This window comes from Klebsiella sp. CN_Kp091 (assembly GCF_040065095.1).
Classification (GTDB): domain Bacteria; phylum Pseudomonadota; class Gammaproteobacteria; order Enterobacterales; family Enterobacteriaceae; genus Klebsiella; species Klebsiella aerogenes.
This window is the reverse complement of sequence record NZ_JBEAIO010000011.1, coordinates 112256-159748: the sequence shown is the minus strand read 5'-3', so window position 1 is coordinate 159748 and position 47493 is coordinate 112256. Positions and strand designations below refer to the sequence as shown.

General features: G+C 52.9%; 42 protein-coding genes (1 of these 42 running past the window's edge). 10 read left to right on the top strand and 32 right to left on the bottom strand.

Going from position 1 to position 47493, the window contains the following annotated elements:
- The 3 genes from ABLV17_RS11475 to ABLV17_RS11465 all read left to right on the top strand — a co-directional run.
- On the top strand, nt 1–204 hold a 204-nt coding region (locus ABLV17_RS11475), incomplete at its 5' end, for a hypothetical protein (protein WP_348854271.1).
- 79 nt (nt 205–283) lie between these two features.
- Entirely contained in the window at nt 284–1912 is a 1629-nt protein-coding gene (locus ABLV17_RS11470; protein WP_087858279.1) for a sensor histidine kinase, read from the top strand.
- A complete protein-coding gene (locus ABLV17_RS11465; RefSeq protein WP_045395773.1) occupies nt 1905–2609 on the top strand; it encodes a response regulator in 705 nt (234 codons plus the stop codon). Before ABLV17_RS11470 ends, ABLV17_RS11465 begins: the two co-directional genes overlap by 8 nt.
- A gap of 5 nt (nt 2610–2614) precedes the next feature.
- On the opposite strand, the gene ABLV17_RS11460 is transcribed toward ABLV17_RS11465, so the two are convergent.
- Nucleotides 2615–3244 (bottom strand): alanyl-tRNA editing protein, encoded by a 630-nt coding sequence (locus ABLV17_RS11460; RefSeq protein WP_308958644.1) that lies wholly within the window; start codon nt 3242–3244, stop codon nt 2615–2617.
- Nucleotides 3245–3336: 92 nt separating this feature from the next.
- On the opposite strand from ABLV17_RS11460, the gene ABLV17_RS11455 reads away from it, so the two are divergent.
- Nucleotides 3337–4269 carry a LysR family transcriptional regulator gene (locus ABLV17_RS11455; RefSeq protein ID WP_308958643.1) on the top strand — a complete coding sequence of 311 codons (933 nt, stop codon included), beginning with the start codon at nt 3337–3339 and terminating at the stop codon, nt 4267–4269.
- A 47-nt stretch (nt 4270–4316) separates the two neighbouring features.
- Here ABLV17_RS11455 and ABLV17_RS11450 read toward each other — a convergent pair whose 3' ends face one another.
- From ABLV17_RS11450 to ABLV17_RS11435, 4 genes are all read right to left on the bottom strand, one after another.
- Nucleotides 4317–6602, bottom strand: coding sequence for a hydratase (locus ABLV17_RS11450; protein ID WP_308958642.1), 2286 nt, complete (start codon nt 6600–6602; stop codon nt 4317–4319).
- 57 nt (nt 6603–6659) lie between these two features.
- Nucleotides 6660–7919 carry an SLC13 family permease gene (locus tag ABLV17_RS11445; protein ID WP_348854270.1) on the bottom strand — a complete coding sequence of 420 codons (1260 nt, stop codon included), beginning with the start codon at nt 7917–7919 and terminating at the stop codon, nt 6660–6662.
- 83 nt (nt 7920–8002) lie between these two features.
- A complete protein-coding gene (locus tag ABLV17_RS11440) occupies nt 8003–9436 on the bottom strand; it encodes an anion permease (protein ID WP_348854269.1) in 1434 nt (477 codons plus the stop codon).
- Nucleotides 9437–9480: 44 nt separating this feature from the next.
- Entirely contained in the window at nt 9481–10536 is a 1056-nt protein-coding gene (locus ABLV17_RS11435; protein WP_348854268.1) for a 4-oxalomesaconate tautomerase, read from the bottom strand.
- 272 nt (nt 10537–10808) lie between these two features.
- Here ABLV17_RS11435 and ABLV17_RS11430 point away from each other — a divergent pair, with 272 nt between their 5' ends.
- Nucleotides 10809–11747, top strand: coding sequence for a LysR family transcriptional regulator (locus ABLV17_RS11430; RefSeq protein ID WP_213317891.1), 939 nt, complete (start codon nt 10809–10811; stop codon nt 11745–11747).
- Between the two features lie 3 nt (nt 11748–11750).
- Here the strand turns inward: ABLV17_RS11430 and rihC are convergent, their stop codons facing one another.
- From rihC to ribF, 6 genes are all read right to left on the bottom strand, one after another.
- Nucleotides 11751–12665, bottom strand: a complete 915-nt coding sequence (gene rihC / locus ABLV17_RS11425; protein WP_348854267.1) for a ribonucleoside hydrolase RihC — start codon at nt 12663–12665, stop codon at nt 11751–11753.
- Nucleotides 12666–12732: 67 nt separating this feature from the next.
- Nucleotides 12733–13683: a 4-hydroxy-3-methylbut-2-enyl diphosphate reductase gene (ispH, locus tag ABLV17_RS11420; RefSeq protein ID WP_015368325.1), complete on the bottom strand. Its 951-nt coding sequence runs from the start codon at nt 13681–13683 to the stop codon at nt 12733–12735.
- Between the two features lies 1 nt (nt 13684).
- Nucleotides 13685–14134, bottom strand: a complete 450-nt coding sequence (gene fkpB / locus ABLV17_RS11415) for an FKBP-type peptidyl-prolyl cis-trans isomerase (protein WP_047043962.1) — start codon at nt 14132–14134, stop codon at nt 13685–13687.
- A 124-nt stretch (nt 14135–14258) separates the two neighbouring features.
- Nucleotides 14259–14756, bottom strand: a complete 498-nt coding sequence (lspA, locus tag ABLV17_RS11410) for a signal peptidase II (RefSeq protein ID WP_087858178.1) — start codon at nt 14754–14756, stop codon at nt 14259–14261.
- Nucleotides 14756–17572 carry an isoleucine--tRNA ligase gene (gene ileS / locus ABLV17_RS11405; RefSeq protein WP_047043960.1) on the bottom strand — a complete coding sequence of 939 codons (2817 nt, stop codon included), beginning with the start codon at nt 17570–17572 and terminating at the stop codon, nt 14756–14758. Before ileS ends, lspA begins: the two co-directional genes overlap by 1 nt.
- 45 nt (nt 17573–17617) lie before the next feature.
- Nucleotides 17618–18556 carry a bifunctional riboflavin kinase/FAD synthetase gene (ribF, locus tag ABLV17_RS11400; protein WP_087858180.1) on the bottom strand — a complete coding sequence of 313 codons (939 nt, stop codon included), beginning with the start codon at nt 18554–18556 and terminating at the stop codon, nt 17618–17620.
- Nucleotides 18557–18886: 330 nt separating this feature from the next.
- Between ribF and rpsT the strand changes: the two genes are divergently transcribed.
- Nucleotides 18887–19150: a 30S ribosomal protein S20 gene (rpsT, locus tag ABLV17_RS11395; RefSeq protein WP_001518655.1), complete on the top strand. Its 264-nt coding sequence runs from the start codon at nt 18887–18889 to the stop codon at nt 19148–19150.
- A 72-nt stretch (nt 19151–19222) separates the two neighbouring features.
- On the opposite strand, the gene nhaR is transcribed toward rpsT, so the two are convergent.
- The 14 genes from nhaR to ABLV17_RS11325 form a co-directional block, all read right to left on the bottom strand.
- Complete coding sequence (gene nhaR, locus ABLV17_RS11390; RefSeq protein ID WP_045395806.1) at nt 19223–20122, bottom strand: transcriptional activator NhaR; 900 nt, start codon at nt 20120–20122, stop codon at nt 19223–19225.
- Between the two features lie 50 nt (nt 20123–20172).
- Nucleotides 20173–21348 carry a Na+/H+ antiporter NhaA gene (gene nhaA / locus ABLV17_RS11385; protein WP_087858182.1) on the bottom strand — a complete coding sequence of 392 codons (1176 nt, stop codon included), beginning with the start codon at nt 21346–21348 and terminating at the stop codon, nt 20173–20175.
- 121 nt (nt 21349–21469) lie between these two features.
- On the bottom strand, nt 21470–21760 hold the full coding sequence (locus tag ABLV17_RS11380; protein WP_087858183.1) for a hypothetical protein: 291 nt from the start codon (nt 21758–21760) through the stop codon (nt 21470–21472).
- A 60-nt stretch (nt 21761–21820) separates the two neighbouring features.
- The gene (locus ABLV17_RS11375) at nt 21821–22660 is read right to left on the bottom strand and encodes a DsbA family protein (protein WP_271031578.1); all 840 of its coding nucleotides are present in this window, start codon (nt 22658–22660) and stop codon (nt 21821–21823) included.
- Between the two features lie 55 nt (nt 22661–22715).
- Nucleotides 22716–23417: a pili/flagellar-assembly chaperone gene (locus ABLV17_RS11370; protein WP_087858185.1), complete on the bottom strand. Its 702-nt coding sequence runs from the start codon at nt 23415–23417 to the stop codon at nt 22716–22718.
- Nucleotides 23410–23928, bottom strand: a complete 519-nt coding sequence (locus ABLV17_RS11365) for a fimbrial protein BcfF (protein WP_087858280.1) — start codon at nt 23926–23928, stop codon at nt 23410–23412. Before ABLV17_RS11365 ends, ABLV17_RS11370 begins: the two co-directional genes overlap by 8 nt.
- A 10-nt stretch (nt 23929–23938) precedes the next feature.
- Nucleotides 23939–24475 (bottom strand): fimbrial protein BcfE, encoded by a 537-nt coding sequence (locus ABLV17_RS11360; RefSeq protein WP_113374567.1) that lies wholly within the window; start codon nt 24473–24475, stop codon nt 23939–23941.
- Nucleotides 24475–25482 (bottom strand): fimbrial protein BcfD, encoded by a 1008-nt coding sequence (locus tag ABLV17_RS11355; RefSeq protein ID WP_348854266.1) that lies wholly within the window; start codon nt 25480–25482, stop codon nt 24475–24477. The genes ABLV17_RS11360 and ABLV17_RS11355 overlap by 1 nt, the downstream gene beginning before the upstream one ends.
- A complete protein-coding gene (locus ABLV17_RS11350) occupies nt 25483–28044 on the bottom strand; it encodes a fimbrial biogenesis usher protein (protein WP_113374578.1) in 2562 nt (853 codons plus the stop codon).
- A gap of 49 nt (nt 28045–28093) precedes the next feature.
- Nucleotides 28094–28780 carry a fimbria/pilus periplasmic chaperone gene (locus tag ABLV17_RS11345; RefSeq protein WP_183269095.1) on the bottom strand — a complete coding sequence of 229 codons (687 nt, stop codon included), beginning with the start codon at nt 28778–28780 and terminating at the stop codon, nt 28094–28096.
- Nucleotides 28781–28851: 71 nt separating this feature from the next.
- The gene (locus ABLV17_RS11340; RefSeq protein WP_087858189.1) at nt 28852–29394 is read right to left on the bottom strand and encodes a fimbrial protein BcfA; all 543 of its coding nucleotides are present in this window, start codon (nt 29392–29394) and stop codon (nt 28852–28854) included.
- Nucleotides 29395–29710: 316 nt separating this feature from the next.
- Nucleotides 29711–30403, bottom strand: coding sequence for a winged helix-turn-helix transcriptional regulator (locus ABLV17_RS11335; RefSeq protein ID WP_087858190.1), 693 nt, complete (start codon nt 30401–30403; stop codon nt 29711–29713).
- Nucleotides 30404–30722: 319 nt separating this feature from the next.
- Nucleotides 30723–33806, bottom strand: coding sequence for a chitinase (locus ABLV17_RS11330; protein WP_308958257.1), 3084 nt, complete (start codon nt 33804–33806; stop codon nt 30723–30725).
- 90 nt (nt 33807–33896) lie between these two features.
- Complete coding sequence (locus tag ABLV17_RS11325) at nt 33897–36008, bottom strand: glycosyl hydrolase family 18 protein (protein WP_308958256.1); 2112 nt, start codon at nt 36006–36008, stop codon at nt 33897–33899.
- A gap of 390 nt (nt 36009–36398) precedes the next feature.
- On the opposite strand from ABLV17_RS11325, the gene ABLV17_RS11320 reads away from it, so the two are divergent.
- Complete coding sequence (locus tag ABLV17_RS11320; protein WP_087858193.1) at nt 36399–36842, top strand: transcriptional regulator; 444 nt, start codon at nt 36399–36401, stop codon at nt 36840–36842.
- A gap of 15 nt (nt 36843–36857) precedes the next feature.
- Nucleotides 36858–37391 (top strand): glycoside hydrolase family 108 protein, encoded by a 534-nt coding sequence (locus ABLV17_RS11315; RefSeq protein ID WP_087858194.1) that lies wholly within the window; start codon nt 36858–36860, stop codon nt 37389–37391.
- A 60-nt stretch (nt 37392–37451) separates the two neighbouring features.
- Here the strand turns inward: ABLV17_RS11315 and ABLV17_RS11310 are convergent, their stop codons facing one another.
- The 4 genes from ABLV17_RS11310 to dnaK all read right to left on the bottom strand — a co-directional run bounded on the left by ABLV17_RS11310 (nt 37452) and on the right by dnaK (nt 42181).
- Entirely contained in the window at nt 37452–37796 is a 345-nt protein-coding gene (locus tag ABLV17_RS11310) for a phage holin family protein (RefSeq protein ID WP_087858195.1), read from the bottom strand.
- A 125-nt stretch (nt 37797–37921) separates the two neighbouring features.
- On the bottom strand, nt 37922–38866 hold the full coding sequence (locus ABLV17_RS11305; RefSeq protein WP_087858196.1) for a LysR family transcriptional regulator: 945 nt from the start codon (nt 38864–38866) through the stop codon (nt 37922–37924).
- Nucleotides 38867–39034: 168 nt separating this feature from the next.
- Entirely contained in the window at nt 39035–40177 is a 1143-nt protein-coding gene (gene dnaJ / locus ABLV17_RS11300; protein WP_020079653.1) for a molecular chaperone DnaJ, read from the bottom strand.
- A gap of 87 nt (nt 40178–40264) precedes the next feature.
- The gene (gene dnaK / locus ABLV17_RS11295; protein ID WP_045395850.1) at nt 40265–42181 is read right to left on the bottom strand and encodes a molecular chaperone DnaK; all 1917 of its coding nucleotides are present in this window, start codon (nt 42179–42181) and stop codon (nt 40265–40267) included.
- Between the two features lie 442 nt (nt 42182–42623).
- Here dnaK and satP point away from each other — a divergent pair, with 442 nt between their 5' ends.
- Complete coding sequence (gene satP / locus ABLV17_RS11290; RefSeq protein ID WP_308958255.1) at nt 42624–43190, top strand: acetate uptake transporter; 567 nt, start codon at nt 42624–42626, stop codon at nt 43188–43190.
- A 40-nt stretch (nt 43191–43230) separates the two neighbouring features.
- Here the strand turns inward: satP and ABLV17_RS11285 are convergent, their stop codons facing one another.
- The 3 genes from ABLV17_RS11285 to tal form a co-directional block, all read right to left on the bottom strand.
- Nucleotides 43231–44535, bottom strand: a complete 1305-nt coding sequence (locus tag ABLV17_RS11285) for an MFS transporter (RefSeq protein ID WP_308958254.1) — start codon at nt 44533–44535, stop codon at nt 43231–43233.
- Between the two features lie 113 nt (nt 44536–44648).
- Entirely contained in the window at nt 44649–45236 is a 588-nt protein-coding gene (gene mog, locus ABLV17_RS11280; RefSeq protein WP_047078005.1) for a molybdopterin adenylyltransferase, read from the bottom strand.
- A 110-nt stretch (nt 45237–45346) separates the two neighbouring features.
- Nucleotides 45347–46300: a transaldolase gene (gene tal, locus ABLV17_RS11275; RefSeq protein ID WP_015368356.1), complete on the bottom strand. Its 954-nt coding sequence runs from the start codon at nt 46298–46300 to the stop codon at nt 45347–45349.
- 202 nt (nt 46301–46502) lie between these two features.
- Here tal and ABLV17_RS11270 point away from each other — a divergent pair, with 202 nt between their 5' ends.
- Nucleotides 46503–47493 carry the 5' portion of a sodium:alanine symporter family protein gene (locus tag ABLV17_RS11270; protein ID WP_308958253.1) on the top strand. 440 nt of this gene lie beyond the right edge of the window, so only the first 991 of its 1431 coding nucleotides appear in the window; it begins with the start codon at nt 46503–46505; the stop codon falls past the right edge of the window.

Sequence of the window (47493 nt, the reverse complement as noted above, 5' to 3'; positions counted from 1 at the left end):
GTTTGTAGCCCCGGTAAGCGCAGCGCCACCGGGGAGAGGTTCCCGGATAGCGGCTGGCGCCTTATCCGGGCTGCCGGTCCGCTCCGGTTTGTAGCCCCGGTAAGCCAGCGCCACCGGGGAGAGGTTCCCGGATGGCGGCTGGCGCCTTATCCGGGCTACCAAACCAACGCCCGACTCAATGTTTTTGATCGGGCGTTTTTCTGAAATTTTTGGTTCTGTGCGCCAACTGCAGGTACACCGACCGCCAAACGAGGAAACTAGCCATTTAATGTCTATCGGCCCTATGTACACCCGAAAAATAACCCACTGGTTTGCAAGGCGATCCTTTCAGAATCGTATCTTCCTGCTGATCTTATTTACCTCTACTGTCGTCATGCTGGGTATGTCCTGGTATCTGACAGACATAACCGAGGAACGTCTTCATTACCAGGTCGGGCAGCGGGCATTAATTCAGGCGATGCAGATTTCGGCGATGCCGGAGCTGGTGGAAGCGGTACAGAAACGCGATCTCGCCAGAATTAAAGAGCTTATCGACCCCATGCGTTCCTTCTCTGACGCTACCTATATCACCGTCGGCGACGCCAACGGGCAGCGCCTCTATCATGTGAATCCTGACGAAATCGGTAAATCGATGGAAGGCGGCGATAGCGATGAGGCGTTGTATAACGCCAAAAGCTATGTCTCGGTACGCAAAGGTTCGCTAGGTTCATCATTACGGGGTAAATCGCCGGTGCAGGACGCCACCGGCAAAGTCATCGGCATAGTGTCGGTCGGTTATACCATTGAACAGTTAGAAAACTGGCTCAGCCTGCAGATAAGCTCGCTACTGATCCCGATGGCGATTATCCTGCTATTGCTGCTGTACTGCGCTCGGCGCTTCTCGCTGCATATCAAAAAGCAGATGCTCAATATGGAGCCCCAGCAGCTATCGCAGTTGCTCATCCAGCAAAGCGTGCTATTTGAATCGGTGTTTGAAGGGCTCATCGCCATCGACTCAAATTATAAGATAACCGCTATTAATCAGACCGCCCGTCGTCTGCTTAATCTGAGCCAGCCGGAGCCCGTACTGATCGGTAAAAAAATCAGTAGCGTCATTGCGCAAGAGACCTTCTTCTACGATGCCCCGCATGAAAACAAAAAAGACGCCATCGTCACCTTTAATCAGATCAAAGTGATCGCCAGCCGAATGGCGGTGATCTTAAATAATGCGCCTCAGGGGTGGGTGATTAGTTTTCGCAGCAAAGATGACATCAACACCCTCAGTCTGCAGCTGAGCCAGGTACAGCAGTACGCCGATAACCTGCGCGCCGTGCAGCATGAACATCGTAATCTGATCTCAACCATCGCCGGGCTGCTGTTTCTCAAACGCTACGATCACGCGCTGGATCTGATTCAGCAACAGTCCGAAAGCCACCAGAAGGTGCTCGATTTTATTGCGCGTAATTTCCAGGATAACCACCTTGCCGGGCTACTGATCGGTAAATATTATCGGGCCAAGGAGCTCGGTCTTGAACTGGTATTCGATCCCGCCTGTTTCGTCGATATCCTTCCCACCGCGCTTTCTCCCAGCGAATGGATCTCGATCGTGGGGAATCTTCTCGACAACGCCTACAATGCCTCGTTACGCCAGCCGTTGGGATCGAAGCAGATCGAGTGTTTAATAAATAGCGACGGCCATGAACTGATCGTCGAGATCGCCGATCAGGGATGCGGCATTGACGAGACGCTACGCGACCGCATCTTCGAGCGCGGCGTCACCAGTAGCGCCAGCGCCGAGCACGGTATTGGGCTCTGGCTGGTGCGCAGTTACGTAGAACAAGCAGGCGGCACTATCGTCGTCGAAAATAACATTCCCTTTGGCACCATCTTTACCCTTTATATCCCCCTGACCCGAGATGAACATCATGGATAGCATTACTACTCTAATCGTTGAAGACGAACCTATGCTGGCGGAAATCCTGGTCGATACCATCAAACAGTTCCCCCAGTTCAACGTTATCGGCATCGCGGATAAACTGGAAAGCGCGAAAAAACTGATGCGTCTCTACCAGCCGCAGCTGATCCTGCTGGATAACTTTCTCCCTGACGGCAAGGGGTTGGATCTGATTCGCCACGCTGTCAGCACGAACTACAAAGGACGAATCATTTTTATTACCGCCGATAATCATATGGAGACCATCAGCGAGGCCCTACGTCTGGGGGTATTCGATTACCTGATTAAGCCCGTGCACTATCAACGTTTACAGCATACGCTCGAGCGTTTCGCCCGCTACCGCAGTTCATTACGTTCGAGTGAACAGGCCAGCCAGACCCACGTCGACGCCCTGTTTAATATCCAGGCTCGCGAGCACACTGAGCCTGCTGACGCGCCGCTGCGCGGGATCGATGAAAGCACCTTTCACCGCGTGCTTCAGCTATTCTCAGACCCGGAAGTGGTGCATACCGCCGACTCTCTGGCCCGCATCCTCGGCAGCAGTAAAACCACCGCTCGCCGCTATCTGGAACAAGGCGTTAAAAACGATTTTCTGGAAGCAGAGATCAGTTATGGCAAAGTCGGTAGGCCGGAGCGCATTTATCGCGGCAAACATCCCTACCCTGAGCACGTCTGAAATGCTTATTCGAGGGTATAGCTGACGATCATCTGCCCTTTTTTCATTTTCAACTGGCTGATGACAATATTCCCCAGCATCGCCAGACTGGCAACATGGGTACCGCCGCAGGGATAAGCCGGCAAATCGCCAAATCCCACGGCGCGCAAGCCATTAGCGAAGGTGATGCGGCGCGGTAAATCCTGCATCTGCCACGCTTTCACCTGCGCCAGCAGGGCGCTGGCTTCCGGTAACGCGGCGCCGGCGTCGGCAGCAAACGTAATCCTCCCCTCTCCCGGCCAGTGATGCGCCTTCACCGGCCGCCAGCCGAACTGCTCGCCGGCCAACCCCAGCAAATGACCGGCGGAGTGCAGACGGGCATGTAACTGTCGCACAGGCGCATCAATGCTCATCCCCACCTCGCCAAGCGGCAGCGGCTGGGCAACGATATGCAACACACTATCGCCGCGCGTCGTGACCGCCATTACGGGCTGCTCATCGATCCAGCCGCGATCGGAGGGCTGGCCGCCGCCCTGCGGATGGAACAACGTGCGGTCCAGTTCAATCGCATAACGGCCATCGGCTTCAGCGCTGCAGCTGATAATCTGCGCGCGCCCTTCGGTGGCGTCGCTGGCGTAATAAACACGTTCAGTCATGATTGTTCTCCTCTCTGTCAGCACAGTATATTGATAATATTGGCCGCGATAATGGCCTCCACAACCAATGCACTTTTGCCTTGAGGGCACAAATGAATCTAAACCTTCTCCCCGACCTCGCCCTCTTCGTACAGATTGTCGAACAAGGCAGCTTTTCCGCCGTCGCCCGTCAGAGCGGGATTACGCCATCCGCCGTCAGTCGCAGCGTCTCGCGGCTGGAACAGGAGATGCGGTGCAAGCTGTTGCACCGAACCACCCGCAAGCTGCGGCTGAGCGATGCCGGGAAAGCGGTGTATGAACATGCGCTGGAAATGCTGGAAGCGGCGCGCCAGGCTATGGACTGCGCCGGAAGTACCCAGACGGTGGCGCAAGGTAAACTCACGCTGAGCGTACCGAAAGCCGTCGGGCGCTTTGTCATCCATCCGCTAATGATCGATTTTTTCAACCGTTATCCGCAGGTTGACGTCTGTTTACGCTTAGAAGATCGCGACCTCGACTTTATTGATGACGGCATCGATCTCGCGCTGCGTATTACCCATACCCCTTCCCCTGGACTGCATGGCAAACCGCTGATGCCGATCGTTCATGTCATCTGCGCCACTAAAGAGTACTTACAGCGCCACGGAATGCCGCGTACCCCGCAGGATCTGCGCGCTCATAGCTGTATCAGTCTTGGCGAAACGCCCGCCGACGCGCGTTGGAAATTTCGCCGCGAAGGCAAAAACGAAACGGTGCAGACGTACGGACGCTACGCCGCTAACCACACTGCGGTGCGTCTTGATGCGGTTAAACAGCATCTGGGGATTGGCAGTCTGCCACTGTTTACCGCCCGTGAAGCGCTGGCAAAGGGTGAAATCGTGCAGGTGCTGGCGGAGTGGGAGTTTATCAGCAGCTACTCTGGCAATCTGTGGCTGTTATGGGCGGGGCATAAGCATATGCCCGCCAGAATGCGGGCAATGATTGATTTTCTTAGCGAGACGGTTCCGGCGCTGAACGCAGGCAGCACATTGCCAACAACCAGGTAAAATGCTGACAGCATTCAAACTGCCAGCAAGAGATGAGTAAAAATTAATTAAAGGCTACCTGCTGGTTGATCTTTATTATAATTAATAAGACTCCCGGCCTTAATAATATCTTGCTCTGCGCTGGTTAATTTCTCCATATAGAGGCTAATCCGCTGAATAGGTTTTTTAGCGCTAAGGATAAATGCGGCAATATCGCTCAGATCGCCCGCTAACGCAGATTTTATTGCCGGGATATAGATAAAATCACCGACCTCAAAATCAGGCGTCTCTTTCATCTGCAGCGGCAGCATTCCCCAGTTAATTACATTAGAACGATAACGCTTGGTCGCGAACTCCTGGCAAATATTTGCCAGCCCGCCAAGCACGCGCTGGCAGCTGGCGGCCTGCTCTCGCGCCGAACCATCACCGGGTTTAACCGCATAGATCATGCTACCTATCTCAGTCTGTGCCGCGGTAATATTTTCCTGACCCGGCAGCAGCCGTATCTGGGAAAATATATTTTCCAGCTGTGGATTTAAACGGCAAAGATCTTCACCCTTAACGCGTTGTTGCTCCATAGCGGCAATTTTTTTAGCCCGCTCCACATACTGCGGATCGCGGCGGGAGAGCGTAAATTCGGCCAGGCCTAATGGGTTTGAACGAAACGATGATGTTTCACCTGATGGTATCAGTTCGTCGGTAGTGGTCACCGGATCCATTATTTTTGAAGTAACGGCTAACAGAATGTTATCCGTTAAAGCATTCATTTCCGGCCAGTCTTTTATATTCGGTCCATAGATTAGCGGCTGCTGGGTAGCGCCTTTAACGAACCCCTGGTATACCCGGTTTTTATAGGGGGAAACATCAAATTCATATTCCGGCGCTTCGTGCCAACAATCGAGCTCCGCCGCCGAGGTTAACAATCCCCCATTAGCGGCCGTCGCGGCAATTGAACGCGCATCCATCAATGCCACCGCCGACATTTGCCCATTTCCTGGCTTGGAACCCTCACGGTTAGGAAAGTTACGCGTCGTATGGCGGATGCTCAAGCCGTTATGCATCGGGGTATCGCCGGCGCCAAAGCAAGGGCCGCAGAATGCGGTACGAATAATGGCGCCCGCGCTCATTAAATCATTGATCATTCCCTGTTTCGTTAACGCCATCAGCACCGGTTGCGAGGAAGGGTAAACTGAAAGCGAGAAAATATTGTCGCCACAGGAATGATGCCGCAAGGCATTAGCCGCCTGCGCCACGTTGACATAGTTCCCCCCGGCGCAACCCGCAATGATTCCCTGCTGAACGCGTAATTTGCCATTCTCTATTTTGTCCAACAGAGACAGCTTCGCGCGCCCCAGCGATATTTTCTCAGATTCAATTTCAACTTCACGTAAAATGTCCGGCAAATTCTGATTAAGCGTATCAATTTCATAGACATTGGCTGGGTGAAACGGTAGCGCGATCATCGGCTTGATGGTGCTTAAATCGATCTCGATGCAGCCATCGTAGTAAGCCATCTCTTGTGCTGACAGCGCACGATAGTCTTTCTCTCTACCATGAAGCCGTAAAAAATGCCGCGTCTCTTCATCGGTCTGCCAGATAGAAGTCAGACAGGTGGTCTCAGTAGTCATGACGTCAATACTGTTTCTGTAGTCGGTCGACATACTGGCCACGCCGGGACCAACGAATTCCATCACTTTGTTCTTCACAAAACCGTTTTTGAATACCGCGCCAATTAATGCCAGCGCAATATCCTGAGGGCCAACGCCAGCGGCAGGTTTACCGGTTAGATAAACGGCGACAACTTCGGGGTAATCAATATCCCAGGTGCTTCCCAATAGTTGTTTAACTAGCTCACCGCCCCCTTCACCGACGGCCATCGTCCCCAGCGCGCCATAACGCGTATGGCTATCCGAGCCCAGTATCATTTGGCCGCCGCCGGCCATCATCTCGCGCATGTACTGGTGAATAACCGAAATATGCGGCGGTACATAAATGCCGCCATATTTCTGTGCTGATGTAAGACCAAAAATATGATCGTCGCTGTTAATGGTACCGCCCACTGCACAAAGTGAATTGTGGCAATTGGTTAAAACATACGGCAAGGGAAAGCGCGTCATTCCAGAGGCCTTGGCCGTCTGGATGATGCCCACGAAGGTGATATCATGGGAGGTCATGGAATCATATTTAATTTTTAATTTCCGTTCATCGCCAGAAGTATTATGCGATGACAATATTGACCAGGCGATGGTTCCCTTCCGCGCAATCTCTTTGGCAACAGGAGTGGCGCATTCCTGTTCTGGGATAATCCCATGCTGATGGGATAAATATATCCCACGATCGTGTAATTTAATCATGACGTGTGTCCTTAAGATAGATTAAATAATTAGGCGATGCTTTTATCCGTCTTGTTACTAATAAAAAGGGAAAAATATCGGTAGTAAAATAAAGCTCACCACCACAGATATAATAATCAGCGGTAATCCGACCCTGACATAATCCATAAACCGATATCCCCCGGCGGAAAAAATCATCATATTCGCCGGCGTCCCAACCGGAGTCGCATAAGCACATGAACAGCCAATGACTATAGCCATCAGCACCGCTCGCGGGTCAGCGCCCATTGAATGTGCAATAGACAAGCCAATGGGAATAAGTAAAGCCGCCGTTGCGGTATTCGACATAAAATTGGTTAATATGCAGGAAATTATTAAAACGGCACTTAATAATAAGAACGGTGAAGCCTGCTGACCAAGCAGATCGATAATTGAGCGGGCCATGATTGCACCCGCGCCGGTGGTTTCGAGCGCTTTTGCTAAAGCTAATGTGCCGCCGAAAAGAAAAATCGTCTGGGAGTCAATTGACTGGTAGGCCTGTTTTTCTGTAATCACTCGCGTAATAACCAAAAATAACGCGCCAATTGAACCGATAATCGCAATCGGCAAGCCAATAACATTCTCAAAAATCATCCCCAGTACGGTAAATACCAGCACTAAAACAGCAATCACCTGCTTATATTTTGGACAATCATTTTTGCTACTTTTTTCAGCTTTGTCTTTGAGATTGACAGATTGCGCTGGCAGCAGTTTATAACCGATGGTCAAAAAGTAGATGATCCCGCAAAGCAGCATGGGGATGCCCAGTTTGGCATACTCGAAAAAACCGAAGCGTTGCCCAACTTGTTCCAGCGCCGACTGGGCGATCAGATTACCCGGTGAACCAATAAGCGATAAGTTTCCTCCCAGCGCCGAAGCGAACGCTAATGGCATTAGCAAACGAGATTGCGCATAGCCCGACTTAATAGCGGCGCCGATGACTACAGGAATCAGTACCGCAGCCGTTCCCGTATTCGACAAAAAGCCGGAGAGGGCCCCGCACACCAACATAATAATAACGATAAGTTGCCGCTCCGAGCGGGCGTAGCGGGTCACTATTCCGCCAATTTTGTCCGTGACGCCAGTTTCAAATAAGGCGCCGCCGACCACAAACATGGCGACAAACAAAATGACGTTCTGGTTAATAAACCCCGCGAAAGCCGTTTTTACATCAAAAACGCCTGTTACGACTAAAGTAATACAGACGATCATAGCCGTAGCGGCTAAAGGAATTTTTTCCCAAACAAACATCACAATTGAAAATAACAACAGTGACAATGTAATTGCTACTGGTGACATAAATATATAACACCTCTTCAGTGTGTGGGCTCAATAATTGGTCTAAGCAGGTGATGCAGCGTTTTATAAATTTCAAGTTATAGTTAAATAACTTTCCAGTACATTAATAATTCCCACCACCAGACTCCTACGGTGATATGTAGGATAAAAGTCAACAGTGCTAATATGCCGCCAACAATCCACCAGGATTTAATATCATTATAACCAACCCCAAATATAACCGGGCCAGCCGCGCCACCATAATGGGTGACCATGCCGCCATAGGAATTACTAAACAGAAGAGCTAACGCAGTTAACATAACCGGCGCGCCGGAAACATTCGCCAGCATGGCAAAGACCGGAACCATCGCCACAATATAGGCGCTACCCGAGGCAAAGAAATAACGAACCAGTATACTCAGTGCGACGATGACAACGAAAGCCAGCGTGCTATGACTGCCAAATGAAATGTTATCCTTCAGTAACTCGGCCAACCACAAGAAAAAACCAACTTTAGAAAGCAAAGAACTTAAACCAATGATACCGCCGTACCAAATAAGGGTATTCCAGCCCCCTTTATTTTTTATAACATCATCCCAGCTGACGATTTTTAACACCAGCATCAACGCCATGACGCAAATCGCTACCGTTGATTCGTTGACGCCAAGCGATTGACTAAACACCCAACCTGCCAATGCCATGACAAACAGGCAGGAGAGCATCTTTTCGCGCAAGGTCATCGGTCCTAAAGACTCAAGACCTTCCTTTGCAATGGCTTTATTATCAACTTTTTTTAATTCAGGTGGATATAATTTATAGGTAATGAGCGGTGTCAGTAATAGCATAATAATGCCAGGTAATATTCCGGCTAATGCCCATCCGCCCCAGCTCAGTTTGATGTGACAAATATCTTCAATCATTTTGAGCGCCAGTATGTTCCCAGCCATGGCGGTAAAGAACATATAACTGGTCGTTTTGGTGACCATATAGACGTTAATCATCAAATAATGACCAACGCGTTTTGCCGTATGCTCCGGTTCCGAGCCTAACGCGACGGCCACGCTATTGATGATAGGTAAGACGATACCACCGGCGCGAGCCGTATTCGACGGTGTCGCCGGGGAAAGGATGAGATCAAGAAAGGCGGTAACATAACCTAAGCCGAGCGTGGTACTCCCTATCTTGCCGATAAGAATATAAGCAATTCGTTTACCTAAACCAGTAATAACAAAGGCGGCACTTAAGGTAAACGCTGAGAAAACCAGCCAGGTCGTCCCCGACGCATAGCCACTTAATACGCTCGATGATTTTATTACGCCATCACCTAAATTACCAATAACGACCATTGATGTGGCAACCGCCACTAACAATATTACTGGTTCTGAAAAGGGTTTAATCACCAAACCGACGATTGCCGCCAGATAAATTCCTGATAGCACCCATGCCAGTTTAGTCAGCCCAGCCGGGGCCGGGAATAAACTAATAAGCAATGGGATGGCTACAAGCACTAATAGCTTGCATACTGTTTTTTTATCCATTTTGATCCCTTACCTGAATGAATAATATAAGAGCAGTAATAAAATTATTCAGGGAGATAAACCATGCCAGAAAGAATCTTACGCGCGGTACGAATAACCGATGCGCGAATATTTTCAGGATTTCCGTTAGCGTTACTTAAGTTCACCTCAATGCTGCCGCTTGGGTGTTCAACGTTAATTAACCCTTCACCCGACATTCGCGTAAGCTCGTTAACCACGGTGTCGGCAATAACACACGAACTCGCCAGGCCGATAGCGCCCGTAATCGCTAGCGACTTATGGCAGCTGTGGGGCATGAAATAACGCACGCTCATTGTCCCGCCGTGTTGCGGTGGAGCAACCAGTACTGGTTTAGGGATAACCATGTTGGATACATCGCCAAACCCCATTGCCGCGCCGGCTTGTTGACGTATAGACTCAAGGCGCTGGAAAAATGCGCTGTCCTTATCTAATTCAGCGGCCGATTCATATCCGGTTTTACCCAAGCTATGCGCTGGAATAATGACCATTGGCATCGCCATATCGATACACGTGACGCGAATATCATCAAAAAAATCAACTCGGTTGCCGGTTGGAAAAAGCTGGCCAGATTTCGCCCCAGCGGCGTTTAAAAACGTCAGCGCAACAGGGGCTGCATGCCCGGGAACGCCGTCAATATGGGTATCCCCGTCATAAACGACCAGGCCGTCCGGCGTTTGAATGTCAGCATCGACAAAGGTGTTGGTATTGACGTTTCGGATACGCACCCGTGTTACCGGGGAATTCGCCGCGATAAGCCCTTTTTCGATAGCAAATCCACCTACCGCGCACAGCATATTGCCGCAATTCGGCGTGGTATCAACCCGTCGTTCATTGACAATGACCTGCACAAATAAATAGTCAATGTCAGCTTGTGGGCTGGCCGAGCGACTGACAATCGCCACTTTACTGGTTTGCGGACTACCGCCGCCAATACCATCAATTTCCAGTTCATGACCAGAACCCATGATGGTTAATAACGCTTCATCGCGTTTTTGAATATCTTCAGGTAGATCATCCGCTAAAAGGAAAGCCCCTTTTGATGTTCCTCCCCGCATGAGAACACACGGAATTTGTTTCATAACACCCTCCTTACAAATATAGAAGAAAAAGAACAAATAAACGGGGCGTGAATTTAATGCACTTAATGCATTTAAAGTTTTTTATTTACTTTATTATTCATTTGCTCGCACAGCCGTTTATCATCTGATTCTACTTGCAAGGCGGATAGTGATTGATAAAATATAAAAATAAGACTTATACCTACAAAGCATTAATAATAACTATCGGCACAATAATAATTAACAAGGTCATTCTGCATATTAATATATTTATTTCAGATTACGGAGCAGCAATGAACAATGAACTATCCGGAATGAAAGCCTTCGTCACTGTTGCCGAACTGGGGTCGTTTAGCAAAGCCGCTGAAGTGCTTAACCTGACGCAACCCGCACTAACTCGAAAAATACAGAAAATAGAAAGTAACCTTAATACCCCCCTGTTCGAGCGAACCACCCGAAAAATCATGCTCACCCAGGCAGGACAAATACTCCTTCCCAAGGCAAAGTCACTGATTGCCAGCCTCGATGCCGCCATTTTTAATCTCAGCAACCTGACTTCTAATGTGCATGATACGGTAACGCTTTCTTGTATCCCGACGGCGGTATTTTATTTTTTACCTCGCGCCATCGTTCAATTTAATCAGCGCTACCCGCACATCAAAGTTCGAATTTATGAACAAGGTATAGAAAATTGCATGGCTTCGGTGAGAAAAGGCGAAGTCGATTTTGGAATAAATATGAACTTCATCACACATCCCGATATCGAATTTAGCCCGCTGGTCAACGAACCCTTCGTCCTGGCTTGCCGACAGGATCATCCGCTGGCCGGTAAAAAATTAGTGGAATGGCGCGAGCTCGTCTCGCAGAGATTAATTGGCGTCAGACGCTCAAGCGGTAATCGGCAACTTATTGAAAGTTGCCTGCAGGATAAACCATGGAAATTGGATTGGTTTTACGAAGTCAGACATTTATCCACCTCTCTGGGGCTGGTCGAGGCGGGGCTTGGCATATCGGCTCTGCCCTGCCTGGCCATGCCGCATCACGCCAACAGCGCAGTCGTCAGCGTGCCGCTGGTTGAACCGGTCATCAGACGCACGCTTGGCATGATTCGCGTTAAAAACCGCCCGCTTTCCGCTGCGGCTGAACGCTTCGCTTCATTATTGCTACTCATGTGGACGGATGAAGCGAACGAGTTATGGTGCAATGTGGTCGATTCACACCAGCAGCTATAACGGTCACGGCGCGAGAGCGAAAACTTCCGCCGCCCAACGTTGAAAACCCGCGACATCTAAATCCAGCGCTACCTGCGCGTTGGCCGACTGTCCCAGACGTCCTTCAATATCCACCACGGTGGTGCCAGCCGTCCAGCTCCCCTGCGTCTCCACCGCCACAAAGCAGGGTTTGAGCGTAAATAGATCCGGGCGAACCAACCACGCGATAGCGCAGAGATCGTGCATTCTCAGGCCGCTACTCATGCTGCCGCTGCGATAGTGGCTAAATAGCGCATGAAGCATTTTACCGGTTTGATTGAGCGTCGGTAGGGTTGCCAGATAGTCCGCGCTCAGCATCGCCTTATTGGTGACATCCAGCCCGCACATCACAATGTCCAACCCACTCTGGAAGACTTTCGCGGCAGCTTCCGGATCGATGGCGATATTGAACTCGGCGTTGGGGGTGAAGTTACCGCGCCCGGCCGAGCCGCCCATCAGCACCAGTCGACGAATATTAAACAGGCACTCAGGATACTGCGTAATCAGTAGGGCAATATTGGTTAGCGGGCCAATGGCCACCAGGGTCACGGGTTCCGCTGCGTGCATCAGCGCATCGCGAATCGCCTGAAAAGCCGGTTTAGCCAGCGGCTGGCGGTTATGTTCGACGAAATCATAGCCCTCCATGCCGGATTCGCCATGCACCGAGGCGGCATCGCGCAGCGGACGCACCAGCGGCATCGATGCCCCTTGCGCCAGCGGGACATCTGCATTCCAGAAATGCAGTAACTGCAGCGCGTTGCGGGTCGTCTTCTCTACCGAGACATTGCCCGCGACCGTCGTCATTAGTTGCAGATCCAGCTGCGGCGAGAAGAGCGCGGCAGCAATCGCCGCCGCGTCGTCAATACCCGGATCGGTGTCGAGAATAATCGGTAAGCGCATGGTTTTCTCCCAAAAAAAATGCCAGACGTTAAGTCTGGCATCTTCTCATACTGCTGGGGGAAAGAACTTACTCTACTTCACGGACATCCACACGCAGCTCTTTCGGCACTTCGAAAACGATATTCTCTTCACGGCCTTCCAACGGCACCGCTTCGCCGCCGCCCAGCTCCTGCAGGCGGGCAATCACGTTCTGCACCAGGATATCCGGGGCCGACGCGCCCGCCGTTACGCCAACGCAGGCCGCAGACTTAACCCATTGTTCCTGGATATCGGTGGCATCGTCGATGAGATAGGCCGCTTTCCCCATCCGCTGCGCCAGTTCAGCCAGGCGATTGGAGTTAGAGGAGTTTTTCGAACCGACCACCAGCACCACGTCAGCCTGCTCCGCCAGCGCGCGTACGGCTTCCTGACGGTTGGTGGTGGCGTAGCAGATATCGTCTTTACGCGGGCCGACGATTTTCGGGAAGCGCTCGCGCAGCGCGTCGATAACGTCAGACGTATCATCGACCGAGAGCGTGGTCTGGGTCATGAACGACAATCGGGCATCGTTTTTCACTTCCAGCGTCAGCACGTCTTCCGGCGACTCCACCAGGTACATACCCCCTTCCGGGTTATTGTACTGGCCCATGGTGCCTTCAACTTCCGGGTGCCCGGCGTGGCCGATCAGAATCGACTCTTCGCCGCGGCGGCTGGCGCGGGCGACTTCCATATGGACTTTGGTCACCAGCGGACAGGTGGCGTCGAAAACCGTCAGGTCACGACTCTTCGCTTCGTTGCGTACCGCCTGCGAAACGCCGTGGGCGGAGAAAATCAGGATCGCGCCGTCCGGCACTTCGCTAATCTGTTCGATAAAAATCGCCCCACGCTGGCGCAGGCTATCGACGACGTAGCGGTTATGGACGACTTCGTGACGAACGTAGATTGGCGCGCCGTACAACGTCAGCGCGTTTTCTACAATGCTGATAGCGCGGTCAACGCCGGCGCAAAAACCGCGCGGGTTAGCCAACAGGATCTGCATCTTACCCCTCCAGCGCCGGATCGACTTCCAGCACTTCAATATCAAAATGAACGGTGCGCCCGGCCAGCGGATGGTTGAAGTCTACGGTGATGGAATCGCCGTTCACTTCGCGGATCACGCCGGGCATTTCGCTGCCATCCATTGCGGTAAAGAGCATAATTGCGCCAATTTCCGGCTCGCCGGCGTCAATAAACTCGCGGCGAGAGAAATACTGGATCAGGTCCGGCGTCGGTACCCCGAACGCGGCATCAGGTTCCAGCGAGAACGTGGTTTTATCGCCGGCTTTCAGTCCCAGCAGATGCTGCTCCAGCCCTTCGGAAAGCGAGGCATCGCCAAGACGAAACAGCGCCGGTTTACCGTTACCGCGCGTGGATTCGGCGGTGGAGCCGTCATCCAGTTTCAGCGTGAAGTGCACCAGCACCGCGCTGTTGCTCTGTACAGAGTTAGACATGCAGGTTTGCTCTTTTACATTACCGCCGCTTGTTTGCCCGGTGGCGCTGCGCTTACCGGGCCTACAAAGGCCGATGTATACTGTAGGCCGGATAAGACGCTTTAGCGTCTTATCCGGCAATTTTTTATGATGCTTTTTTATCGCTGGATGGCAAGAAGCCTTCCAGCACGATCAGCGCCGCGCCGATGCAGATAGCGCTATCGGCAAGGTTGAAGGTGGCGAAATGCCAGTCGCCGACGTAGAAGTCGATCATATCGACGACAAAGCCGTGCCACAGACGATCGAACAGGTTACCCAGCGCGCCGCCAATAATCAGCGCGTAGGCAATATTGTTCAGCTTTTGCGTCGCCTTCGAACGGTACATCAGCACCGCCAGCACCACGCAGATGCCGACGGCAATCCCGGCGAAGAACCAGCGCTGCCAGCCGCCGCTGTCGGCGAGGAAGCTAAAGGCCGCGCCGTAGTTGCGCGCATAATGCAGATTAAGCGACGGGAACAGCGAAACCGTCTCCCCCAGAGCGAAGTTCTGGAGGATCAGGAATTTGCTGCCCAGATCGATAATCAGCACGGCTACGACGACCCACAGCCAGCGTAGCCCCGTTGAACAGATCGATTTACTCATCAGGCGAATTTACGTTGCTCGCCGTCACCGGCGACGTTACTGACACAGCGACCGCAGATTTCCGCGTGTTCCGCTACCTTGCCGACATCGCTGGTGTAATGCCAGCAGCGTGGGCACTTCTCGCCCTCGGCTTTGCTCAGGACTACTTTCAGCCCTTTCAGCAGATCGCTCTGCCAGGCATCAGCCGGCGCCTGTGCATAATCGGCAACGTTAGCGCCGGAGGTCAACAGGACAAATCGTAATTCTTCGCCCAGCGCGTTGAGCTTGGCCGCCAGTTCGGCATCGGCATACAGCGTAACCGCCGCTTCCAGAGAACCGCCGACTTTCTTATCCGCACGCGCCTGTTCGATCACCTTGTTGACTTCGCCGCGCACTTTCAGCAGTTCATCCCAGAAACCGTCGTTCATCGCTTCGTCGTCGGCCAGGCCGAACAGGCCTTCATACCACTCGCCGGTGAAGACGTATTTTTCACGCTCACCCGGCAGATAGCCCCAGATTTCGTCCGCGGTGAAGGACATGATCGGCGCCATCCAGCGCACCAGCGCTTCCACGATGTGGAACAACGCGGTCTGGCAGCTGCGACGCGCCACGCTGTCCGCTTTCGCGGTGTACTGGCGGTCTTTGATGATGTCGAGATAGAACGAGCCCATTTCGATGGAGCAGAAGCGCATCAGGCGCTGCACCACTTCGTGGAAGTCGTAGGATTCGTAGGCTTTGAGAATATCTTCCTGAGCCGCCTGCGCGCAGCCGACCGCCCAGCGGTCCAGAACGACCATCTCTTCCGGTTTAACCATATCTTTTGCCGGATCGAAACCGTTAAGGTTCGCCAGCAGGAAGCGGGCGGTATTACGGATACGACGATAGCTGTCCGCGGCGCGTTTGAGGATCTCATCGGAGACCGCCATTTCGCCGGTATAGTCGGTGGAAGCCACCCACAGGCGCAGAATATCGGCGCCCAGTTTGTTCATCACGTCCTGCGGGCTAACGGTGTTACCGATAGACTTGGACATTTTGCGGCCCTGGCCGTCGACGGTGAAGCCGTGGGTCAGTACCTGACGATATGGCGCTTTGCCTTTCATCGCCGTGGAAATCATCAGCGAGGACATAAACCAGCCGCGATGCTGGTCGGAGCCTTCCAGATACATGTCCGCGGCGTGACCGGCGAATTCCGGACGCACATCAACCACAGAAGAGTGGGTAGACCCGGAGTCAAACCACACGTCGAGGGTATCCGGCACTTTTTCGTAGCTGTCAGCGTCATCGCCAAGGATGTCGCGGGAATCGAGATCCCACCACGCCTGGATGCCGTCAACTTCAACGCGTTTCGCCACTTCTTCCATCAGTTCGAGGGTACGCGGGTGCAGCTCGTGGGTTTCTTTATGCACGAACAGCGACATCGGCACGCCCCAGGTACGCTGACGGGAGATACACCAGTCAGGACGGTTGGCCACCATCGATTCGATACGCGCCTGGCCCCAGTCCGGGATCCACTGCACGCCTTTGATCTCTTTCAGAGACTGGGCACGCAGGCCTTTCTGATCCATGCTGACGAACCACTGCGGGGTAGCGCGGAAGATGATCGGCGATTTGTGGCGCCAGCAGCACGGATAGCTGTGCTGCATTTTTTCCACGTGCAGCAGCGCGCCGCTATCGCGCAGCATCTCAACGATGATGTCGTTGGCTTTGAAGACGTTAATACCGTCCAGAGACGGATAAGTACCTGGCAGGTAAGAGCCGTCCGGGCCAACCGGGTTGGCGATTTCCAGACCGTATTTCTGGCTGATCGTGTAGTCGTCCGGACCGTGGCCGCCGGCGGTATGCACCGCACCGGTACCCGCGTCCAGCGTCACGTGGTCGCCAAGGATAGCCGGCACGTCAAAATCGAGGAACGGATGCTTAAAGCGCATCAGTTCAAGCTCGGAACCCTGCACCGCCGCCAGGATGGTGTAATCCGCCACGCCAATGCGCTGCATCACGCTTTCCACCAGGTCTTTCGCCAGGATCAGCGCCTGGCCGTCAACCTGCACCAGCGCATAGTCGAACTCAGGCGACAGAGAGATGGCGCGGTTAGCCGGCAGGGTCCACGGCGTCGTGGTCCAGATAACCAGCGAAACCGGGCCAGTGACGTCGGCTACGCCGAATTTGGCCAGTACCGCGGCTTTATCTACCGCGTGGAACGCCACATCGATAGACGGAGACGTTTTGTCATAATACTCAACTTCCGCTTCCGCCAGCGCGGAACGGCAGTCCACGCACCAGTGCACCGGCTTAGCGCCTTTATGCAGGTGACCGTTGCCGATGATTTTACCCAGCGCGCGGATGATATTGGCTTCAGTTTTGAAGTCCATGGTCAGGTACGGACGTGACCAGTCGCCCAGTACGCCCAGGCGGATAAAGTCTTTACGCTGGCCGTCGATCTGCTCGGCGGCATATTCACGGCACTTGGCGCGGAATTCTGCAGCGGTGAATTTCTCACCCGGCTTACCGTATTGTTGCTCGACTTTCAGTTCGATCGGCAAACCGTGGCAGTCCCAACCCGGAACGTACGGCGAGTCAAAGCCCGTCAGTCCTTTGGACTTAACGATAATGTCTTTCAGAATCTTGTTAACCGAGTGACCAATATGAATGCTGCCATTCGCATAAGGAGGGCCATCATGCAGAATGAAGGTTTTTTTGCCTTTTTTCGCCGCACGGATGATGCCGTACAGGTCATCATCGGTCCAACGCGCCAGCATTCCCGGTTCGCGTTTGGCGAGATCGCCACGCATCGGGAACCCTGTTTCCGGCAAATTCAGGGTGGATTTATAGTCACTCATCAGATTCTCGGTTCCGTTATTTCGGTTTGATAAATACCAGTAGGATTATCCCTGCCTGGTGAGCCCAAAGAACTCGCGGGCCGTTAACTCATCTCGTGCGATTTGCGCTTTTAGCTCATCCAGCGACGCAAAACGCTGCTCGTTACGTATTTTTTTACGCAGTATTACATCTATATGGCGACCGTAGAGGTCCATTACAACGTCCAGGAGGTGAACTTCCAGCTGCTGTCGCACGCCGGAGACCGTTGGACGCGTGCCAATGTTGGCGACGCCGGGTAATGGCTTATCGCCGAGCCCTGCCACTTCTACCGCAAAGACCCCTTTAACCGGGGAAACCTGACGACGCAGCGGTAAGTTCGCCGTCGGGAAACCTATGGTGCGCCCCAGCTCATCGCCGTGCACGACGCGGCCAGAAATGGTAAACGGATGCCCCAGCAGGTTTTCCGCCTGCGCGAGGTCATCATCGGCCAGCGCCTGACGCACCGCGGTGCTGCTGATACGTACGCCGCCTTCGCAGAAGGTTTGGGTGCTGGTGACGTCAAAACCGTACTCCGCCCCGGCCTTCTGTAATAACAAGAAATCCCCCTGACGACCAGCGCCAAAGCGGAAATCATCACCCACGGCAAGGAACTGTACGCCCAGCTGGCGCACCAGCAGCTCGCTAATAAAATCTTGCGCCGTCAGCGCTGCGAAACGCCGGTCAAAACGGACACACAGCACGTAGTCGACGCCGCTTTCCGCCAGATAGCCCAGTTTTTCACGCAGCCGCGTGATCCGCGCCGGCGCTTTATCGGCGGCAAACAGCTCCAGCGGCTGCGGCTCAAAAATCATCACCACAACCGGCAGACCGAGCCGGCGGCCCTCTGCGCGCAGGCGCTGCAGCAGCGCCTGATGCCCGCGATGCACGCCGTCGAAATTTCCAATGGTCAGCACGCACCCGTGCGGGGCCTGACTGAGATTATGTATGCCGCGTATCAGCTTCATGTCTGGCTCAAAACAGTGAAAATCGTCCGAGTATACCTTGTACAACAGGCGACGTTAACCAGCGATTGCACCTCGATTACGAAAGATCCTGCTAATTCATTCACTCAGCGTAAGAATGCAGGAAAAACTATACGCGGCCGTCGATTTTTATGGTGGAAAGACTGTATTCGACTACAACAAGCTGGTAGAATCTTGCGCCATCACTACGTAATGAAGCCTCGTTATCTTAAACGGCGCTTATTTGCACAAATCCATTGACAAAAGAAGGCTAAACGGGCATATTCCTCGGCCTTTGAATTGTCCATATAGAACACATTTGGGAGTTGGACCTTGGCTAATATCAAATCAGCTAAGAAGCGCGCCGTTCAGTCTGAAAAGGCTCGCAAGCACAACGCAAGCCGTCGCTCTATGATGCGTACTTTCATCAAGAAAGTATACGCAGCTATCGAAGCTGGCGACAAAGCTGCTGCACTGAAAGCATTTAACGAAATGCAACCAATCGTGGACCGTCAGGCTGCTAAAGGTCTGATCCACAAAAACAAAGCTGCGCGTCATAAAGCAAACCTGACTGCACAGATCAACAAACTGGCTTAATCGCCCGCTTGCTGAACTTTGTTAAAGAAACCCGCGAAAGCGGGTTTTTTTATGTCTGTTGTTTGCCGATACTTAACTTTGCGGTTGCGCAAACAGCGATGAATAATCGCGATTGCAGATACGCTGTACCGCTGGATGCTGAATCATTCGCTCGGCAAAAATAGCGTGATACTCCTCCATGACGTTCTCCATGCGGCCAATTTCGACAATCGACTCATCGGCATAGAAATCGTGAGCATAGAGGGTTGGCGCCACAAAAATGGCATTATGCGCCGCGCCGAAGGCTTTCATAAGCGCCGCATCGTCGAACTCGCCGAGAATTTCCACCTGCAGCCCCTGCGAATTAAACCAGTTCAGCAGCTTGCGCCCGAGCATTGAACGGCGACCGGGAATGAGCAGGCGACGCTCCTCAAGACAGGCGGGAAACGCTTTTTCCGGCGGCGGATTCATACACCAGAAGCTCACCCCGCACTCGCCGATTTTCACCGAAAACAGCCCCTCTTGCTGGGTCGAGTCAATCGGGCAATCCGAGATAATCATATCCAGCTTATGCTGGCTCAGTTGCTCCAGCAGCATCTCGTGGGTGGATTCAAAGCAGCGCAGGTGAATTTGCTCATCTTCTACTACCGCCGCATCCAGAACGCCGCTCACTAATCGCTTGGAAAGCGCGTCGGCGACGCCGACATCAAATAGCAGGTTCGACTCTTTGCGGTAGTTGACGATATCGAGCATCTCCTGGCTCAGGGTGAACATGCGATCCGCGTAGCGAAACACCAACTCTCCCAGCTCGCTGGGTTCCAGGCCGCGTCCTTTGCGTTTAAAGAGCTTCCCCTGTAAGCGCTCTTCCAGCGCTTTTATCTGCCCGGTGATCGTCTGCGGCGTCAAATAGAGCGCCTCGGCGGCGCCGACGACCGAGCCCTCACGGTAGACGTGCCAGAAATAGTACAGATGGTTGTAATTGATGTGTGACATACATCCCTCCCTGATATGTCCGGAAGGGCCCACAGGCCCTCCCGATGAAGTTACACGCTGTGAGTAAGATCCGTTACGCGCTTACGCAGAATCATGTAGCCGATGACGGCAGACAGGATAGACCCTATCAGAATGCCCAGCTTAGCCCAGTTGATCAATCCGGGATCCACGCTGCTAAAAGCGAGCGTGGCGATGAAAATCGACATGGTGAAGCCGATTCCGCACAGTACGCCGACCGCCATAATCTGCGGGAAGCGGGTTCCAGGCGGCAGCGAGGCCCACTTAAACTTCAGCGCCAGCCAGCAGAACAGGCTAATTCCGAGCGGCTTACCGATAAACAGTCCGGCAATGATCCCAAGCGGCAGCAGCGAGGTCAGCCCCGCGAAGGTAACGCCCTGCAGCGAAACCCCGGCATTGGCAAAAGCAAACAGCGGTAGGATAAGAAACGCGACCCACGGATGCAGCACATGCTCAAGCTGTTTCGCCGGCGATTTGCCATTCTGCTCCTTCAAAGGAATCATAAAACCGACGATAACCCCCGCCAGGGTCGCATGTACGCCGGATTTCAGTACCGCCGTCCATAGCACCGCGCCAACCAGGATATAGATACCGGTGCGCCGTACGCCGCTGAGATTGAGCGCCGCCAGTACCACAATCGCGCCAGCGGCGACCGCCAGCGATAGCACCGACAGATCGTTGGTATAAAAGAGCGCGATAATCACGATCGCCCCGAGGTCATCAATGATAGCCAGCGCCATCAGGAAAATTTTCAGCGCTGTTGGTACACGGTTGCCTAATAGCGCCAAAACGCCAAGCGCAAAGGCGATATCAGTCGCCGCCGGGATCGCCCACCCTTCCCGCGCAACGGGATCCTGGGCATTGAAAGCTAAATAGATAAGCGCCGGCACCACCATGCCACCAATCGCGGCGACCACCGGGAACACCGCCTGACGGCGGCTGGCAAGCGCCCCCTGGATCATCTCACGCTTCACTTCCAGGCCAATTAACAGGAAAAACACCGCCATTAGCGCATCGTTGATCCACAACAGCATGTTTTTGTTAATTTCCAGCGCGCCAACGCGCAGCTGCACCGGCGTCTCCAAAAAGGCATGATACAGACCACTGGTGACGCCGCTATTGGCCATAATCATCGCCAGCGCGGCGGCGCAGATTAAGATAATGCCCCCGGAAGCATCGCTACTGAAAAATCGTTGCAGATGTTTCACTTTTACTCTCACCTTGTTGGTCAATAACTCGATAAAAGTATGATACAGCCGACAACACATCGAAAAAATCAGATTTAAATTGCCATTACACTCATTTTTTCCGAGCTATCTTATCCTCTCATTAATCATAGACCACCCGTAGCAGGGTGAGCTGCTTGTCAGCATCGAGATAGCTTTTCTCTACCGTTGCGTAAGCCGAGGCCAGCGATGTCGTGATATTTTCCACGATCACATGGCGTTCGATACGATCGGCGCGCTGGCACAAAATCTCGCTACTTTCCGTTTCGTTCCAGCAGCTTTCAGTAACAACATTGCCAAAAAATTGGATATTACCGGCAGAGTGCGCCTGAACGCCGCCGATGGCGAACAGTGGAACGGCCGCCAACACTAACCATCTGTGCCTGGACTGCATACGCGAAACCCTCGTTCGGAGGAAGCAGGTAACCGGGGTCCGCGCCCCGGTCGCTGAGACTTAACCTTTAGCTTTCTGAATCGCCATCTGCAACGCATCCTGCGACGTACTGCCCGGCACGACCGAGATACGCCCGGCATCCGGGGCGGTAGCCTGTGGCATCACCACAAAAGCCGGAGTCCCGGAAAAATTCATATGTTGAGCCAGCGCCTGATTACTTAGCAGCGCGTCATGCACCGCCCCGCTCTGCTGGGCGGTTTTTACCGCCGTCATTTGCGGCTGGGTGAGATAATGCGACGCCAGCGCGTAAACCTCCTTCTCGCTTAGCCGCCCCTCCACTTTGCCGGTGGCGTACAGGGCATTATGCCAGGCCAAATACTTCGCGCCGCCATCGTTCAACCACACCTGTTCGCCGATCCTCGCCGCCAAACCTGACACCGGCCAGCGGGATGAAAAGATAGGAAACTCTTTAAAGATAAAACGCGTATCAGGATTCGATTTCACCAGCTCTTCCACCACGGGCGACATCTTGCTGCACCAGGAACACTGGTAGTCAAAAAACATCACCACCGCCGCTTTAGCATCCGCCGGGCCAACAGAGGGAGAGCTATCGCTCAGCAACTCAGAGCGATACTGCAGCGCCAGCTGCGCATAAGCCTGCTTCTGGGCCACCTGCTGACGCTGATGTAGCGTTTCGCTGGCGGCGATAAGGAATTCCGGATGATCCACCAGATACGTCGCCACCGCTTCGCCGACTTTATCCGGATGGCTGGCGATATAGGCTTCCGCGGCCGGTCCAATATCGCTGGCAACGGGTTGTGTATCCACGGCCAACGCGGAAAAAGAGATGACGCCGCCAACCGCCATACACACCGCCGATTTACAGGAAAGTTTGCGCATTATTGAGTTCTCATTATTAAGTTCAGGGGATGCCCGCAGGGGCAGAGTAAAATCGTCATCGCCGTTGCGCCGTTACCGTGACCGCCGGCATTACGCCCCCGGCATCGTTGAGGCTTTGCCAGCGCACGGCGCAGCTTTTCGCCTGCCGACACCACGATGTACGGCGGGTAGAAAACGGCGCGACCACCCCCGCGGCGTCTATAGGCTTACCGTTGACGCGGGTGGAAAAGAGGGTGATGTAGTAGGGTCCAGCATTGCGTACCGTCAGCCCATCCGCCGTTAAGTTCCAGGCCAGTTGGCGATAAGCCTGCTGCGGATCGCCGGTTAGCCCTGCAGGCCGATAAATCAGCTTTAACGCCGAGCGAAAAGCCATCTGCACGCTATTGGCGCCGGTTTTTCCCGATGGAATAGCGGCAATACTCAGGGTGAACAAACTTTCACGATCCTGCGCCAGCGCCTCGCCGCTCCACGCGACGCGCAGCGTGTTCTCCTGCCCTGCGCGTAATAAGAAGAGCGGCGGCGTGACCACGAATGGTGTTTTACGGGTCGACAAATCATCGGCGCCTGGCCAGCGTCCACCGCTCAGCACGTGGCTGTCCACCAGCCAGTCACTCTCCGAGGTGTTGCGCAGCGGAACGCTCAGCGTCGTCCGCTCAGCGTGATAAATAAAACGCGTGCCGCCAATCACCACGCCCGCATGGCCTATCCCAAAGGGCAACAGCCAGAGCCAAAACCAGCAGAAAAGTCGTCTATTCATAACTCAGCACAAAAGTCGCGGAAGCATCGGCTACACCCGGCGCCACCGGAGCGCCATCAGCCACATAGCGGGCATAAAACTGTAAACGTTCGGACGCGGCGCCCGCGGTTAGCGCAAGCACATCGCTTTGCGCCCCCGGCGCTACCTGTTGTTTGTTCTTGTCGTATAACGCAATCCCGATACCGGAGGCCGCGTTCGCCCCGCTATCCAAAGCGAAAAGATCGCCGCTTTGCGAGTCGCTGGTACCGCTAAAGCTCACCGTCACGCCGCTGGCGGTGCTGCCGCAATTTTGTAGGGTGATCGAAAATGGCTGCCACTCCGCGCCGGCCCCCGCTTGATAAAACTGGCGGTTGCTGACGGTTCCCATATCGACCTGAATATTCTCGGAATCCGGCGACAGCGTGCAGGTGTTGTCGGTAATCGTGCCCGTCACATAGACCCTACCGTCATGGGCCAGCGCGCCGTTCACCGCCAGAAGGAATCCACAGCAGAAAAACAGTGGTTTGATCATTGCCGCGCGCCTATTCATATTGCAGATCGAAATACATCACCGCCGTCGCATTTCCGGAGGTCACGGTTGGCCGAGTAGATTTGTAGCGAATATAAAACGATAAGGTGTTGCGGCCCGTTTTCAGCGGATAGACCACCGAGCTGGTGTTATTGATGCTGACGGCATCCTGATCCTCATCAAGGATCTCCACGCCAACGCCGCCTGCCAGCATTTTTTCGCTACCCATCCCGGTGTCGCTCAGCGCCAGCAGCGCCGGATTGTCGCTGTCGGCAGTGCCGGTAAACCAGATTTTGCTGCCGGTAATGCCGCGCGAGCAGTTCTTCAGGTTGATGTTGAACGGTTTAAACTTCGTCGTCGTACCGGTGGAGGGAAAATCTGCCACCGAGAACTGACCTAAATCGATACTCTGGCTAAGGCTGGAAATTTCGACATCGCAGGTTTGCGCGACAATCGTGCCGGTAAATTCCAGGTTGTAACCGCTATCGTCGGCGTAGCAGCCGTTACCGCACAGCAGGATAAGTAAGATGAAGTACTGAAACAGGCGCATTAATCGAAATCCACCCGTAAGTTAGCCAGCGCGGTAAAAGCGCCTTCCGCCGGCGTCTGGCCGGTGGTGCTGACCGGATACGCTTGCAAGGAAAGGGTCGCCTGTCCGCTTTGATCGGTAGTAAAAGGCTCGACGCTGCTGGCGTCATTGGGCGTTAATACCGTGCCATCGCTGCTTTCGACCACCACGCCAACATCAGGATTATCGGTGGCGATAGCCTGGCTTAAGTGACTATCGGCGGTGGCTATCAGCCGCAGGCTCAGGTTAACCTGTGAATCCACCCCACTGCACTTCACCGGCACGGTGAATCTTTTATTGCGGACGCCGGTTGGTTTTTCTCCGGCGCGATTGAAACCGCCGCTGTACAGCGAGCCAAAATCAACGAGGATAGTTTGCCCGGCATTAATCTCGCAGCTTTGCGGCACGGTCACGCTGCCGCTGTAGACAATGCTGTATACCACGGTACTCAGCGGATCGTTCCCGGTGGTGGTGACATAGACGTTAAACATGGTCTTCGGCTCGATATTTACCGTGCCAATAAATGGCTTCACAACCTTAAGTTGAAAAACCAGATTTGAATCATGTACCGGAAACGGTGAGCCATTGTTAACGTTGGCATCATAGCCCATATAGACATAATCCATTGGAGGATAAAACACCCCGGCCGCCGAGTCTTCGATGCGCATCGCCCCTTCAAGATAGGTGCCATCCAGCTGCATATATTTCCAGTCGCCGTTGGTTTCCACTATCGATGAAGAAGCGACATACGAACGATACGTCCGCCCGGAATCCGAAGAACCGGCGGGACAAATCGCCTGTACGTTTACATCCTGGTTTTTGCTGAGCTGCGTGGTCGAACCGGCCTGATTTTGCGCCGCCGTCAGCGTCGTCGTCAGGTCATAATCGACCGTCGCAGGCGAGCCATTGGTATTCTGGCAAACGGCCGCCAGACCACCGCGTGCCAGCAACAACCCCATTAACAGAAAAAGAAAAGAGACAAGCTTCATTTAGCGACATTCCAGATGCTGACGCGCCAGCGGTTGGCTCACGTCAGGGAGATGATAATGGGTGAGGCATTGTTGGCCTGGCCGTGGCCCCCACTGCGCTTTCAGCGTGCCCTGCGGGCTAAGACCGGAGAGATATACTTCGCCGTCGTCGCCAACGATGCCTTCTTCAGCCACGCCTGCAATAGAGACCGTGGCGCCGAACGGTAGCGGTTTTCCGTCATGGTTTAGCGTCAACAGCGCGCGCTCGCCGACCCGTGCGGTAAAGTTCGCCAGCACCATTGCTCCTTGGGTGGGAACCACATTGATCACCGCATCATCAATATCGACATCTTCTTTTAGCGAATTAACGTCCAACGCCATGCGGTTCTGGCGGTAAGTAGTGGCGTACGGCACCACCGCGTAGCCGCGGCCATCGGTGTGGATCCCCGGCTGATCTTCAATATTGACGTCGCCAGCCCCCGGCACGGCGATAAGGACATTGGTATCGCCCAACGGCTGGCTGAGGGTGAGACCATGGGCATGCGCGACCATGCCGCCGCTGAGGCCATAGTTCAGTTGCCGATAATCGCCATGATTGCTGTTGTTGTATCCGACATTCAGATTGCCCTTTGCCCCGTCGTATTCGAGGCTGGCGGAGCCGCTCGCACCAACCCCCTGATTCTGATAGCCCTGCTGCACGCTGTAGCTCAGGTTGTTTTGATCCAACAACGTGCCGCTGATACCGCTATTCTGCGTCACGCCGCCGTGCCCGTCGCTACTGGTGGAGAACGTCGCATAAACGTTATGACGCCGTTGGGTAATGTCGTCGCCGTGGCTAAGCCACTGGCTGAGCGGTAGTGAGATATTGAGCGCCAGCGTCCGATCGCGTTCCTCCTCGCCGGGGGCGCGGCTGCTGCTATATGACAGGCTCCACGAGACCCCGGCCAGCGTGTCGCTGTAGCCAATTTGCAGTAATTTATTGGTTTCATCGGTGTGCCAATAGCTCTGTTGGCTACCGGTGACGTACAGTGAGCCAAAATGACCGAACTGCTGAGAGAGGTTGATCTGTACCTTGCCGCGTTTGGTGTAATACAGGTTGTAGTCATCGCCGACATCGCGATCGCTGTCATCCTCCTGCTGGCCGCTATTGCCGGACATCTGCTTCCACGCGGTATCATCGAGCGTATAAAAACCAGAGGTCGAGTAGCGATAGCCCAACAGTTGAAAATGGGTGCCCAGGTCGTTTAACGATTTAGCATATAAAAAGCGCAGCGATTGCCCCTGGTGTTCGCTGTCATCCGCCAGCGTACTGTAGGCTTGCGTAAGATCGACGGAAATCGCCCCCCAGTCACCGAAGTTAGCTCCAGTTCCCAGCGCCAGCGCACGGTAATCGGAGGAAAACTGCGTTCCGCCGTACAGCGTAAAGCCGTGCGGCAACCCCCACATCAGGGTCGCCTGGCCGAAACTCATCTCCCGCTTCTGGCTGCTATCGCCGCGATAGCTCGCCGCGGTGGCGGCATATTTCACCCGCCCCTCGCGTTGCAGAACCGGTACGGCGGCATAGGGCACGCTATAGCTGGAGACGCTGCCGTCGGACTCCTTGATCTCAACGTTGAGATCGCCGCTGGAGGAGGTCGGATAGAGGTCGTCAATGGTGAAGGCGCCAGGCGATACATAGCGCTGGTCGATGGTGTAGCCGTTCTGGCGAATCGTCACCTGGGCATTGCTTTTGGCGATGCCGTGGATAGTCGGCGCGAAGCCTTTCATGCTGTCCGGTAGCATATTGTCATCAGACGCCAGCTGGAGCCCACGAAACGGCAGGCTATCGAAAACGCCAGAAGGGGTATAACTATCGCCCGCCGTCAATTCGCCTTTTAGCGCCGCCACATCACGCTCCACATAGGTACTGATGTGCTGCCAGTCGCTTTTATGTTGCTGATTATCGCTGTTGTAGTTCCATGTCGAGTAATCACGCAAACGCCAGGCGCCGAGATTTAATCCGCTATTGAGGCCGAGGAAGTCGTTGTCGCTATTGGTGCCGCCAGCGCTACGGTCCCGGCTATTCGCGCCGGTAAACGTATAGTTGAGCAACAATGCATTAATACCTTCATCCCAGTTTTGTGGCGGAATATAGCCCCGAGCCTGGTTGTTCAGCGCCGCCTGCGGAATGCTGATATTTAGCCGCTGCTGACTAAAGTCAAAAGCGGTAGAGGCTGCCGGGATAGCCGCCGCAAGATCGACGCAGTCGCCGGCACTGGCCTTCGCCAGCGGTGGAAAGGCGCTGAGATTCACGTTCATGCCGTTGAGCATTTCAGGCGTTACGCAGGCGCGCAGACCTGAGCCATCGGCGGCCTGATTGTTGGCGCGAAAAGCGATATCGCGCGTCGTCAATAATGCGCCATTAAGGTAGACATCGACCCGATAAACCCCCGGCGCCTGACCGTTACCCTCAAAATGCGAAAGGTCAGCGATTTTCGACGGATCGTCAGATAAAAAGGCAGGGTTAAAATAGTTTTCGGCCCAGCCGCGCGGCAGCATAAACGCATTTGCCGAGATTAGAGCCAGGCTGATAAGCGCAGGCAGTCTACCCACCGTCAACTGGCGAGCGGCGACATCGAGTTTCAACACAATCTTACTGGCTCAGACAGGTTTGCTGCGGCGTTGTGGCGCCGAAATCGTTAATCGACTGGAAAGTCACCTGTCCTGCCCCGCCGTGCAAGGTTATCTCGCTTTTCGGCGGCACCATCGCATTGGCCAATTTCTGCCCGCCAACATGAATATCAACCAGCGAAACATAATACGGTGAAGGATTGGCGATGCTCAGACGCTCGCCGGCACGCTGACAGCGTAACATCGCCGGCGCGTCTACCGAGGCAATGGGCAAATGTTTAGGGCGAATAAACAGTTTAATAACGCTTTGCGTGGCGATTTGCAGCGAATTCGCCGCCAACTTGCTTTTATTAACCGAGGGAATGGCTTTGCTGTTGAGATAAAACACGCTTTCGCGATCTTCCGGCAACGAAGGGCCAACGTACATAATACGCAGCAGGTTTTCTTTTCCCGGCTGAATGACGAACAGCGGCGGCGTCACGACAAAATCGGCGCTTCTGCCGCCATCGGCGTTCGACACCCACGACTGAATTAAAAATACATTATTGCTGGATGAGTTAATTACCGGCAGAGAGACCTGCTTATCACCCTGCGGATAAATAACCCGGGTCGAACCCAGCGCGATACCGCCAGCATGAGCCAACTGAGTCATTCCCAGCGCCGCCAGCAGCAATAACGAAAATAAAATCGGGGTAATTCGCGTACTCATTCTTTTGATAACCAGGGAGGAGATGAAATACATCCCTCCGCTGCCAGCAACGGAGGAGATGCGGATACCAATCAGGAATAGACCATGCTGAAGGTCGCGGTCGCCGCAACGTTACCTGCAGTGGCCGCGCCGGTAGCGACATAATCCACGCTCAGCGGTACGGTGTTTTCGCCATCAATCAGGGTGATGGTGCCGGAGGTATCGCCGATATTCAGAACCTGTCCATCCGGGCCGTATAACTGCAGCGCAACGTTAGTCGCCGCACCCGCGCCAGCGGTATTCGCCAGCGAACCCGCGAGCGTACTGTCCTGCTGACCATTAAAAATAACCGCCGCGTTCTGGCTGACCGTGGTGTCGCAGTCCTCCAGTTTGATTGAGAAATCTTCTTTCTGATTGGCAACCATTCCAGATGCCGTCAGTTTGCTGGTGCGAACCTGGCTCAGGATTACGGTCTGATCGATAGAGTCAGCAGAAACGGAGCATGCAGCATTCACAACCTGCCCCGTAAAATTCACCGTACCGCCGGAAACCGTCGAAGTATCCGCATTAGCTGCGCAGGTCATACCGCCCGCCGCCATGGCGGTTATTGCCATCGCTAAAAGATGTTTTTTCATAAATAACCTTTTAAATACACAAGTCGAAAATAGAATTAATAACGAATTTTAGTACCGAGCCCTCTTCACAGAGATCTCTTGCTGGTACCGGGCGCAAAAAACGTTAAAAGTTGTAGCGTACAGAAATACTATATTCAATGAATAGCAAGCCCTGCACTGATTTATAAGCGCTAATGGGAAGTAAATTTCTGCCGTTATTTAATTATTATAAATTGGCCAGGGAGTTGCAATCTACAATGGCTGTTTTTATAGGACTCATCTTAACTACATGTTTTTGCAGTAAATAATTTATTTGCTTTGTTATTTAAAGCGGCAATTAGTAAGCCAACGGTAGTTTCTTAACCCCTAACAAACGCCCACCATCTATATTGATATAACCGCCCTTCCTCAATTCAGAAAGTAACTTCATGGTACGGCTTCGTGATATTCCGGTTCGTCGTTGAATAAAATTCAGGACATTAATGCTCTGGCGATATTCGTCGCTGTAGGCGGCAATTTCGATTAATAACGCACGAACCTTGAGATAAGAGTCAACGCCAACCAGTTCCCGATCGCGAACGTTCATCACCATCAGACGATAGGCGAGAAAACGAGCCACATCGTGCCAAAGATTGCATTCGTCCGTCACCTTAATAAAATCCGCTAGCGAAACCGCGCGACCACAGCATTCTGTTTCCGCAATCAAAAAATGTTCCGGGCGAGTGGGAACATCGTAAGTCAGACCGTAGCTATCAATCAGTCCTGCGATTGACGGGGCAAAAACCGACAACACATTCAGCCCTCTGTCGCTGCGGCAAATTGAGAAGATACCGGACTCCAGCAACACAATGCGGCTACTTTGTTTCGTATACAGCGAAAACTCTTCACCCGGTTGCACGACGAAAGGTTTGCCGAAGGGCAAGAGTGCAGAAAATAAAGCATCAATCGCCGCATGAGGTTTAGCCTGCTGGGAGAAAATATATGAGTGCAAGGCATTCTCATTATCATTTTCGAAACCATTTAATTTCATTATATCTTCATTAAAAATCCATAATCATATGAGAAATAAAGATATACGCACATTAGTTAGCCTGCAATTAATAATAAATAAATACTAAATATAGAATAAATGTATAATGAAAGCACAAATAATCAATCATTAATCAAATAAGATAATCCTCAAACAAATAACCAACAAAGATCTCAAAATATTATTAAGCATTTTTAACATTACACACTATAACAAATGAAATTATTTCTTATGATATAACAAGAAAGAGAAAAGGCGGCGATCCAGAATAGTACCTCCACTGAATCACCGCCTTTACGCTACATGAAATAAAGATCAATTAACTAAAATATCGCGGGGCCGCGTAGTACTCCGCCATTTTCTCCGCCAGCCAACCGCCATCTTCACCGTTGGAATGAATAGTGGTGATACTGACCGTCGAACCGCCGCCCCACAGCACGGCAAAAACGTTATAGTCCGGCAGATTTAGCGCCTGCATCTGGCTCCAATCGTATCCCTCATCCTGGCGCAGAAAATCTCCCACCGTCGCAACACCATACGTCGTGCTGTTCACCGCGGTATTTAACAGCGCCGGGGTAATGGCGTTGATATCGCTGCCAATCCGCGAGTCCCCCATGAAGAACGTACCGCCGGATGCAAAATGCGCCGCAGCGATTTTACTGGTCCCTTCCGCAACCGTCGGCATATGGCCGCCGGGTATCTGCCACAGCATCGCCGGTTTTTGCAACGCTCTGGCGGCCTCCTTCACCATGCCCAGATAGTTAAACCAGCAGCTGGCGTTCCAGCCGTAGTGGGCCAGGGCATCCGGGCTGAAGCAGTCGCGTTCGAATTTATCAAATGCGATAAAGTCTGGCGCATAATCGCCGCTGTATACACCCAGTTCATTAATGAATTCAGCAATCGCCGCCCCTTGTTCACGCGGTGCGGCGTTGGCGCGCAGCAGCCAATCTGCCGTGCCCGTCGCCCAAACGTTGGTCTGCCAGCCAAAAGCGATATCAGGCGCGAACTGGCGAACGATATAGTTAATCGCCTGTACGTAGCCATACAAATCGTTGCTGAAGGTCGGCAGCGTCGGCGCGCTGAAACCTGGAATCGCAGGGAGCGCATTGATCGCCGCCGCCAGTTGTACATTCACCTGCACGCTATTGGCTTTACGCAACGCGGTATAGCCATAAGGCTCCTGCTGCATAGCGCCCAGGAAGTCCGGATTCAGGACGAAGGTTGCCGGAACCAGATGCTGGTCATCTTTCCAGGATTGTGCCGCCAGACACTGGGTAATGAAGTTACCAAAGTGGTTGCGTAAACGCTGCTCATCCTGCAGATCCGATACCGCACTGCCGCCGCTGGCATTGGCGGTATAGACCACCATCACCGGCATCACCGCGCGACCCGCTTCGGCTTCTATCTCGCGAACCAGCGGCACGGTTTTGTGGATCGGTAGCGAAGCATAATCCAGGAAACCATCGCCATTGCTGTCCACTTCCGCCGCCGGAATCGGATCGCCGCCGCCATCAAAACCATCGTATTTAAACAGCGCGCTGCAAGGCACATTGCGATACAGATCGGTCGTCTCTGCCGCATTCACCGTCACGCCGCCGTGCGCCAGATAATTCGGCCAGCCTTTTACCTGCAGCGGAACGCCCTGGATAAACTCAAGCGCGACGTTATTGACGCTTTGTAGTAAACGCAATGGCGCGCTGATGTCGCAACGCCAAGGCGTACCGGCGATATATACATCCGCTACCTGTACGCTATATTCCCCGGCAGATAAACGCAGCGGCAGCTTCTGCTGACGAGTATCGCTTTCCAGCACGAAACTATACTGATAGCCGCCGCAGCAGAAACGATAGCGCTGCGCGGCCGTCCCCTGTGGTAAGCCTAAGACCGTTACCGCGACCTCAACAAAGGCATCGCTCGCAACGGGCGTTTTTTGTAATGCTACGTTCACCTGCATCGTCATGCCGACCTTCGGCACAATGGTTGCAGGCTGCGCTGCGGTCGTGAGCAACTGGTTGTTCATGGTCGTCGGCTGCAGGCAGATAGCATATTGATGATTCGCCAGGAGCTGGGTAACGCGCTGCGGTTGATTCGCCATCAGCGTCAGTGTTCTTTCGCACACGCCCGCCTCCGACCATAGCTCAACAACGACTTCCGCGCCTTCCAGTTCATCGTCCGCCAGCAGCAACTCGATCGCGGCAAAGGTCACCGCTGGCTGATAAGCAATCTGACAGCGCTCAACGGCGTTACCTGAAGCAAGTTCCAGCGTATAGCTTTCTGTCACGGGCGAAATTCTCATCTCGTCGTTACACAGTTCCAGTACCGTAATACCGTAGCTGCCGGCGCTCAGATCGCCGATGGTTAGCGTCGCGCCCCATTCCCCGGCGAAGCGCTGCTGACGGCCATCAGAGTACCGCAGCTCAATTTCCGGCTTCAGCGAGGTGCTCTGCGCCTGCGCCGGGAATTGAACAATAATTTGTCCCTGGCGTCCCGGGTCATGCGCCAGCGTCGCCGTCAGGTCATTCAGCACGACGGGCGTTTGTGTGGCCGAAAGATAAAACTCCAGTACCGCCGATTTGCCAGCAGCCAACAGATACTCGCCGTCGTTATTGATGGTGATGGTATTTTTTTCTGTCGGCCAGCCACCGTCGCTGGCCAGCGTTACCGCCTGGTTACCCAGCATGGTACCGCTAAATGGGCTGTACGGATCGGGATGCGCTGTCGCGGTGAAGCCTAATTTCAGCTGATTAATATCGACAGACTGCGAATACTGATTCGTCAACGTCAGGGCCATGCGTTGATACCAGCTGGACGCGTTCACCTCTCCGGAAACCAGGGTCAGTCCTGTACCGGTAATCGCGTCGGCGGCGGGCGTTTCAGGTTCTGGTTCAACCTCATCAGCTGAATCATCCGCAGGCGTTTCAGATTCTGGTTCAGCCTCATCAGCTGAATCATCGGCGGGCGCTTCAGGGACTGGTTCAAGCTCATCAGCTGAATCATCGGCGGGCGCTTCAGGGACTGGTTCAAGCTCATCAGCGGCGTCATCGCTATCGGAAGCCGCCAGAGTCAGAGCGAAGGTAGATAATTTTACCGGTACCTGGGTGGCCGCCAGGCTAAAGAATAGAGTACCGCTTTCCCCAGCCAGCAGTAGCAGCTCGCTGCTGTTGTTTATAATGATTTCATTGAATTCCAGGGTTCCCTGGGCGGTGTCACGCAACGTTAATGAACGATCCCCTTTCAGCGTGCCTCCCGTATTCCCCCACGGATCCGGATGTCCGGAAGCGGTAAAGCTAATCGCCGCCTGGTTCAGATCAACAGTTCGATTACTTTCGTTTGTGAAGGTTAACGTGACTTTCTGGTACCAACTATTCACATCAATCTGGCTATTTTTAATTACAACGGTCATCAACTCGATTCCTCATTCCCTGGTGGAAAAAAGCCCCGGTAAACCGGGGCTTTGCTATAGAGCCCAATACGCCATTAAAAGAGAGATGTATTAGTAGGCGCCTAAGTCAGTCCATGTGCCGCTCTGACCGCAGTTCAGGTCAGGCTGTTCGCCCTGGGACCACCATTTCACCTGGTAGTTGTGACCATTCCAGCTAACAATTTCGAAGGTACCCCAGATTGCGCCATAAACAGCGTTAGCATCCCACAGCGCATATGGAGCATCATGCTCAGCCGCCTCATCGGAAGAGGAGTCATCTTCAGCCGGTTTGGTATCCTCGTCGGGAACCGGAATCACGTCGGTTTCATCTTCTTCATCAGCCGGTGTTGGTTCAACCTGGGCAGCAGCCGGAACCACAGTCAGTACAAAACGCTGTTGAGTTGAAGGTTCGTTGTAGCAGTCACGTACGAAAAGAGTGAACTGGAACGCCGTCTTCGCACTTACCTCAGGCACGACGAACTCAATCACTTCCGCCGTTTTATCCGCGACGTTAATTTCAGACGGTACGCCCCAGCTAAAGGTCAACTCGTCTTTATCTTCATCGGAAGAACCGGCGCCGGACAGCTGAACGGTAGAACCGCCCACTACCAGCAGCTCAATAGCCGCTTTCGGCGCATGGTTGACGTCCGTTTTCTTATCGTCTTCAGCAGATTCATCTTTTTCAACGTTGATGCCGTCGAAGTAGAACGGGTCCATATCGATAGTTTCTGACTCAATTTCATAACCCAGCCCTTCACGCGCCGCATTGACCAACACGCCGTTGTCCTGGTCGATAGTCCAGGTGAACATGCCGCCCAGACCCAGCTTCGCCGCGTATTCGCCTTTGGCTTTCACGGTGCGCGGCGTATCCAGCGACATAAACAGTTTGGATTCCGGGTTGTAGAGATAGTCAGCGTCAGCAACCTGATCGGTATAAACGTTGAAGCCGTTACGGCCCTTCTGGTTTTCCAGATCCAGGTAGTTGTAGATCACGTCATACCATTCATTAGTGCCGGACTCGAAAGTACCCGTGGTATCCCCGTTACCCGGGTTATAGGTACCTTTCAGCGGAGACAGCGACTCCAGCTCAACGTTACGGCCGTTACGGGTATAGCCGGCATAACCAATGTTGATATTTTCGGCCGGGAAACCTTCAGACAGCAGATGTTCCACAATAGTGTTTACACCCCAGCCGCCCTCTTCCAGCGCCTTCAGGTTAGTGTGATGAGCAACGGTTTCCGCCCACGGGGTGCCGAAGAAGTCATAGGTCATCAGGTTGATGCCGTACAGGCCAGCTTTAATCAGCGCTTTGACGTTGGAATAATCGAAAGTCTTCACCACCGCGGAGCTGGCAATGGAGATTTTCACGTTGCTCAGGTTGGCGGAATCCAGCTGCTTACGCAGTTCGCCAATCAGCAGGGCGTAGTTTTCGCCATCTTCCGGGCCGCAAGGGTTGCCCGCGCCTTCGGCATTCGGGTATTCCCAGTCGATATCCACTTCGCTGAACATCGGGAACTGTTTGAACAGCTTCACCACGCCTTTAGCGAAGGTTTTACGTGCGGAATCAGATGCCGCGGTTTCATGGAAGCCGTTACTCATGGTCCAGCCGCCGATGCTCATGGACAGCACCAGGTTGTGGCCCTGCTGTTTGGCTTTCGCCTGCAGGTCACGCAGGCCGCCGAGCAGGCCTTTGGTATTCTCCTGGGTTACGGTTTTCGGATCGACATCCCAGCCGCTGACGCTGTGACCAACGTTAATGTAGGACTGGAAGTCACCCCACGGATCCAGGAAGGTTGGTTCATATTTGACTTTGCCGCACTTCTCAGCGCCTTCGGCCACCACGTCGCGATACTGGCCATCAATTTTATGGAAACCAGTCACGCCAACGAAGCCGACAATAATTTTATCGTAAGCGGTCGGTGAGATATTGGTCAGGTCATAGCCGCGACCGCGGTTATCTTTAGAGTCATCCCCTTCCAGACGACCATCATACTGAGACCAGTCGGTATAATAGCCAAATACCTTCGGCTTCGTGGTTGCTGCTTTATATTTGTTATAGACCGGCTTTGCGACACGCGCTGAAGTATAGCTATAGTTGCTAACTTCAGTTGCTGGATTAAAACCATCAGCGGCGTTGCTGGTTTCGGTAAGAGTATCGCCTTTAATCAGTTTGCTGGTAGCCATTTTAAATTTCCTTTTAAGTTTAAAAATTATCGCAGTTCGTTCTGCGAGACCAATAATCCATGACTCATGAAAAATTGGCTAATCACAAAGCATCAGCAATTAATCAACGCCAAATAATTATTTCACTGAGACCTCAATGAGGAACATCAGCACGACATCATCGGGTCAGAGAGGCCATCAAACCCACCTGAAGGATAAAAAACAAACAGCATATTAAATATAATTTAGGTAGTAATTAATTGTCATTTAACTTACATGAGATTATGTGACAGAGGTCTCCCCAACAAACAACACTACAATAAAACCGATGACAAAAAATGGATTAAGCCATTTCTTGTGCAATATATTCATCGACGACAATCAGGATGTGCAAATCTAAAGGAAGACGTTATGAAAACTTATCTCATCAATAACAACTGCATCTACAACGAACAGAAATATGAACTAAGAACGAGCTCAAATTCGCAAGTTATTCGAATGACGGCAATGCGTTCTAAATGTCTTAGTTTCATTATTGAAAACGCTCATCTGGAGATTATCGAACGGCAGAAAATCACCAATGAGTTATGGGGTAGCAGAAGTCATTTTGTGAATGATGCCAATCTAACGCAGATACTGTATTTAATCAGACGAGATCTCAAAGCACTCGGTATAAACGATCTTTTCATTACCATCCCGCGCCAGGGGCTGCAGGTCAACAAAGACATTACCATTGAAAAAGTCGAACCCAGGAAACCAAAAGTCAGAAAGCAGTTTTTCCGTAAAACGCTGGCGGCGCTAACCACCGTCTTTTCCGTCACGCTAGGTACAATGATGTACATGCATATTCATTAATTCAGGGAGAATAAAATGAATCCAATTATTGATGGAATCCTCGGACTGGAAGGCGGCTATAGCGCCAATCCTAAGGATAAAGGCGGCGAGACTAACTGGGGCATCACAGAAGCAACGGCGCGAGCGCACGGTTACCAGGGAAAGATGAGCGAACTTTCTCACAACGAGGCCTATGCGATTCTGGAGACCGATTACTGGATCAAACCCGGCTTTGAGCAGGTATCGCAACTCTCCTGGTCAGTAGCATTTGAGCTGTGCGACGCGGCAGTGAATATTGGTCCTCACCACCCCTGTATGTGGCTACAGCGCTGGCTTAACGTGATGAATCGCGAGCAGCAATACTACCCGGATATAAAAACAGATGGCAACATTGGCCCGCGAACCCTGAATGCGCTGAATTGCTATTTAACGCGACGAGGTAAAGAAGGAGAACAGGTGTTAGTCAAAGCGCTAAACTGCAGCCAGGGGGCTTATTACCTGGAGATCAGCGAGAATCATCGACAAAATGAAGAGTTCATTTACGGCTGGCTTAAAAACCGGGTGACATAGTTGAGGCGCACTAATCTGTAATAAAAGACTCAAGGATGAGCCTTTTATTACGTAGTAATACTACTTGAGCTTAGTACCACCAAGCGTATTTTTTACTTTCTCACCCAGTATTTTTAAAATTGGACCGGCAAAAACACCGCCTAATCCTGCGGCTAACAGCACCATATTAAAGCTAAATCCTTTTTCGATAGCGATAGCGCTAAGGAGAAAACTGGTAAAACAAGATATCACTACCTGGGTCAGGCAGTTCATAATTCCCTGATGCGCTTCGCCACTGTCTTCCTTATTTTTACGGAGAAGGAAACTGACGAACCCCCCCCAGGCGCCGATAGAAATAATGGTCAGAAGTATCTCTACTTCCAGTAATACAACTTCCGTTGTTTCTAAATGATTAGGTATAGACATAATCGCTCCTGCATAACTAAAGTAAAAAAAGATTCATCAGGAGTGTAAGTGGCGTAACTGGGGAAAGGTAATCAAAGAATATCAAGACTAACCACATCATATTAATGACGGTAAGATGATGGAACTTACCGTCTGAATGATGACAGCGTATGTAACATGGAAACTGTTTCATTTATCGCTGATATATTTCTACTATTTTTGTTCCATGAAGCATAAACCTGCACGGACTTAAACATCAATTCAGGTGGTGGTTGGATAAAATTTATATCGTATTTACGCTGATTTTTATAAAATAGCGCCAGCTTTAAAGGCAATAATGCAATCAACGCGGTTCTTTCTACCATGCCAACCAGTCCGGTGATAGAATCGCTGCAATAGCCCATGGTACGTGAACCGTCATAATAAACATCATCTTTAAATAATCCGTTATCAGTGATGATGGAAGGAGAAGAAATGCCGGGTTGATACATGGCATGGCGGGAAGAGTAGAACTGATGTAAAGAAAGCTGCGACAGTTCGCTGAACAAATGACCCTTGGCACAAATACAGACGAAATTTCTGAAGCTATCAATCATTTGATTATCGAGCCCAGGTTCAACCAACGGCTCAGAACCAATCGATAAATCGCATTGTGCCGTCAGTAGAAGCTCTTTAGCTTTATCGCGGCTAATATTGCGGGATGAAAAATGATTGATCACGCCCTGTTCAAAAAGCGCGCTGCCGTACAGTTGGGAAAGGTAATAACTTTCGATGAAGTCGCTACCAAGGATCGTAATCCGGGTATCATCATCCTTGTTTTCTGTCAGAAAGGTATTATCGACAAGCAACATGGCCTGACGAAAACTATGGTGGATCTCGAGTGCTTTCGCTGTTGGCAGTAAACCATCTTTACTTCTGACAAACAGCTCCTGATGATAGAAGTTTTGTAGTCGTCTTAATGCCAGAGAGACCGCGGCAGGAGTAATGGCCAATTTTTTCGCCGCCTTCGCGGCATTACCTGCCGAAATGACAGCGTCAAGAACCTTGATTAAATTATAATCAAAGCCCTTATTGGCACCTTTCGATCCCATCCACTGTCAGCCTCTTTTATCGAAAAAAGCAATATAGATAATACTCAAAATAAATCAAACCCGGACATGCTAAACAAAGTATAGCGTCTCTATTCAAGGCTGAGGCTAGGGCAGAAAAAAGCCTGAACAGGATGTTCAGGCTTGTGCTAATAACGTAATTTAACGCAATTAACGCGTTAAATCATCGAAGAATTTTTTTACGCCATCGAAGAAGCTTTTGGAACGCGGGCTGTTTTTCTCACCCGTCGGACCACCGAAAGTTTCCTGCAGCTCTTTCAACAATTGCTTCTGCTTATCGTTAAGACCCACCGGCGTTTCCACCACCACGCGACACAGCAGATCGCCCTGAGCGCCGCCGCGTACGGACTTCACGCCCTTGCCGCGCATGCGGAACAGTTTGCCGGTTTGCGTTTCGCCAGGCACTTTCAGGTTAACGCGGCCATCCAGCGTCGGTACTTCAATCTCGCCGCCAAGCGCAGCCATGGTGAAGTTGATCGGTACTTCGCAGTACAGATTATTCCCTTCACGCTCGAAGATCGCGTGCTGTTTGACCTGAACCTGAACGTACAGATCGCCCGCCGGAGCGCCATGCTCGCCGGCTTCACCTTCGCCAGCCAGACGAATGCGATCGCCGGTATCGACGCCAGCCGGGATTTTCACCGACAGTGTTTTGGTTTTTTCAACGCGACCGTGACCGTGACACTTGTTGCATGGATCTTTGATAAGCGTACCGCGCCCCTGACAGTGCGGACAGGTTTGCTGAACGGCAAAGAATCCCTGGCGCATCTGAACCTGACCGGAACCATGACAGGTCGGACAGGTCTGCGGCTGAGTACCGGATTTGGCGCCGCTGCCGTGGCAAACATCGCACTCTTCCAGCGTCGGGATGCGGATTTCTTTAGTGACGCCACGGACCGCTTCTTCCAGCGTTAATTCCATGTTGTAACGTAAATCTGCGCCGCGCGCCGCGCGTTGACGGCCACGACCGCCGCCGAAGATATCGCCGAACACGTCGCCAAAGATATCGCTGAAATCCGCGCCGCCGCCGAAGCCGCCGCCGAAACCGCCGCCGCCCATGCCGCCTTGTTCAAACGCGGCGTGGCCGTACTGATCGTAGGCTGCACGTTTCTGGGCATCAGTCAGGACTTCATACGCTTCTTTGATTTCTTTAAATTTGGCTTCGGCCTCTTTGTCACCCTGGTTACGGTCCGGGTGATACTTCATGGCCAGGCGCTTATACGCCTTTTTGATTTCACGCTCTTCCGCTGTTTTGGAAACGCCCAAAATCTCGTAATAATCTTGCTTTGCCATTGGTGTTTTTCAGCCCCTTAACATGCGTGCACGGGCGGAGAGGAAACCTCTTCGCCCGTGCCAGTATTTTACCCGTTCAAAGGGCGATTATTTTTTGTCTTTCACTTCTTCGAACTCAGCGTCGACAACATCGTCGTCCTTCGCGCTGTTCTCTTGAGCGTCAGCGCCGCCAGCCTGCTGCTGAGCGTGCTGCTGCTGAGCGATTTCCATCAGCTTCTGGGAAGCCTGGGCCAGCGCCTGCATCTTCGCTTCGATGTCCGCTTTGTCTTCACCTTTCAGGGAAGCTTCCAGTGCGGTCAGCGCAGACTCGATTGCAGTTTTGTCATCAGCCGGCAGTTTGTCGCCTGCTTCTTCAACCTGCTTACGAGTGCTGTGCAGCAGATGGTCGCCCTGGTTACGGGTCTGAACCAGCTCTTCGAACTTACGGTCAGATTCAGCGTTAGCTTCCGCTTCGCGAACCATTTTCTGAATTTCTTCTTCATTCAGACCGGAAGAAGCCTTGATGGTGATCTTCTGCTCTTTACCGCTGTTTTTATCTTTCGCGGAAACGTGCAGGATACCGTCAGCATCGATATCGAAGGTTACTTCGATCTGCGGCATACCGCGCGGCGCTGGGTTAATACCATCCAGGTTGAACTGACCCAGAGATTTGTTATCAGAAGCGCGTTTACGCTCACCCTGCAGCACATGGATGGTTACCGCGGACTGGTTGTCTTCCGCAGTAGAGAACACCTGGCTGTGCTTGGTCGGGATCGTGGTGTTTTTGCTGATAAGCGCGGTCATCACGCCGCCCATGGTTTCGATACCCAGCGACAGCGGGGTAACGTCCAGCAGCAGAACGTCTTTAACTTCACCAGTCAGTACACCACCCTGAACCGCTGCGCCGATAGCCACAGCTTCATCCGGGTTAACGTCTTTACGCGGTTCTTTACCAAAGAACTCAGCAACTTTCTTCTGCACCATCGGCATACGAGTCTGACCACCAACGAGGATCACGTCGTTGATATCGGAAACGGACAGACCGGCATCCTGCAGGGCAACTTTCAGCGGCTCGATGGAACGGTTAACCAGATCTTCAACCAGGCTTTCCAGTTTCGCGCGAGTCACTTTAATGTTCATGTGTTTCGGACCGGTCGCGTCTGCGGTGATATACGGCAGGTTAACGTCGGTCTGCTGAGCGGAAGACAGCTCAATTTTCGCTTTTTCTGCGGCTTCTTTCAGACGCTGCATCGCCAGCGGGTCGTTGCGCAGGTCAATACCCTGCTCTTTCTTAAACTCGTCAACGAGGTAGTTGATCAGACGAGTATCGAAGTCTTCACCACCCAGGTGGGTATCACCGTTGGTTGCCAGAACTTCGAAGGTTTTTTCGCCGTCAACTTCGTCGATTTCGATAATAGAGATATCGAAGGTACCACCACCGAGGTCGTATACCGCGATAGTGCGGTTGCCGACTTCTTTATCCAGACCGTAAGCCAGCGCAGCGGCAGTCGGTTCGTTGATGATACGTTTGACTTCCAGACCCGCGATACGACCGGCATCTTTGGTTGCCTGACGCTGAGCATCGTTGAAGTACGCAGGTACGGTGATAACAGCTTCAGTTACCGGCTCACCCAGATAATCTTCGGCGGTTTTCTTCATTTTTTTCAGCACTTCAGCAGAAATCTGCGGCGGCGCGGTTTTGGTGCCTTTCACATCAAGCCAGGCGTCGCCATTATCTGCGGCAACGATTTTGTACGGCATGATGGAAACGTCACGCTGAACTTCTTCATCCTGGAAGCGGCGACCAATCAGGCGTTTAATCGCAAACAGGGTGTTTTGCGGGTTTGTCACTGCCTGACGTTTAGCCGGCTGACCAACCAGAGTTTCACCATCCTGGGTATAGGCAATAATAGAAGGCGTGGTGCGATCGCCTTCGGCGTTCTCCAGCACGCGAGCGGTAGTGCCATCCATAATCGCTACACAAGAGTTGGTAGTACCCAGGTCGATACCAATAATTTTACCCATCTAAACGTCTCCACTAAAAATTCGATCAACATGTGGTTGTGAACCTGTAATAAGGGCGAAACGTGCGGTTTCAACTGCCCTGACATCATTTTTTTTCAGGTTCTTCACTGCGGTTGACTACAAGATGGGGTCGCCCTGGTTTTCATCAAGGGGCAAGCCAAAAAAAATTTTTATGGCAAAACACAGACGCGAGAGTAAACAACACGCCAGCCGGGCAAAATAGTCGCCATAACTCATACAAAACATAAATAGTAAATAAGAACATATTCATCGGATATCGCACATGTTCGGCGAAGAGTTCGCGATTATCGCGGCGTAAGGTAAATTGCTGAAAAATACCCCGCCAGATCATAGACAGTAACCACGCGCCTCATTATTATGCCGCGCCCCACCGCAAGTGGCGGGGTAATGCTTCCCTTTCTAATCATTATTTTGAGGAATTATGGGCAACACTAAGTTGGCTAATCCGGCACCGCTGGGCCTTATGGGCTTTGGCATGACCACTATTCTGCTTAACCTGGCGAATAGCGGCCTTTTCGCATTCGATGTAGCTATCCTGGCGATGGGCATTTTTTACGGCGGCATTGCGCAAATTTTTGCCGGCCTGCTCGAGTATAAAAAAGGCAACACCTTTGGTTTAACCGCTTTTACGTCCTACGGCTCCTTCTGGCTGACGTTGGTCGCGATCCTCCTGATGCCGAAAATGGGTCTGGCTGATGCGCCGAACCCGCATTTCCTGGGCATGTATCTTGGCCTGTGGGGTATCTTTACGTTGTTCATGTTCTTCGGCACGCTGAAAGCCGCGCGCATGCTGCAGTTCGTCTTCCTGAGCCTGACGGTGCTGTTCGCGCTGCTGGCGATTGGCCACCTGGTCGATAACGAAGCCATTGTTAAAATTGCCGGCTGGATTGGCCTGGTATGCGGCGCGAGCGCTATTTACCTGGCGATGGGCGAAGTGTTGAACGAGCAGTTCGGGCGCACCGTTCTGCCGATTGGCGAACCACGCTAAAGGCCTGCCGCCGCCCGCAAACCGGGCGGCGGCGTTAAATTTAACGCTGCAGTTCTCCTTGCGGTAAAACCGCCTGCGTCGCCAACCCCTGACGCAGCCAGATACCTAAACCCAGCCCCATCAGAGACAGCGCCAGTACGTACCAGGCCGGCGCCATCGGCGAGACCCCCATCAACATGGTGACGGCAATCGGCGTCAGGCCGCCGAAAATGGCGTATGACAGATTGTAGGAAAACGAGATGCCGGTGAAACGCACTTCCGCCGGGAAGGCGCGCACCATTACGTAAGGTACCGCCCCCACCACGCCGACGCACAATCCAACCGTGCCATACAGCAGGAACAGCCGCTGCGGGCTGGCGCCGGAAAGGTGGTAAAAGGCCCAACTGGCGGCCGCCAACAGCAGACTACCGACAATAAAAGTGCGGCTGGCGCCGAATCGGTCTGCCGCCAGACCGGCGAGTAAACAGCCGATACACAGCATAATCGTGGCGATGCTATTGGCCTGCAGGGTAATCGCCGGCGCAAAGCCATAATGTTTTTGCAGCCAGACCGGCGACATCAGGATCACTACCACCACGCCGGCGGAAAGCAGCCAGGTGAGCAACATCGAAACGATGACGGCCTTCTGGTGCTTAAGCGCCACCGCCTTCACCGGCAACTCCTGCGCCAGCGCTTTGCGCTGTTGCATCTCAAGAAATATCGGCGTCTCCTGTAGCCAACGACGCAGGTACATCGCCACCAGGCCAAAAACGCCGCCCAGCAGGAAAGGAATACGCCAGCCGCCGTCGTGGATACCCTGCGGCGTCATGCTGGTGTTGATAAGCGTCGCCACCACCGAACCTAACAGGATCCCAACGGTCAACCCCGCGGTCAGGGTGCCGCAGGCGATACCGATGCGTTTTTCCGGGACATGTTCGGCTACAAAGACCCAGGCGCCCGGCACTTCGCCGCCAATCGCCGCCCCTTGTAAAATACGCATGAGCAGTAATAGCAGCGGCGCAACGATGCCCATCGAGGCATAAGTCGGCAGCAGACCGATCGCCAGCGTCGGCAGCGCCATGAGCAGAATGCTAAGCGTAAACATTTTCTTGCGGCCGACCAGGTCGCCAAAATGGGCCATGATAATGCCGCCAAGAGGACGCGCCAGATAACCCGCGGCGAAAATACCGAAGGTCTGTACCTGACGTAGCCATTCCGGAATATCGGCGGGGAAGAACAGTTCGCCGACGACGGCGGCGAAGAAGACAAAGATAATGAAGTCATAAAACTCCAGCGCCCCGCCGAGGGCGGCCAGCGTCAGAGTTTTATAATCCTGTCGATTCAGTGCTCGGGTGTGTTGTGACATAACTGGCGCTTCGTCCGCAGTAATATTACGCAATGTGTAAAGTAAAAAACACTATACCGTAAATAAAACAGCACACCACCGGCAATGCAGGTTATATCAGCAATGCATTAAATTCAGGATAAAGTTTCACGTCGTGCGCTTTTCGGGCGAAAAGCTGCTACAACGCTGGCTTCCGTCTCCACATACGGCCCCTCAAGCAACTGTACACAATAAGGTACACTTGCAAAAACACCATGCACCAGCACCTTACCTTCCGCGTCTTTAACTCCTTCAAGAGTCTCCTGAATCGCTTTCGGTTGGCCAGGCAGGTTGAGGATCAGCGCCTGCTTGCGGATGACGCCAACCTGCCGGGATAGGATAGCCGTCGGCACAAAGTGTAGGCTAACCTGACGCATTTGCTCGCCGAAACCGGGCATGACGCGATCGGCAATCGCTAAAGTTGCGTCCGGAGTCACATCACGGCGCGCCGGGCCGGTGCCGCCGGTGGTTAACACCAGATGACAGCCCATCTCGTCAACCAGCTCGCACAGCGTTTGTTCAATGATGGGCTGTTCATCAGGGATCAGGCGTGTCTGTAGTTCAAAGGGCGTTGTCAGCGCACGCGACAGCCACTCTTCCAACGCAGGAATACCTTTGTCCTGGTAAACGCCGCTGGAGGCGCGGTCAGAAATAGAAACTAAGCCGATGCGTAATTTATTCATATTCATTCCGTTCAAATAGTGCAATTAAGCGGAATGATACACGCTGGAGAGAATTACAGACAGGATTCAAAAGAAGTAGCGTGACCGGTAGCCCGGTCACGCTGGGATGATTACAGCAGGTCGCCGATCATTTTTTCCAGTTTTTCCTGGTCGATGGCAAACTTACGGATACCTTCCGCCAGTTTGTCTACCGCCATCGGATCCTGGTTGTGCTGCCACAGGAACTGGGATTCAGTAATGCGTTCCGGACGCGCTTTCACTTCGCCGCTGAACGCCAGTTTACGTTCGACAGCGCCTTCGCTTTCCGCCAGCTCTTTCAGCAGCGCAGGGGCGATGGTCAGACGGTCGCAACCGGCCAGCTCAAGGATTTCGCCAACGTTACGGAAGCTTGCGCCCATCACGACGGTTTCATAACCGTGCTGCTTGTAGTACTCGTAGATTTCGCTAACGGAAACCACGCCCGGATCTTCTGCCGGCGCGTACTCTTTCTTATCCGTGTTCGCTTTGTACCAGTCGAGGATACGACCAACGAACGGAGAAATCAGGAAGACGCCCGCTTCAGCGCAAGCGCGAGCCTGAGCGAAGGAGAACAGCAGGGTCAGGTTACAGTTGATGCCTTCTTTTTCCAGCTGCTCAGCGGCGCGAATGCCCTGCCAGGTCGAAGCCAGTTTGATCAGGATACGATCGTTGCCGATACCGGCATCGTTATACAGTTTGATCAGGCGTTTCGCTTTCGCGATAGAGGCGTCGGTGTCGTAGGACAGACGGGCATCAACTTCGGTAGAAATACGGCCCGGGATCAGTTTAAGGATTTCGAGACCGATGTTCACCGCCAGTTTGTCCGAAGCATCGATAATCTGCTGCGCGCGATCGCTGCTCTGGCCGCGAGCCCAGGCAACAGCGTCGTCAATCAGCTTACGGTACTCAGGGATCTGAGCCGCGCCGAGGATCAAAGAAGGGTTGGTGGTGGCATCCTGAGGCTGATACAGCTTCATTGCCGCGATATCTCCGGTGTCAGCTACGACAGTGGTGTACTGACGCAGAGAAGTCAATTTATCCGTCATGATAGTGTTTCTCTTAAACAGCAGTTAAGGGGATGTAACCGGTCTGCCAAGATGATAACACGCCATAGGGTCAGCGCAACCGCCGACAATGCAAGAGCGCAGAGTGTGATAAACTCGACATATTAATTATCTGAATGCTAAAGGATTGTCACCGGAGTGGTAGCGCTTACACCGCGCGCCGGCATGGACAAGAGGACGTTTAATGCCTGATTTTCTCTCGTTTATCAATGAAATACTCTGGGGCTCGGTAATGATTTATCTGTTACTGGGCGCCGGTATTTGGTTTACCTGGCGAACGGAGTTTATTCAGTTCCGTTATATTCGCCAGTTTGGCAAAAGTCTTAAAAAAAGCCTTCGTCCGCAGCCCGGCGGATTAACGTCTTTTCAGGCGCTGTGCACCAGCCTGGCGGCTCGCGTCGGCAGCGGTAACCTGGCGGGCGTGGCGTTAGCGATTGCCGCTGGCGGCCCCGGCGCCGTGTTCTGGATGTGGGTCTCCGCACTACTCGGAATGGCCAGTAGCTTCGCCGAATGCTCGCTTGCCCAGCTGTACAAAGAGCGCGATAGCGCAGGCCAGTTCCGCGGCGGCCCGGCGTGGTATATGGCCCGCGGACTTGAGATGCGCTGGATGGGCGTGGTCTTCTCGATCCTGCTGCTGCTGGCCTATGGGGTTATCTTCAATACCGTGCAGGCTAACTCGGTGGCGCACGCCATGGCCTATGCTTTCGATTTACCGATGGTCGCCGTCGGCGCCGCGCTGGCAGCCGCGACGCTGTTGATTATCGTCCGCGGTTTACGCGGCGTGGCGCGATTGATGCAGTGGTTTGTCCCGCTGATGGCCCTGCTGTGGGTCGGCACCAGCCTGTTGATTGGCCTCTGGCACTTCGCTGCCCTGCCGGCGGTTTTTGAAACCATCTTCCGCTGCGCTTTCGGCTGGCAGGAAGCGGCGGCGGGCGCGGTGGGCTATACCATTAGCCAGGCGCTTACCGGCGGGTTTCAGCGCGGGATGTTTTCCAACGAAGCGGGGATGGGTTCAACGCCAAACGCCGCCGCAGCCGCGGCCTCATGGCCTCCGCATCCGGCGGCGCAGGGCATCGTACAGATGATTGGCGTCTTTATAGATACCATTGTTATCTGTACGGCCAGCGCGGTAATTATCCTGCTGGCGCCGCGCGAAAACCGCGATAATGTGGTCA

What these genes read in the sequence shown, in the direction of transcription:
- rihC (WP_348854267.1), bottom strand. Translation starts at nt 12,665, where the DNA reads ATGCGCTTACCGATTATTCTCGACACCGATCCGGGTATTGACGACGCG.
- ABLV17_RS11335 (WP_087858190.1), bottom strand. Translation starts at nt 30,403, where the DNA reads ATGAAATTAAATGGTTTCGAAAATGATAATGAGAATGCCTTGCACTCA.
- ABLV17_RS11305 (WP_087858196.1), bottom strand. Translation starts at nt 38,866, where the DNA reads ATGGGATCGAAAGGTGCCAATAAGGGCTTTGATTATAATTTAATCAAG.
- ileS (WP_047043960.1), bottom strand. Translation starts at nt 17,572, where the DNA reads ATGAGTGACTATAAATCCACCCTGAATTTGCCGGAAACAGGGTTCCCG.
- tal (WP_015368356.1), bottom strand. Translation starts at nt 46,300, where the DNA reads ATGACGGATAAATTGACTTCTCTGCGTCAGTACACCACTGTCGTAGCT.
- ABLV17_RS11460 (WP_308958644.1), bottom strand. Translation starts at nt 3,244, where the DNA reads ATGACTGAACGTGTTTATTACGCCAGCGACGCCACCGAAGGGCGCGCG.
- ABLV17_RS11455 (WP_308958643.1), top strand. Translation starts at nt 3,337, where the DNA reads ATGAATCTAAACCTTCTCCCCGACCTCGCCCTCTTCGTACAGATTGTC.
- ABLV17_RS11465 (WP_045395773.1), top strand. Translation starts at nt 1,905, where the DNA reads ATGGATAGCATTACTACTCTAATCGTTGAAGACGAACCTATGCTGGCG.
- ABLV17_RS11320 (WP_087858193.1), top strand. Translation starts at nt 36,399, where the DNA reads ATGAAAACTTATCTCATCAATAACAACTGCATCTACAACGAACAGAAA.
- ABLV17_RS11445 (WP_348854270.1), bottom strand. Translation starts at nt 7,919, where the DNA reads ATGTCACCAGTAGCAATTACATTGTCACTGTTGTTATTTTCAATTGTG.
- ABLV17_RS11360 (WP_113374567.1), bottom strand. Translation starts at nt 24,475, where the DNA reads ATGCGCCTGTTTCAGTACTTCATCTTACTTATCCTGCTGTGCGGTAAC.
- ABLV17_RS11340 (WP_087858189.1), bottom strand. Translation starts at nt 29,394, where the DNA reads ATGAAAAAACATCTTTTAGCGATGGCAATAACCGCCATGGCGGCGGGC.
- ispH (WP_015368325.1), bottom strand. Translation starts at nt 13,683, where the DNA reads ATGCAGATCCTGTTGGCTAACCCGCGCGGTTTTTGCGCCGGCGTTGAC.
- lspA (WP_087858178.1), bottom strand. Translation starts at nt 14,756, where the DNA reads ATGAGTAAATCGATCTGTTCAACGGGGCTACGCTGGCTGTGGGTCGTC.
- dnaJ (WP_020079653.1), bottom strand. Translation starts at nt 40,177, where the DNA reads ATGGCAAAGCAAGATTATTACGAGATTTTGGGCGTTTCCAAAACAGCG.
- ABLV17_RS11440 (WP_348854269.1), bottom strand. Translation starts at nt 9,436, where the DNA reads ATGGATAAAAAAACAGTATGCAAGCTATTAGTGCTTGTAGCCATCCCA.
- ABLV17_RS11285 (WP_308958254.1), bottom strand. Translation starts at nt 44,535, where the DNA reads ATGTCACAACACACCCGAGCACTGAATCGACAGGATTATAAAACTCTG.
- ABLV17_RS11330 (WP_308958257.1), bottom strand. Translation starts at nt 33,806, where the DNA reads ATGACCGTTGTAATTAAAAATAGCCAGATTGATGTGAATAGTTGGTAC.
- dnaK (WP_045395850.1), bottom strand. Translation starts at nt 42,181, where the DNA reads ATGGGTAAAATTATTGGTATCGACCTGGGTACTACCAACTCTTGTGTA.
- ABLV17_RS11310 (WP_087858195.1), bottom strand. Translation starts at nt 37,796, where the DNA reads ATGTCTATACCTAATCATTTAGAAACAACGGAAGTTGTATTACTGGAA.
- ABLV17_RS11430 (WP_213317891.1), top strand. Translation starts at nt 10,809, where the DNA reads ATGAACAATGAACTATCCGGAATGAAAGCCTTCGTCACTGTTGCCGAA.
- fkpB (WP_047043962.1), bottom strand. Translation starts at nt 14,134, where the DNA reads ATGTCTAACTCTGTACAGAGCAACAGCGCGGTGCTGGTGCACTTCACG.
- ABLV17_RS11325 (WP_308958256.1), bottom strand. Translation starts at nt 36,008, where the DNA reads ATGGCTACCAGCAAACTGATTAAAGGCGATACTCTTACCGAAACCAGC.
- satP (WP_308958255.1), top strand. Translation starts at nt 42,624, where the DNA reads ATGGGCAACACTAAGTTGGCTAATCCGGCACCGCTGGGCCTTATGGGC.
- ABLV17_RS11345 (WP_183269095.1), bottom strand. Translation starts at nt 28,780, where the DNA reads ATGAGTACGCGAATTACCCCGATTTTATTTTCGTTATTGCTGCTGGCG.
- ABLV17_RS11355 (WP_348854266.1), bottom strand. Translation starts at nt 25,482, where the DNA reads ATGAAGCTTGTCTCTTTTCTTTTTCTGTTAATGGGGTTGTTGCTGGCA.
- mog (WP_047078005.1), bottom strand. Translation starts at nt 45,236, where the DNA reads ATGAATAAATTACGCATCGGCTTAGTTTCTATTTCTGACCGCGCCTCC.
- ABLV17_RS11470 (WP_087858279.1), top strand. Translation starts at nt 284, where the DNA reads ATGTACACCCGAAAAATAACCCACTGGTTTGCAAGGCGATCCTTTCAG.
- nhaR (WP_045395806.1), bottom strand. Translation starts at nt 20,122, where the DNA reads ATGTCACACATCAATTACAACCATCTGTACTATTTCTGGCACGTCTAC.
- ABLV17_RS11365 (WP_087858280.1), bottom strand. Translation starts at nt 23,928, where the DNA reads ATGATCAAACCACTGTTTTTCTGCTGTGGATTCCTTCTGGCGGTGAAC.
- ABLV17_RS11435 (WP_348854268.1), bottom strand. Translation starts at nt 10,536, where the DNA reads ATGAAACAAATTCCGTGTGTTCTCATGCGGGGAGGAACATCAAAAGGG.
- ribF (WP_087858180.1), bottom strand. Translation starts at nt 18,556, where the DNA reads ATGAAGCTGATACGCGGCATACATAATCTCAGTCAGGCCCCGCACGGG.
- ABLV17_RS11315 (WP_087858194.1), top strand. Translation starts at nt 36,858, where the DNA reads ATGAATCCAATTATTGATGGAATCCTCGGACTGGAAGGCGGCTATAGC.
- ABLV17_RS11370 (WP_087858185.1), bottom strand. Translation starts at nt 23,417, where the DNA reads ATGAATAGACGACTTTTCTGCTGGTTTTGGCTCTGGCTGTTGCCCTTT.
- ABLV17_RS11450 (WP_308958642.1), bottom strand. Translation starts at nt 6,602, where the DNA reads ATGATTAAATTACACGATCGTGGGATATATTTATCCCATCAGCATGGG.
- ABLV17_RS11380 (WP_087858183.1), bottom strand. Translation starts at nt 21,760, where the DNA reads ATGCAGTCCAGGCACAGATGGTTAGTGTTGGCGGCCGTTCCACTGTTC.
- ABLV17_RS11375 (WP_271031578.1), bottom strand. Translation starts at nt 22,660, where the DNA reads ATGCGCAAACTTTCCTGTAAATCGGCGGTGTGTATGGCGGTTGGCGGC.